The 55,821-nt window shown below is 68.5% G+C and carries 53 protein-coding genes (2 of these 53 cut by a window edge); 37 read left to right on the top strand and 16 right to left on the bottom strand.

The genetic code is table 11. The features are described from left to right. From AC07OX_RS00780 to AC07OX_RS00700, 17 genes are all read left to right on the top strand, one after another. Nucleotides 1–388: the end of an ABC transporter ATP-binding protein gene (locus tag AC07OX_RS00780; RefSeq protein ID WP_062471315.1), read on the top strand. 389 nt of this gene lie to the left of the window's left edge; 388 of the gene's 777 nt are visible here — the last part of the coding sequence; the start codon falls outside the window, past its left edge; it ends in the stop codon at nt 386–388. A gap of 1 nt (nt 389) precedes the next feature. Further along, on the top strand, nt 390–1,085 hold the full coding sequence (locus AC07OX_RS00775; RefSeq protein WP_062471318.1) for an ABC transporter ATP-binding protein: 696 nt from the start codon (nt 390–392) through the stop codon (nt 1,083–1,085). Between the two features lie 237 nt (nt 1,086–1,322). Beyond that, the gene (locus AC07OX_RS00770; protein WP_495262480.1) at nt 1,323–3,425 is read left to right on the top strand and encodes a 3-hydroxyacyl-CoA dehydrogenase NAD-binding domain-containing protein; all 2,103 of its coding nucleotides are present in this window, start codon (nt 1,323–1,325) and stop codon (nt 3,423–3,425) included. A 25-nt stretch (nt 3,426–3,450) separates the two neighbouring features. Next, on the top strand, nt 3,451–4,929 hold the full coding sequence (locus AC07OX_RS00765) for a M20 family peptidase (protein ID WP_495262479.1): 1,479 nt from the start codon (nt 3,451–3,453) through the stop codon (nt 4,927–4,929). Nucleotides 4,930–4,978: 49 nt separating this feature from the next. Further along, a complete protein-coding gene (locus tag AC07OX_RS00760) occupies nt 4,979–6,154 on the top strand; it encodes an acetyl-CoA C-acyltransferase (RefSeq protein ID WP_070060672.1) in 1,176 nt (391 codons plus the stop codon). Nucleotides 6,155–6,156: 2 nt separating this feature from the next. Beyond that, nucleotides 6,157–6,636 (top strand): PaaI family thioesterase, encoded by a 480-nt coding sequence (locus AC07OX_RS00755; protein ID WP_095948561.1) that lies wholly within the window; start codon nt 6,157–6,159, stop codon nt 6,634–6,636. An 18-nt stretch (nt 6,637–6,654) separates the two neighbouring features. After that, on the top strand, nt 6,655–8,508 hold the full coding sequence (locus tag AC07OX_RS00750) for an acyl-CoA dehydrogenase (RefSeq protein WP_495262478.1): 1,854 nt from the start codon (nt 6,655–6,657) through the stop codon (nt 8,506–8,508). Between the two features lie 2 nt (nt 8,509–8,510). Next, entirely contained in the window at nt 8,511–8,750 is a 240-nt protein-coding gene (locus AC07OX_RS00745; RefSeq protein WP_307693587.1) for a hypothetical protein, read from the top strand. A gap of 22 nt (nt 8,751–8,772) precedes the next feature. Further along, a complete protein-coding gene (locus AC07OX_RS00740; protein ID WP_062471343.1) occupies nt 8,773–9,075 on the top strand; it encodes a Dabb family protein in 303 nt (100 codons plus the stop codon). Beyond that, nucleotides 9,065–10,462, top strand: coding sequence for a DUF2252 domain-containing protein (locus tag AC07OX_RS00735; protein ID WP_495262477.1), 1,398 nt, complete (start codon nt 9,065–9,067; stop codon nt 10,460–10,462). The genes AC07OX_RS00740 and AC07OX_RS00735 overlap by 11 nt, the downstream gene beginning before the upstream one ends. Before the next feature lie 70 nt (nt 10,463–10,532). Next, nucleotides 10,533–11,333 carry an SDR family oxidoreductase gene (locus AC07OX_RS00730; RefSeq protein WP_159276960.1) on the top strand — a complete coding sequence of 267 codons (801 nt, stop codon included), beginning with the start codon at nt 10,533–10,535 and terminating at the stop codon, nt 11,331–11,333. Between the two features lies 1 nt (nt 11,334). Next, the gene (locus AC07OX_RS00725) at nt 11,335–11,805 is read left to right on the top strand and encodes a PaaI family thioesterase (RefSeq protein ID WP_082817985.1); all 471 of its coding nucleotides are present in this window, start codon (nt 11,335–11,337) and stop codon (nt 11,803–11,805) included. Nucleotides 11,806–11,829: 24 nt separating this feature from the next. Then, nucleotides 11,830–12,846 carry an NADP-dependent oxidoreductase gene (locus AC07OX_RS00720; protein WP_062471352.1) on the top strand — a complete coding sequence of 339 codons (1,017 nt, stop codon included), beginning with the start codon at nt 11,830–11,832 and terminating at the stop codon, nt 12,844–12,846. 31 nt (nt 12,847–12,877) lie between these two features. After that, on the top strand, nt 12,878–14,518 hold the full coding sequence (locus AC07OX_RS00715; protein ID WP_495262476.1) for an isovaleryl-CoA dehydrogenase: 1,641 nt from the start codon (nt 12,878–12,880) through the stop codon (nt 14,516–14,518). A 16-nt stretch (nt 14,519–14,534) separates the two neighbouring features. Beyond that, entirely contained in the window at nt 14,535–15,155 is a 621-nt protein-coding gene (locus tag AC07OX_RS00710) for a hypothetical protein (RefSeq protein ID WP_495262475.1), read from the top strand. 39 nt (nt 15,156–15,194) lie between these two features. Then, entirely contained in the window at nt 15,195–16,133 is a 939-nt protein-coding gene (locus AC07OX_RS00705; RefSeq protein WP_495262474.1) for a glutathione S-transferase family protein, read from the top strand. A 107-nt stretch (nt 16,134–16,240) separates the two neighbouring features. Then, nucleotides 16,241–17,146: an SDR family oxidoreductase gene (locus AC07OX_RS00700; protein WP_062471360.1), complete on the top strand. Its 906-nt coding sequence runs from the start codon at nt 16,241–16,243 to the stop codon at nt 17,144–17,146. A 42-nt stretch (nt 17,147–17,188) separates the two neighbouring features. On the opposite strand, the gene AC07OX_RS00695 is transcribed toward AC07OX_RS00700, so the two are convergent. Then, on the bottom strand, nt 17,189–17,875 hold the full coding sequence (locus AC07OX_RS00695) for an FMN-dependent NADH-azoreductase (RefSeq protein ID WP_495262473.1): 687 nt from the start codon (nt 17,873–17,875) through the stop codon (nt 17,189–17,191). A 134-nt stretch (nt 17,876–18,009) separates the two neighbouring features. Here AC07OX_RS00695 and gcvA point away from each other — a divergent pair, with 134 nt between their 5' ends. Continuing rightward, nucleotides 18,010–18,915, top strand: coding sequence for a transcriptional regulator GcvA (gene gcvA / locus AC07OX_RS00690; RefSeq protein ID WP_495262472.1), 906 nt, complete (start codon nt 18,010–18,012; stop codon nt 18,913–18,915). Between the two features lie 50 nt (nt 18,916–18,965). After that, nucleotides 18,966–19,607, top strand: a complete 642-nt coding sequence (locus tag AC07OX_RS00685; protein WP_495262471.1) for an ABC transporter ATP-binding protein — start codon at nt 18,966–18,968, stop codon at nt 19,605–19,607. Here AC07OX_RS00685 and AC07OX_RS00680 read toward each other — a convergent pair whose 3' ends face one another. Both AC07OX_RS00680 and AC07OX_RS00675 read right to left on the bottom strand, forming a co-directional pair. Continuing rightward, nucleotides 19,608–20,135 (bottom strand): GNAT family N-acetyltransferase, encoded by a 528-nt coding sequence (locus tag AC07OX_RS00680; RefSeq protein ID WP_495262470.1) that lies wholly within the window; start codon nt 20,133–20,135, stop codon nt 19,608–19,610. A gap of 27 nt (nt 20,136–20,162) precedes the next feature. Then, complete coding sequence (locus tag AC07OX_RS00675; protein WP_495262469.1) at nt 20,163–21,143, bottom strand: GlxA family transcriptional regulator; 981 nt, start codon at nt 21,141–21,143, stop codon at nt 20,163–20,165. A 156-nt stretch (nt 21,144–21,299) separates the two neighbouring features. Between AC07OX_RS00675 and AC07OX_RS00670 the strand changes: the two genes are divergently transcribed. Continuing rightward, nucleotides 21,300–22,139, top strand: coding sequence for a dienelactone hydrolase family protein (locus AC07OX_RS00670; RefSeq protein ID WP_495262468.1), 840 nt, complete (start codon nt 21,300–21,302; stop codon nt 22,137–22,139). On the opposite strand, the gene AC07OX_RS00665 is transcribed toward AC07OX_RS00670, so the two are convergent. Next, nucleotides 22,103–23,299 carry an MFS transporter gene (locus AC07OX_RS00665; RefSeq protein ID WP_095948547.1) on the bottom strand — a complete coding sequence of 399 codons (1,197 nt, stop codon included), beginning with the start codon at nt 23,297–23,299 and terminating at the stop codon, nt 22,103–22,105. The two genes, AC07OX_RS00670 and AC07OX_RS00665, sit on opposite strands and share 37 nt — an antisense overlap. Before the next feature lie 90 nt (nt 23,300–23,389). Between AC07OX_RS00665 and AC07OX_RS00660 the strand changes: the two genes are divergently transcribed. Next, on the top strand, nt 23,390–24,352 hold the full coding sequence (locus tag AC07OX_RS00660; protein WP_095948546.1) for a LysR family transcriptional regulator: 963 nt from the start codon (nt 23,390–23,392) through the stop codon (nt 24,350–24,352). Here AC07OX_RS00660 and AC07OX_RS00655 read toward each other — a convergent pair. The 3 genes from AC07OX_RS00655 to AC07OX_RS00645 form a co-directional block, all read right to left on the bottom strand. Then, complete coding sequence (locus tag AC07OX_RS00655; protein WP_495262467.1) at nt 24,301–25,065, bottom strand: fumarylacetoacetate hydrolase family protein; 765 nt, start codon at nt 25,063–25,065, stop codon at nt 24,301–24,303. The genes AC07OX_RS00660 and AC07OX_RS00655 overlap by 52 nt on opposite strands. A 305-nt stretch (nt 25,066–25,370) precedes the next feature. Next, nucleotides 25,371–26,348: a Bug family tripartite tricarboxylate transporter substrate binding protein gene (locus AC07OX_RS00650; protein WP_070060655.1), complete on the bottom strand. Its 978-nt coding sequence runs from the start codon at nt 26,346–26,348 to the stop codon at nt 25,371–25,373. A gap of 133 nt (nt 26,349–26,481) precedes the next feature. Then, entirely contained in the window at nt 26,482–27,726 is a 1,245-nt protein-coding gene (locus tag AC07OX_RS00645) for a pyridoxal-phosphate-dependent aminotransferase family protein (RefSeq protein ID WP_307638170.1), read from the bottom strand. A 121-nt stretch (nt 27,727–27,847) separates the two neighbouring features. On the opposite strand from AC07OX_RS00645, the gene AC07OX_RS00640 reads away from it, so the two are divergent. Both AC07OX_RS00640 and AC07OX_RS00635 read left to right on the top strand, forming a co-directional pair. After that, nucleotides 27,848–28,561 carry a GntR family transcriptional regulator gene (locus AC07OX_RS00640; protein WP_495262928.1) on the top strand — a complete coding sequence of 238 codons (714 nt, stop codon included), beginning with the start codon at nt 27,848–27,850 and terminating at the stop codon, nt 28,559–28,561. Nucleotides 28,562–28,570: 9 nt separating this feature from the next. Further along, complete coding sequence (locus AC07OX_RS00635) at nt 28,571–31,627, top strand: FAD-binding and (Fe-S)-binding domain-containing protein (RefSeq protein ID WP_495262929.1); 3,057 nt, start codon at nt 28,571–28,573, stop codon at nt 31,625–31,627. Nucleotides 31,628–31,654: 27 nt separating this feature from the next. Here AC07OX_RS00635 and AC07OX_RS00630 read toward each other — a convergent pair whose 3' ends face one another. Genes AC07OX_RS00630 through AC07OX_RS00600 form a run of 7 tightly spaced genes read right to left on the bottom strand, consistent with a single transcriptional unit; the run spans nt 31,655 to nt 39,005 of the window. Then, on the bottom strand, nt 31,655–35,449 hold the full coding sequence (locus AC07OX_RS00630) for a pilus assembly protein (protein WP_495262930.1): 3,795 nt from the start codon (nt 35,447–35,449) through the stop codon (nt 31,655–31,657). A gap of 49 nt (nt 35,450–35,498) precedes the next feature. After that, complete coding sequence (locus tag AC07OX_RS00625) at nt 35,499–36,002, bottom strand: type IV pilin protein (RefSeq protein WP_495262931.1); 504 nt, start codon at nt 36,000–36,002, stop codon at nt 35,499–35,501. Between the two features lie 4 nt (nt 36,003–36,006). Next, the gene (locus tag AC07OX_RS00620) at nt 36,007–36,615 is read right to left on the bottom strand and encodes a pilus assembly PilX family protein (RefSeq protein WP_495262932.1); all 609 of its coding nucleotides are present in this window, start codon (nt 36,613–36,615) and stop codon (nt 36,007–36,009) included. Continuing rightward, on the bottom strand, nt 36,612–37,601 hold the full coding sequence (locus AC07OX_RS00615) for a PilW family protein (RefSeq protein ID WP_495262933.1): 990 nt from the start codon (nt 37,599–37,601) through the stop codon (nt 36,612–36,614). The genes AC07OX_RS00620 and AC07OX_RS00615 overlap by 4 nt, the downstream gene beginning before the upstream one ends. Further along, the gene (gene pilV, locus AC07OX_RS00610; RefSeq protein WP_495262934.1) at nt 37,598–38,194 is read right to left on the bottom strand and encodes a type IV pilus modification protein PilV; all 597 of its coding nucleotides are present in this window, start codon (nt 38,192–38,194) and stop codon (nt 37,598–37,600) included. Before pilV ends, AC07OX_RS00615 begins: the two co-directional genes overlap by 4 nt. Next, nucleotides 38,191–38,793 (bottom strand): GspH/FimT family pseudopilin, encoded by a 603-nt coding sequence (locus AC07OX_RS00605; protein ID WP_495262935.1) that lies wholly within the window; start codon nt 38,791–38,793, stop codon nt 38,191–38,193. The genes pilV and AC07OX_RS00605 overlap by 4 nt, the downstream gene beginning before the upstream one ends. A 56-nt stretch (nt 38,794–38,849) precedes the next feature. Beyond that, nucleotides 38,850–39,005 (bottom strand): hypothetical protein, encoded by a 156-nt coding sequence (locus AC07OX_RS00600; RefSeq protein WP_495262936.1) that lies wholly within the window; start codon nt 39,003–39,005, stop codon nt 38,850–38,852. 40 nt (nt 39,006–39,045) lie between these two features. Between AC07OX_RS00600 and AC07OX_RS00595 the strand changes: the two genes are divergently transcribed. Continuing rightward, a complete protein-coding gene (locus AC07OX_RS00595; RefSeq protein WP_159276978.1) occupies nt 39,046–39,603 on the top strand; it encodes a methylated-DNA--[protein]-cysteine S-methyltransferase in 558 nt (185 codons plus the stop codon). A 10-nt stretch (nt 39,604–39,613) separates the two neighbouring features. On the opposite strand, the gene AC07OX_RS00590 is transcribed toward AC07OX_RS00595, so the two are convergent. Further along, nucleotides 39,614–40,834, bottom strand: coding sequence for an MFS transporter (locus tag AC07OX_RS00590; RefSeq protein WP_495262937.1), 1,221 nt, complete (start codon nt 40,832–40,834; stop codon nt 39,614–39,616). A 78-nt stretch (nt 40,835–40,912) separates the two neighbouring features. Further along, nucleotides 40,913–41,794, bottom strand: a complete 882-nt coding sequence (locus tag AC07OX_RS00585; RefSeq protein WP_495262938.1) for a LysR substrate-binding domain-containing protein — start codon at nt 41,792–41,794, stop codon at nt 40,913–40,915. Nucleotides 41,795–41,872: 78 nt separating this feature from the next. Here AC07OX_RS00585 and AC07OX_RS00580 point away from each other — a divergent pair, with 78 nt between their 5' ends. From AC07OX_RS00580 to AC07OX_RS00520, 13 genes are all read left to right on the top strand, one after another. Then, a complete protein-coding gene (locus tag AC07OX_RS00580; RefSeq protein WP_495262939.1) occupies nt 41,873–43,048 on the top strand; it encodes an MFS transporter in 1,176 nt (391 codons plus the stop codon). Continuing rightward, the gene (locus AC07OX_RS00575) at nt 43,045–43,656 is read left to right on the top strand and encodes a pyridoxamine 5'-phosphate oxidase family protein (RefSeq protein ID WP_495262940.1); all 612 of its coding nucleotides are present in this window, start codon (nt 43,045–43,047) and stop codon (nt 43,654–43,656) included. Before AC07OX_RS00580 ends, AC07OX_RS00575 begins: the two co-directional genes overlap by 4 nt. A 99-nt stretch (nt 43,657–43,755) precedes the next feature. Beyond that, nucleotides 43,756–44,973, top strand: coding sequence for a multidrug effflux MFS transporter (locus tag AC07OX_RS00570; RefSeq protein ID WP_495262941.1), 1,218 nt, complete (start codon nt 43,756–43,758; stop codon nt 44,971–44,973). A 1-nt stretch (nt 44,974) separates the two neighbouring features. Then, the gene (locus tag AC07OX_RS00565) at nt 44,975–46,405 is read left to right on the top strand and encodes an MFS transporter (RefSeq protein ID WP_495262942.1); all 1,431 of its coding nucleotides are present in this window, start codon (nt 44,975–44,977) and stop codon (nt 46,403–46,405) included. 20 nt (nt 46,406–46,425) lie between these two features. Further along, the gene (locus tag AC07OX_RS00560) at nt 46,426–47,076 is read left to right on the top strand and encodes a paraquat-inducible protein A (protein WP_095745301.1); all 651 of its coding nucleotides are present in this window, start codon (nt 46,426–46,428) and stop codon (nt 47,074–47,076) included. 2 nt (nt 47,077–47,078) lie between these two features. Beyond that, nucleotides 47,079–47,816, top strand: a complete 738-nt coding sequence (locus AC07OX_RS00555; RefSeq protein ID WP_493193053.1) for a paraquat-inducible protein A — start codon at nt 47,079–47,081, stop codon at nt 47,814–47,816. Then, entirely contained in the window at nt 47,813–49,474 is a 1,662-nt protein-coding gene (locus AC07OX_RS00550; protein WP_070060642.1) for a PqiB family protein, read from the top strand. The genes AC07OX_RS00555 and AC07OX_RS00550 overlap by 4 nt, the downstream gene beginning before the upstream one ends. Beyond that, nucleotides 49,471–50,100: a PqiC family protein gene (locus AC07OX_RS00545; RefSeq protein ID WP_495262943.1), complete on the top strand. Its 630-nt coding sequence runs from the start codon at nt 49,471–49,473 to the stop codon at nt 50,098–50,100. The genes AC07OX_RS00550 and AC07OX_RS00545 overlap by 4 nt, the downstream gene beginning before the upstream one ends. 62 nt (nt 50,101–50,162) lie before the next feature. Next, nucleotides 50,163–51,773, top strand: a complete 1,611-nt coding sequence (locus tag AC07OX_RS00540) for an MFS transporter (RefSeq protein WP_495262944.1) — start codon at nt 50,163–50,165, stop codon at nt 51,771–51,773. A gap of 19 nt (nt 51,774–51,792) precedes the next feature. After that, a complete protein-coding gene (locus AC07OX_RS00535; RefSeq protein WP_495262945.1) occupies nt 51,793–53,277 on the top strand; it encodes a flavin-containing monooxygenase in 1,485 nt (494 codons plus the stop codon). Nucleotides 53,278–53,461: 184 nt separating this feature from the next. Then, nucleotides 53,462–54,898: a PAN domain-containing protein gene (locus tag AC07OX_RS00530; RefSeq protein WP_495262946.1), complete on the top strand. Its 1,437-nt coding sequence runs from the start codon at nt 53,462–53,464 to the stop codon at nt 54,896–54,898. A gap of 211 nt (nt 54,899–55,109) precedes the next feature. Continuing rightward, nucleotides 55,110–55,619, top strand: coding sequence for an RNA polymerase sigma factor (locus AC07OX_RS00525; RefSeq protein ID WP_062480225.1), 510 nt, complete (start codon nt 55,110–55,112; stop codon nt 55,617–55,619). 69 nt (nt 55,620–55,688) lie between these two features. Then, nucleotides 55,689–55,821 carry the 5' portion of a FecR family protein gene (locus AC07OX_RS00520; protein ID WP_495262947.1) on the top strand. Its footprint extends 884 nt past the window's final position, so the window shows 133 of its 1,017 coding nt (coding positions 1–133); its start codon is at nt 55,689–55,691; its stop codon lies beyond the right edge, outside the window.

The raw sequence follows: 55,821 nt of genomic DNA, 5'->3' as shown, positions 1-55,821 counted from the left end.
CGAAGAGCTTATCAAGCAGATCGGCCTGGAGCGCAAGCGCGACGTGCATGCGGTGAACCTCACCTATGCCGAGCAGCGCGCGCTCGAGATCGGCGTGACGATCGCCGGCGGCGCCGGCGTGATCCTGCTGGACGAGCCCACGGCCGGCATGAGCAAGACCGAGACCTCGCACTTCATCTCGCTCATCAAGCACGTCACCGTCGGCAAGACGCTGTTGACGGTGGAGCACGACATGGGCGTGGTCTTCGGGCTGGCCGACAAGATCGCGGTGGTGGTCTACGGCGAAGTCATCGCCTTCGACACGCCGGCTGCCGTGCGCGCCAATGCACGCGTGCAGGAGGCGTATCTGGGTTCGTCGGTTGCCGACGCACAAGGGGCGGGACACTGACATGCTGAAGCTTCACGACATCCACGCCTACTACGGCAAGAGCCATGTGCTGCATGGCGTTTCCTTCGACGTCCGCCCGGGCGAGATCGTGGCCCTGCTGGGGCGCAACGGCTCGGGCCGTTCGACCACGGCCAAGGCCATCATGGGCCTGGTGCATGCCGAGGGCACGCTGCAGTGGAAGGGCGGCGACATCCTGCGTCGCAAGGCCTACGAGATCGCGCACATGGGCATCGGCTACGTGCCCGAGAACCGCGACATCTTCCCCAAGCTCACGGTGCACCAGAACCTGCTGCTGGGGCAGAAGGGCTCGGGCAAGGGCAGCCGCTGGTCCTTCGACGACATGTACGGCATGTTCCCGCGGCTGAAGGAGCGCCAGCACACCGAGGCCGGCGTGCTCTCGGGCGGCGAGCAGCAGATGCTCACGCTGTGCCGCACGCTCATGGGCGACCCCGACCTGATCATCATCGACGAGCCCACCGAAGGCCTTGCGCCCAAGATCGTCGAGCTGGTGGGGCAGTACCTGCGCACGCTGAAGGACAAGGGCATCTCGGTGCTCCTCATCGAGCAGAAGCTCACCATCGCGATGCAGATTTCGGACCGCGCACTCGTCATGGGCCACGGCAGCATCGTGTTCGACGGGACGCCCGACAGCCTGCGCGCCGACGGCACCACCCGCAGGGAGTGGCTGGAGGTTTAAGCAAACCCCCAGGCTTCGCGCACTTCGTGTCGCGCGCGCCAACCCCCTTGCAGGGGGCAACACCTGCGGCCCGGCAAAGCCGGTTCCGCGGTGTTCCTGGAAAGTCCGGCTCTCTCTTGAGGCCCTTGTCCCGACAGCGACTGCGTGCCATTGTTCGGCCACGCAAAACGCCTAGAATCTTCGAAAAAGAACACTCGTGCTTTTTCTTCTTTTTCTTCACACACCAAGGAACGCAGCATGACGGCTGAATACAAAGTGCTCGGCGATGTCGCCGTGATCACCCTGACCAACCCGCCGGTCAACGGTCTCGGCTTCTCGACACGCATCGGCATCACCGACGGTCTGTCCAAGGCCAATGCCGACAGCGCCGTCAAGGCCATCGTCATCACCGGCGCCGGCAAGGCGTTCTCGGGCGGTGCGGACATCAAGGAATTCGGCACGCCCAAGGCGCTGCAAGAACCCAACCTGCTGAGCGTGATCCTCTCGCTCGAAGCCTCGCCCAAGCCCATCGTCGCAGCCATCCACTCCGTGTGCATGGGCGGCGGCCTCGAGCTGGCGCTCGGCTGCCACTACCGCGTGGCCGCACCGGGCACCAGCGTGGCACTGCCTGAAGTCAAGCTCGGCCTGCTGCCGGGCGCTGGTGGCACGCAGCGCCTGCCGCGCGTGATCGGCGTGGAAACCGCCCTGAACATGATCGTCAGCGGCGAGCCCGTGAAGAGCGAACTGCTCGCCAGCCTGCCGGGCCAGAAGCTGTTCGACAAGCTGGCCGCCTCGGCCGAGTCGGTGTTCGACGAAGCCGTCGAGTTCGCCAAGTCGGTCGCTGCCAAGGGCGGCGAGCTGCCGCTGGTGCGCAACCTGCCGTGCAAGCACCCGCAAGGCGATGCCTACTTCCAGTTCGCCAAGAACATGGTCGGCGGCATGTCGAAGAACTACCCCGCGCCGCTGAAGTGCGTCGACGCCGTGCAGGCCGCGACCAAGATGAAGTTCGACGACGGCATGGCCGAAGAACGGCGTCTCTTCACCGCGCTGATGTTCACGCCCGAATCGCTGGCCCTGCGCCACCTGTTCATGGCCGAGCGCGCCGCGAGCAAGATTCCCGACGTGCCAGAAGACACGCCCAAGCGCGACATCAAGGCTGTGGGCGTGATCGGCGCCGGCACCATGGGCGGTGGCATCTCGATGAACTTCCTGAACGCGGGCATCCCCGTCAAGATCCTCGAGATGAAGCAGGAGGCGCTCGACCGCGGCATTGCCACCATCAAGAAGAACTACGAAGCCCAGGTCAAGAAGGGCAAGCTCAAGCAGGACAAGTACGAGCAGCGCATGGCGCTTCTGAGCACCACGCTGAGCTACGACGACCTGAAGGACGCCGACCTCATCATCGAAGCCGTGTTCGAAGAAATCGGCGTCAAGGAAAAGGTCTTCAAGGAACTCGACCGCGTCGCCAAGAAGGGCGCCATCCTGGCCTCGAACACCTCGACGCTCGACGTCGACAAGATCGCCTCGTTCACCGACCGTCCGCAGGACGTGGTCGGCATGCACTTCTTCAGCCCGGCCAATGTGATGAAGCTGCTCGAAGTGGTGCGCGGCAAGGCCACGTCCAAGGACGTGCTGGCCACCGTGATGGCCATCGGCAAGAAGATCAAGAAGACCTCCGTCGTGTCGGGCGTGTGCGACGGCTTCATCGGCAACCGCATGATCGAGCAGTACAGCCGCCAGGCCGGCTTCCTGCTGGACGAAGGCGCCACGCCGCAGCAGGTCGACAAGGCCGTCGAGAAGTTCGGCTTTGCCATGGGCCCGTTCCGCATGGGCGACCTGGCCGGCAACGACATCGGCTGGGCCATTCGCAAGCGCCGCGCCACCGAGCGTGCCGACATGAAGTACAGCCGCACCGCCGACAAGCTGTGCGAGCTGGGCCGCTTCGGCCAGAAGACTGGGGCAGGGTGGTACGACTACCAGGCCGGCAAGCGCGACGCCATTCCGTCGGACCTCGTCAACAAGATGATCGAGGACCACCGCAAGGAACTGGGCATCACGCCGCGCAAGATATCCGACACGGAAATCGTGCAGCGCCTGGTGTTCGCCCTTGTCAACGAAGGCGCGCACATCCTGGAAGACGGCATTGCGTCCAAGTCGGGCGACATCGACATGGTGTACCTGACCGGCTACGGCTTCCCGATCTACCGCGGTGGCCCGATGCACTACGCCTCGCAGGTCGGCCTGTACAACGTGGCCGAGACGATGAAGCGCTTTGCGCAGAACCCGCGCGACGACGCCGAGTTCTGGCAGCCCGCACCGCTGATCCAGAAGCTGGTGGCCGAAGGCAAGTCCTTCAGCTGAGATTGACCCAGGATCAAGACCGCCCATGTTGAAACGCATCTTCCTCGGGCTGCTGCTGGTGCTCCTGGCACTCGTGGCGGCTGTGGCGGTCAAGACCTGGACCACGCCATCGCTGCAACTCGCGGTGGCCCCCGCACCCAAGCTCGAGATCGACCTGCAGGCGGCTGCGAAGCGGCTGGCCGGCGCGATCCCGATCCGCACGGTGTCGAGCCTGGAGGACGCGGCCGCCAACCTGGCCGAGTTCGACAAGCTGCACGCCTACCTGGCGCAGCAGTACCCGAAGGTCCACGCCACCCTCAAGAAGGAAGTGGTGGGCCAGAAGGCCTTGCTCTACACCTGGACCGGCACCGACGCGCAGGCCAAGCCCATCGCGCTCATGGCGCACCAGGACATGGTGCCCATCGCGCCCGGCACCGAAAAGGCCTGGTCGGTCGATCCCTTCGCGGGCGAGATCAAGGACGGCTTCGTCTGGGGCCGCGGCACGCTCGACAACAAGGGCAACCTGTTTGCGCAGATGGAAGCCATCGAGCTGCTCATCGGCAGCGGCTTCCAGCCCAAGCAGACGGTCTACCTCGTGATGGGCGACGACGAAGAGGTGAGCGGCCTGCGCGGCGCGCAGCCCATCGCCGAACTGCTCAAGTCGCGCGGCGTGAAGCTCGACTGGGTGCTCGACGAAGGTCTGCTCGTGCTCGACGGCGTGCTGCCCGGCCTGAGCAAGCCCGCGGCGCTCATCGGCCTGGCGGAGAAGGGCTACGGCACCTTCTTCCTCTCGCTCGATACCGCGCCCGGCCACTCGTCGATGCCGCCACAGAAAAGCGCCATCGGCCGCATGAGCGCCGCGCTCGCGCGACTCGAAGCAACGCCGATGCCCGGCGGCATCCAGGGCGTGGCGGGCCAGATGTTCGGCGCGCTCGCGCCCGAGATGGGCGGCGTCAACCGCGTCATGCTGTCGAACCTGTGGCTCACCGAGCCGCTGGTGCGCGGCCAGCTCGAGAAGAGCCCGAGCAGCAACGCCATGCTGCGCACCACTACTGCATTGACCATCGTGCGTGCCGGCAACAAGGACAACGTGCTGCCCGGCCGTGCCGAGGCCGCTGTCAACTTCCGCGTGCTGCCCGGCGACACGCTCGCCAGCGTCGAGGCGCACCTGCGCAAGGCGCTGGGCGACGACGACATCAAGATCAAGCCGTACCCCGGCAACTCGGAGCCCTCGCCGGTGTCGCCCACCGACAGCACCGGCTACCGCGCGATCCAGCAGGCCGTGCGCCAGAGCTTCCCCGACGCCGTGGTGGCGCCCGGCCTCATGACCGCCGCCACCGATTCCCGCCACTTCAGCCTCGTGAGCGACGCCGTCTTCCGCTTCTCGCCGTTCCGGGTGAAGAGCGAGGACCTGGCGCGCTTCCATGGCAACAACGAACGCCTGGCCATCTCGAACTACGGCGAGATGATCGGCTTCTACCACCAGCTCCTGCGCAACACCCACGCGGCCGCGCCGGCGCAATGACGACCCCGTCTTTTCCCTCTTTTCCCTTCCATCTTCAAAGGACCTCACCATGACCAGCGCCGTCATCGTTTCCACCGCCCGCACGCCGCTCGCGAAGAGCTGGAAGGGTGCCTTCAACATGACGCACGGCGCCACGCTGGGCGGCCATGCCGTGCAGCACGCGGTGCAGCGCGCCGGCATCGACCCGGCCTCGGTCGACGACGTCATCATGGGTTGCGCCACGCCTGAAGGCGCCACCGGCTCCAACATCGCGCGCCAGATCGCACTGCGCGCCGGCCTGCCGGTCACCACCTCGGGCATGACCATCAACCGCTTCTGCTCGTCGGGCCTGCAGACCATCGCCACCGCCGCCCAGCGCATCATCGCAGGCGAGGGCGACGTCTACGTGGCCGGCGGCGTCGAGAGCATCTCGTGCGTGCAGAACGAAGCCAACACGCACATGCTGGCCGACCCGTGGCTCGTGAAGCACAAGCCCGAGATCTACTGGAACATGCTGCAGACCGCCGAGCAGGTCGCCAAGCGCTACAACATCGGCCGCGACGCCATGGACGAGTACGGCGCACAGAGCCAGCAGCGCGCCACCGCCGCGCTCGAAGCCGGTCTCTTCAAGGCTGAAATCGCCCCCATCACCGTGCTGGCCGGCGTGGCTGACCCCGTGATGGGCCTGCGCACCAAGGAAGTCACGATCGAGAACGATGAAGGCATCCGCCCCGGCACCACCAAGGAAGGCATCAGCGGCATCCGCTCGGCCATGCCCGGCGGCCTGATCTCGGCCGGCAACGCCAGCCAGTTCTCCGACGGCGGCGGCGCCTGCGTGGTGGTCGACGAGAAGTACGCCCAGCAGAAGGGCCTGAAGCCCCTGGGCCGCTTCCTCGGCTTCGCCGTGGCCGGCTGCGAGCCCGACGAAATGGGCATCGGCCCGGTCTTCGCCATTCCCAAGGTGCTCAAGCGCCTGGGCCTCACGGTCAACGACATCGACCTGTGGGAACTGAACGAAGCCTTCGCCGTGCAGGTCATCTACTGCCGCGACAAGCTGGGCATCCCGGGCGACCGCCTGAACGTCAACGGCGGCGCCATCGCCGTGGGCCACCCCTACGGTGTGAGCGGCCAGCGCCTCACGGGCCACGCGCTCATCGAAGGCAAGCGTCGCGGCGCCAAGAAGGTCGTGGTCACGATGTGCATCGGCGGCGGCATGGGCGCTGCGGGCGTGTTCGAGGTCCTGTAACCATGTCCGGCTTGGGCAATGACCAGGAGGTCTCGCCCGAAGCCGTCCTGGCCTACGGCCGCAGCGTGCTGGCCGCGCAGCCCTTCAGCGTGCTGATCGGCGCCGAGCTGCATGCGCTCGCGCCGGGCCATGCGGAGCTCCAGCTGCCGCTCGGCGCGCAGCTGAAGCAGCAGCACGGTTTCGCCCATGGCGGCATCGTGAGCTACATGGCCGACAACGCGCTCACCTTTGCGGGCGGCAGCGCCTTGCGCGTGCCGGTCGTGACCTCCGAATTCAAGATCAACTACGTGCGGCCCGCCATCGGCCAGCGGCTGATTGCGCGCGCCCGGGCCGTGCACACCGGCAGCTCGCAGGCCGTGTGCACCTGCGAGGTGGTGGCGGTGGCCGACGACGGCACCGAGAAGCTCTGCGCGCTGGCGCAGGGCACCATCGCCAAGCTGCCCGATTCCCCGAAGAAGACTTCGTCGCCCGCGAAGTCGTAGCCTGAAGAAGACATCACCATGAGCCTGCGTCCCACCCTCGACTTTCTGCTCTACGACTGGCTCGACGCCGAGAAGCTCAACCAGAGCGAGCGTTTTGCCGACCACTCGCGCGAGACCTTCGACGCCGTGCTCGACACCTGCGAGCGCATCGCGCGCGAAAAGTACGCGCCGTTCAACCGCACCGTCGACACGCAGGAACCGCATTTCGACGGCGAGAAGGTCATCCTGCCGCAGGCCACGCACGACGCGCACAAGGCCTTCGTCGAGTCCGGCATGCTGAGTGCCGCACAGGACTACGACATCGGCGGCATGCAGCTGCCCTACACGGTGCAGGCCGCGGCCAACAGCTTCTTCGCGATGGCCTCGGTGAGCATCGGCTCGAACATGCTCACCAGCGGCAACGCCAACCTGCTCATGGTGCACGGCACCGAGAAGCAGAAAGAGGTGTTCGCCAGGAATGAATTCTCGGGCCGCTGGGCCGGCACCATGTGCCTGTCGGAGCCCCAGGCCGGCTCGTCGCTGAGCGACGTGGCCACGCGCGCCGTGCCCGACGGCGCCGACTATCAAAACGACCCGCTGGGCCCGCGCTACCGGCTCACGGGCAACAAGATGTGGATCTCGGCGGGCGACCACGAGTTGACCGAGAACATCGTGCACATCGTGCTGGCCAAGATTCCCGACGAGAACGGCAAGCTCATTCCGGGCACGCGCGGTATTTCGCTGTTCATCGTGCCCAAGCGCATGGTGGACACGCAGGGCGAACTCACCGGCGAGCGCAACGACGTGGCGCTGGCAGGCCTGAACCACAAGCTCGGCTGGCGCGGCACCACCAACACGCTGCTGAACTTCGGCGAGGGCAAGTACCCGGTCGGCGGCAAGGCCGGCGCGGTGGGCTACCTGGTCGGCGCGCCCGGCAAGGGCCTGCACTGCATGTTCCACATGATGAACGAGGCCCGCATCGGCGTCGGCACCGCCGCCACCATGCTCGGCATGGCCGGCTACTACGCCTCGCTCGACTACGCCAAGAGCCGCCCGCAGGGCCGGCTGGTGAAGAAGCCCGAAGCCGCCGGCGCCGCCGTGGCCAAGGACTCGGCCGCGCCGCAGGTGCGCATCATCGAGCACGCCGACGTGCGCCGCATGCTGCTCGCCCAGAAGGCGTACTGCGAGGGCGCGCTGGCGCTGGAGCTGTACTGCGCCCGCCTGGTCGACACGCAGAAGACCGGCGACGCCGCGCAGGCCGACGACGCCCGCCTGCTGCTGGAGGTGCTCACGCCCATCGCCAAGAGCTGGCCCAGCGAGTGGTGCCTGGAGGCCAATTCGCTGGCGATCCAGGTGCACGGCGGCTACGGCTACACGCGCGATTTCCCGGTGGAGCAGTACTGGCGCGACAACCGCCTGAACATGATCCACGAGGGCACGCACGGCATCCAGGCGGCCGACCTGCTGGGCCGCAAGGTGCTGATGGAAAAGGGCCGCGGCCTGCAGCTGCTGGCCGGCCGCGTCACCGAGACCATCGGCCGCGCCGCCAAGGTGCCGGCGCTGGCGCCGCACGCCAAGGCGCTGGGCGCTGCGCTGCAGCGCATCGGCAGCGCCACGGAGGCCGCCTGGTCCACCGGCGACCCGGCCGACGCGCTGGCCAACGCCGTGCCCTACATGCAGGCCTTCGGCCACACCGTGCTGGCCTGGCTCTGGCTCGACGTGGCGCTGCGGGCCCTGGAAATCGACGCACAGAAGGCGAGGGCGGTAACAGCTGGCAAGATCGGCGCCACGGACTATTTCTTCCACTACGAGCTGCCGAAAATCGGTGCCTGGCTCCAGGTGGTCGAAACCCGTGACCCGACCTGTACCGCTTTGCCCGAGGACGCTTTCTGACAATGGCCAACGCCGCCCCGAACTCACCCCCGCCCGCCGCCCAACCGCCGAAACCACCCAAGCCGCATGCGCGGCTCGAGAAGTGGATCTGGATCCTGATCTACGGCGGCCTGTTTCTCGTGATCCTGGGGGTGGCCACGGGCCGCACCGAGCCCACGCTGGGCTGGTCGATGGCCGTGCCCGGCGCCGTGGTCGCCGCGGTGGGCGTCGTGCTCATCTACGTGCGTTCGCGGCTCAAGTAAAAAAACAAGGCAAGGACCGACCATGCTCAAGCACATCGTGATGTGGAAGTTCAAGGAGCACGCCGAGGGCGCCGACAAGGCGACCAACCTGCTCAAGGCCAAGGCGCTGCTCGATGCCTGCGCGACGCTCTCGCCCGGCACGCACCGTTTCGAGGTGGTCATCGCCCAGCCCGGGCTCGAGGCCACCTACGACCTGATCCTCAACTCGGAATTCACCGACGCCGCCGCGCTGGCGGCCTATGCGGACCACCCGCAGCACGTGGCGCTCAAGCCCTTCATCGGCGCCGTGCGCGAAGCCCGCCAGTGCATGGACTATGAGCTCTGAACCCCACGCGCCCGACGCCACGGCCTCACCGGCCGAGCGGCGGGCGTTCGGCCGTGCGCAGCGCCAGCGCTGTGCGCTCGGCCAGTGGGCGCAGGTGCCCCGGCCCGACGCCAAGGACCGCGACCCGCTCGGCTGGCTGAAGGCGTCCAACCGCGGCCGCGTGCCCGAGCTGGTGCCGGTGCGCCACGGCCGCATGCTGGCCAGCCCCTTCACGTTCTACCGCGGCGCCGCCAGCCTGATGGCGAACGACCTCGCCAGGCTGCCGCACAGCGGCATCGCGACGCAGCTGTGCGGCGATGCGCACCTCGCGAACTTCGGCTTCTTTGCCAGCCCGGAGCGCGCGCTGGTCTTCGACATCAACGATTTCGACGAAACCCTGCAAGGGCCCTTCGACTGGGACGTGCGCCGGCTGGCCACCTCGTTCGTGGTGGCCGCGCGCGACCGGGGTTTCAAGCCGCGCATCGGGCGCGAGGCCGTGCAGCAGCTGGCCGAGGCCTACCGCGACCGCATGCGGGCCTTCGCGCGCATGGATACGCTGGAGGCCTGGTACGCGCGGCTTACGTCGCAAACCCTGCTGAAGCTCGGCGCCGAAGACGCGACCGAGCTCGCGGTCATCAAGAAGGCGCGCCGCAGCACCTCGCGCGTGTTCGCCGACAGCGCGACCGAGACGGTCGACGGCCGCCTCATGATCCGCGACCAGCCGCCTTTCGTGTACCACGACGCCCGCGCGACGGCGCGTGAAATCAAGCGCTTCCGCGCCGGGCTGCCGGCCTTCCTGGCGCAGTACCGCGCCAGCCTGCCGCCCGAGCGCCAGCGGCTGTTCGACCGCTACGAGCTGCACGACGTCGCGGTGCTCACGCCCGGCGTCGGCTCGGTCGGCCGACGCTGCTTCCTGCTGCTGCTCGTGGCCGACCGCGCGCACCCGCTGTTCCTGCAGTGCAAGGAGGCCGGCGAGTCGGTGCTCGAAGCCCCGCTGGGCGCGGCACCGGACACGGCGTCGCCGGGCCAGCGCGTGGTGCAGGGCCAGCGGCTGGCACAGGCCGCCAGCGACGTCTTCCTGGGCTGGGCCCAGGGACCGGGCGGGCGCGGCTTCTACGTGCGGCAGCTGCGCGACATGAAGGCCTCCTACAAGCTCGAGGACTTCAAGCCGGTCGATCTGCTCGAGTTCGCCGAGGCCTGCGGCTACAGCCTGGCCCGCGCGCATGCCAAGGGCGGCGACGCCTGGGCCATCGACGGCTACCTGGGGCGCGCCAAGAGCTTCAACACGGCGCTCGCCGATTTCGCCGAAGGCTATGCCGACGTGAACCAGGCCGACTGGCGCCGGCTGAAAAAAGCCGTGGCCGCCGGCAAGGCCGCCGCCGTCGAGGCGGACGACACCGCGTCCTGACGGCCCGAAGCCATCGCCTTCACCGCCAACGCAACCCTCTTCTTTCATCATCCACACCGGAGACACCGACATGACGAAGCCCCGCACCACCCAACAGCTGTTCGACCTCACGGGCCAGACCGCCCTCATCACCGGCGGCTCGCGCGGCCTGGGCCTGCAGATGGCCCATGCGCTCGGCGAAGCCGGCGCGAAGATCATGCTGAGCTCGCGCAAGGCCGACGACCTGGAACAGGCCGCCGCCGAGCTGCAGGCCGCCGGCATCGACGCGCGCTGGATCGCCGCCGACTGCTCCAAGGAAGAAGACACCCGCCGCCTGGCCGACGAGACCCTGCAGCGCATGGGCGGCATCGACATCCTCATCAACAACGCCGGCGCCAGCTGGGGTTCGCCCGCCGAGAGCCACCCGGTCGAGGCCTGGGACAAGGTGATGAACCTCAACGTGCGCGGCTACTTCATCCTCGCGCAGCAGGTTGCCAACGGCTACATGATCCCGAAGAAGCGCGGTCGCATCATCAACATCGCCTCGATCGCCGGCCTGAACGGCAACCCGCCCGGCATGCAGACGCTGGCCTACAACACCTCGAAGACCGCGGTGATCGGTTTCACGAAGACGCTGGCCGCCGAATGGGGCAAGTACAACATCAACGTCAACGCGATCTGCCCGGGCTTCTTCATGACGAAGATGGCGGCCGGCCTGATCAAGACCCTGGGCGAAGAGCACATGGCCGCCTCGGCGCCCCTGGGCCGCCTGGGCGACGACGAGGACCTGAAGGGCCTGACGCTGCTGTATGCGAGCGATGCCGGCAAGCACATCACTGGCCAGTGGGTGGCGGTCGACGGCGGCGTGAGCGTGGTGCTGGGTGCGGCCTGACATGTCCGATTCGCCTGAAAAGTCCAGCGACATCAACATCCGCTCGTACACGAGCCAGATTCCGTTCGCGCGCCACCTCGGCTTCGAGCTCACGAAGTTCGAGGACGGCCAGTCCGAGATCATCTACACCGCCAAGCCCGAGCACCTGAACACCTTCGACGTGACGCACGGCGGCGCCTGCATGACGCTGCTCGACATCGCCATGGCGGCCGCTGCGCGCAGCGTGGCGCCCGAGACCGGCGTGGTCACCATCGAGATGAAGACCAGCTTCATGCAACCGTCGGTCGGCCCGCTGCACGCGCGCGGCACGCTGCTGCATCGCACCGCGACGCTGGCCTTCACGGAGGCCAAGATCTACGACGAGCAGGAGCGCGTGTGCGCCCATGCCACGGGCACCTTCAAGTACGTGAAGCGCCGGCTGCCGACCGGCCCCGCGAGCGCCAACGCGATGCGCCCGCCATCCACCGACTGACACCTCATTTCCCCGGAGACTTTCATGCCCACCAACAAGCAGATCCACCTCGACAACCGCCCCGAGGGCGAAGCCACGGCCAGCAACTTCAAGCTGGTGACTGTCGAGACGCCCGCGCTCGCCGACAACCAGGTGCTGGTGCGCCACCACTACATGAGCCTCGATCCGTACATGCGCGGGCGCATGAACGACGCGAAGAGCTACGCGCAGCCGCAACCCGTGGGCCAGGTGTTCCAGGGCGGCACGGTCGGCGAGGTGGTCGAGAGCAAGCACCCCAAGTACGCCGTGGGCGACAAGGTCGTCGGCTTCGGCGGCTGGCAGGAGTACAGCGTGGTCGATGCCTCGCAGCCCGGCGCGCTGAAGAAGGTCGACACCACGCACGTGCCGCTGTCGCACTACCTCGGCGCCGTGGGCATGCCCGGTGTGACGGCCTGGTACGGCCTCGTGAAGATCATCGCGCCCAAGGCCGGTGAAACCGTGGTCATCACCGCCGCCAGCGGCGCCGTGGGCAGCGCCTTCGGTGCGCTGGCCAAGGCGCGCGGCTGCCGCGTGGTCGGCATCGCGGGCGGCCCCGACAAGTGCAAGTACGTGACCGACGAGCTCGGCTTCGACGCCTGCATCGACTACCGCCAGCACCCCGACGTGAAGACCATGAGCGCCGCGCTCAAGGAAGCCTGCCCGAACGGCATCGACGGCTACTTCGAGAACGTCGGCGGCTACATCTTCGACGCCGTGCTGCTGCGCACCAACGCCTTCGCGCGCGTGGCGCTGTGCGGAATGATCGCGGGCTACGACGGCCAGCCGCTGCCGCTCGCGAACCCGGCGCTGATCCTCATCAACCGCCTGAAGATCGAGGGCTTCATCGTCAGCGAGCACATGGAAGTGTGGCCCGAGGCGCTGACTGAACTCGGCACGCTGGTGGGCACGGGCAAGCTCAAGCCGCGCGAGTCGGTGGCGCAGGGCATCGAATCCGCCCCTGAGGCCTTCCTGGGTTTGCTCAAGGGCAAGAATTTCGGCAAGCAACTCGTCAAGCTGATCTGATGCACTGAAACGCACGGCAAGGAGGCCGGACATGGACATGACGCACGAGGTCTTCAACCAGCCCACGCCGCTGGTCGACTACAACCTCTTCGACACCCACCGCTCCCTGCGCGATGCGCTGAAGTTCAACGCGCCCACACTGCAGACCACGCAGCTGCACGAGCTGGGCGCCACCCTCGGTTCGGCCGCCATGCAGACGCATGCGCGGCTGGCCAACATCCACACGCCCGAACTCCACACGCACGACCGCTTCGGCCGTCGCATCGACGAGGTGGAGTTCCATCCGAGCTACCACGCGTTGATGACCGCCGCGGTGGGCGCGGGCCTGCACGGCACGCCGTGGACCGGCACGTCGGCTTCGCCTCACGTGCTGCGCGCGGCGGGCTTCATGCTCTTCACCGAGCTGGAGCCGTCCATCCTGTGCCCGATCTCGATGACCTACGCCGTCACGCCCGCCTTGCGCGGCAACGCGGGCGTGCATGCCGACTGGGGCCCGAAGCTCGCCAGCCTCTGGTACGACCCCGCGCTCAAGCCGCTGCACGACAAGCCCGGCGTGACCATGGGCATGGGCATGACCGAGAAGCAGGGCGGCTCCGACGTGCGGGCCAACACCACGCAGGCCGTGCGCGACGGCAGCGACGCCTGGGGCGAGCGCTACGCGATCACCGGCCACAAGTGGTTCTTCTCGGCGCCCATGTGCGATGCCTTCCTCATCCTCGCGCAGGCGCCCGCCGGGCTGTCGTGCTTCTTCCTGCCGCGCGTGTTGCCCGATGGTTCGCGCAACGCCATCCACATCCAGCGCCTGAAGGACAAGCTCGGCAACAAGGCCAACGCCAGCTCCGAGGTCGAGTTCCACGGCGCCAGTGCCTGGCTCGTGGGCGAAGAGGGCCGCGGCATTCCGCAGATCCTCGAGATGGGCACGATGACGCGGCTCGACTGCTCGCTCGGCACCAGCGGCCTCATGCGCCAGGCGCTGGGCATCGCGCTGAACCACACGGCGCAGCGCCAGGCCTTCGGCAAGCCGCTGGTCGAACAGCCGCTCATGAAGAACGTGCTGGCCGACCTCGCGCTCGAAAGCGAGGCTGCCACCGCCCTGGCCATCCGCCTCGCGCGGGCCTTCGACCGCCAGGCCGACGCGCACGAGAACCTGATGGCGCGCCTGCTCACGCCGGTCGCCAAGTTCTGGATCTGCAAGCGCGGCAGCCACTTCGCGCAGGAGGCCATGGAGTGCCTGGGCGGCAACGGCTACGTGGAGGAGGGCGGCGAGGGCGTCCTTGCGCGCATCTACCGCGAGATGCCGCTCAACTCCATCTGGGAAGGCGCCGGCAACATCATGGCGCTCGACCTGCTGCGCGGCCTGCGCAAGGGCGACGCCGTGGCCGCGCTGGCGCACGAGCTGGCCCCCGCGCGCGGCCAGCAGGCCGCCCTCGACCGCCTGGCCGACGCCTTGCCCGCACGCATCGAGGCCATGGCCTCCGAGACCGAGGCACGCCGCCTCGCCCAAGACGTGGCGCTGGCCGTGCAGGCCGCCTTGCTGGTGCAGACCGCGCCCGCCGCCGTGGCCGACGCCTTCTGCGCTTCGCGCCTGGGCGGCGACTGGGGCCAGGCCTTCGGCACGCTGGGCGCGGGCACCGATTTCGATTCGATCATCCAGCGGGCACAGCCGCGCTGACATAGAACGCATCACGATGTTGAATATCAAGGACATGAACGCGTCCGTGGAGAACGCCCTTGCCCGCGTCCGCGCAAGCATCCAAGCCGAATTTGGGCGCTATTTCGACCAACTGATTTCCAATGATTTGCTGGTTCTTCCCGAGAAGAAATTGGGCGCATCGCTCCACGAAATCACGGACGCCAACTCGCTGAAAGACATTCCCAACGTCCCGGGCCTCTATGTGATCTTTTCGTCCTACGAGGTCAAAGGAGACCAATCGAAATTGGCATTGGCAGATGGCCGTCTGGCGATCTACAGGGGTGAAGGGCGCTTTGTAAGACGTCGTGTGGAAAGCCATCTGTTCAAGGAAGCGCACGAGCAACTCCATGTGGAACGGGCGCAAAAGAACTCCTCAGAGCAGCGTTACGGCGTCTGCATGAAGGTCGACGAAGAGGGCGAAAGTGGCATCAATGTGGACCGTCCGCCATACAGCCATTCACGGTGGGCAGTTCTCGTCATCAGGTTGCCCCATAGCTTCTCAGACGTTCGCAAACAGGCGGAGTTCGCGTTCGACGTGCGATTCGGAACTCCTGCCGCATCCAGAGAGAGACCAAAGAAGGCGAAGACTGGTACCCAAAGCCGCGCAATCGTCTAACTGTCACTCCTCGCTCATCTCATCCCCACGAAAGACACCATGGCCGACCTCATCCTTCACCACTACACCACCTCGCCATTCTCGGAAAAGGTGCGCACGATCCTCGGCGCGAAGAAGCTGCCGTGGAAGTCGGTCTTCATTCCGCCGATCATGCCCAAGCCCGACGTGGAAGTGCTCACGGGTGGCTACCGCAAGACGCCGTTCCTGCAGATCGGCGCCGACATGTACTGCGACAGCGCGCTCATCGCCGACGTGCTGGAGCACCTGCAGCCCGAGCCCACGCTCTACCCGCAGCCCGAAAAAGGCATGTCGCGCATCCTCGCGCAGTGGGCCGACACCTCGCTGTTCTGGGCCGCGATGGCCTGGAGCCTGCAGCCCAAGGGCGCCGCCGAGGTGTTCGCCAAGGCGCCGCCCGAAGCCATCAAGGCCTTCGGCGAAGACCGCGGCAAGATGAGCGCCGGCAACATGACGCGCCTGCGCCCGGCCGACGCCACCGGCGCCTACAAGTCGTACCTGCGCCGCCTGTCCGACATGCTCGACGACAAGCCCTTCCTGCTCGGCGAAGTGCCGTGCATCGCCGACTTCTCGGCCTACCACCCGCTGTGGTACACGCGCCGCATCGAGGCGGTGAAGGGCATCCTCGACCTGACGCCTGCGGTGCTCGACTGGATGGACCGCATGGCGGCCATCGGCCACGGCACCTCGTCGAAGTTTTCCAGCGACGAGGCCATCGTTGTCGCCAAGGCCGCCACGCCGCACACGCTGCTGACCGACAGCACCTTCCAGGACGACCACGGCATTGCGCTGGGCAGCGCCGTCACCATCCGCGCCGAGAGCTTCGGCCTCGAGGAGACGGCGGGCACGCTGGTGGCCGCCACGCGCACGCACTACACGCTGGAGCGCAGCAGCGAGCGCACGGGCACGGTGCATGTGCACTTTCCGCGCATCGGGTATGTGTTGAAGAATGCAGAGGCCTGATGAGCGAAAGATCGGCGTGCGACGGGCACCTTCGTGACTGCGCCGGCGCGCGTTCCGTATTTCAATAGGGGCTTCCGCTTCAACGTCAGAGACAAGGACACCGGCAAATGATCCAGGACTTCAAGGGCAAGACCGCCGTACTCACCGGCGCAGGCTCGGGCTTCGGCCTCGAATGCGCGCGCATCGGCGCCGCCCGCGGCATGAACCTCGTGCTGGTCGATGTGCAGCAGGACGCACTCGACAAGGCCAAGGCAGAAATGGAAGCCCTGGGCGTCCAGGTGCTGGCGCGCAAGGTCGACGTGTCCGACGCGGCCCAGATGGAAGCGCTGGCCGCGGCCGTCAAGGAGCGTTTCGGCGCCCCGCACTTCGTGTTCAACAACGCCGGCGTGGGCGCCGGCGGCCTGGTGTGGGAAAACACCGTGGCCGACTGGGAATGGGTGCTGGGCGTCGACCTGTGGGGCGTGATCCACGGCGTGCGCCTGTTCACGCCGATGATGCTCGAGGCCGCCGCCAAGGACCCGAGCTACCGCGGCCACATCACCAACACCGCCAGCATGGCCGGCCTGCTCACGCCGCCCAACATGGGCATCTACAACGCGGCCAAGGCCGCCGTCGTGAGCCTGACCGAAACCATGTACCAAGACCTGAACCTGGTCACCGACCAGATCGGCGCCAGCCTGCTGTGCCCGTACTTCGTGCCCACCGGCATCACGAGCAGCGAGCGCAACCGCCCGAACGCACCGAAGGACACCGAACTCACCAAGAGCCAGCTCATCGGCCAGGCCATGAGCAACAAGGCGGTGAGCAGCGGCAAGATCACGGCCGCCGAGGTGGCGCACAAGGTGTTCGAAGCCATCAGCGACAACCAGTTCTACGTGTTCAGCCACCCCAAGGCGCTGGGCAACGTGAAGAGCCGCATGGAGAACATCGTGTCGATCACCAACCCGGCCGACCCGTTCCTGGAGCGCCCCGAGATCGGCCAGAAACTGCGCGAGCAGCTCCGCTCCGCCTGATCCCTTCCTGAAGAGGCGGCCCGTCTTCGCGACGGGCTGCGCTCAGCCGGCCTGCACCTTCGCCTGCAGGTCGCGCACCAATTGCTCGATGCCCGACAGCGCCTCGGCCATCGAACGCTCCAGCAGGTCGCCCCGGTCTTCCGCATGCTCGACCGCGATGTCGTGCACCTCGCGCAGCCCGACCAGGCCCAGCGCAGCCTTCACGCCCGGTACCAGGAAATTCAGATGCGCCTGCATGCCGCCGGGCCCGAAGCCGCTGCTGCCGTGCGCGGTGAGCAGCACGGTGCGGCGCGGGCGCTCGGCCAGCAGCGGCACGTAGGGGTCGTCCAGGCTCGGGTCCATGTCGAAGGTCTCGCCGACTCGCACGATGTTGTCGATCCACGCCTTCACGGTGGCCGGGGCGCTGTAGTTGTACATGGGCGTGCCCATCACGATCACGTCGGCGCGGCGCAGCTCGGCAATGAAGGTGTCGCTCTCGGCCAGCACGTCGTGCATCCAGGGTTCGCGCGCTTCGGCGGGCGTGTAGGCGCTGTGGATCCAGTCGCCGGTGACCGCCTGCGGCGGCGCGATACCGAAGTCACGGTAGATCACCTCGTCCTGCGGGCGGGCCGCCTGCCAGGTGCTGACGAAATGGTGGCTCAGGCGACGCGAATGCGAGCCGTGGACGACCGAGCCCGAACGGCCGGAACGGGGGCTGGCATCGATGTGGAGCAGGGTGGTGGTGGTCATGGCGTGGTCCTCGGTTGGATGAAGGGAATTCAGCTGTCTGCTTGACACGGTTCCCAATCTATCGAAGCATTCATGGCCGGACAAACGACGAATTTTTCTCGCTGCAGAAAATTCAATTCATCTATCAGCACGCCATGGCCCTCCTGCATTCCCTGCCTCCGCTGGCCTCGCTGCGCGCCTTCGAGGCCGCCGCACGCCATTGCAGCGCCAAGCTCGCGGCGAACGAGCTGTCGGTCACGCCCACGGCCATCAGCCACCAGGTGCGCCAGCTCGAAGAGTCGCTGGGCGTGGCGCTGTTCGTGCGCCAGCCGCGCCAGCTCGTGCTGACGCCGCAGGGCCGCGAGCTGCAGGCGGTGCTGAGCGATTCGTTCGCTGCCATGGCCCAGGCCGTGGCGCGCCTGCGTGCGCCGCCCGAGCGCAGTGCCATCACGCTGTCGACCACGCCCGCCGTGGCCGCGCGCTGGCTGCTGCCGCGCGTGGGAGCGCTGCGCGCGGCGCACCCCCGGCTCGACCTGCGCATCCACGCCTCGCACGACGCGGTGCCGCTCGATGGCCTCACCGCCGATGTCGCCATCCGCTACGGCAAGGGCCAGTGGCCGGGCCTCGTGGCCGAGAAGCTGTTCGACACCGTCTTCGCGCCGGCCTGCAGCCCCGCGCTCAAGCTGCGCCGCCCGGCCGACCTCGTGAAGCACACGCTGCTGCATTTCGCGGTGCCTAACAGCAAGACCCAGCCGGGCACCTGGGCCGCGTGGCAGCAGGTGGCCCAGGTGCCCGGCCTGGACGTGACGGCCGGCCCCGTGTTCTCCGACGAGACCCACACCGTATCGGCCGCGCTGCAGGGGCAGGGCGTGGCGCTGATGGGCCTGGCGCTCATCGCCGACGAACTGCGCGCGGGTAACCTGGTGCAGCCTTTCGGACCGGTGTTGCAAGGGTCGCCGTTCTACCTCGTGTGCCCGCAGGCGCGGCGCGACGATCCGAACGTGGCGGCGGTGTTCGAGTGGGTGAAAGGGCTGTCGCCGCTGGACGCCGGCAGGGTCTGAATCACGGCAGCGACACAATCGCGTTCATCGCCGTTTCGTTCCCCCTTCTCATGCGAACTTCCCTAACTTCTTCCCTCCTGCAAATCCAGAACCTGCGCTTCGCGTACCCCGACCAGCCCGCGTTGGCCGACCGCTGGTCCGCCGCCATCGGCGAGGGCGTCACGCTGCTGTACGGCGACACCGGCAGCGGCAAGTCGACCTTGCTGCGCGTGCTGGCGGGGCAGCAGCCCGCGTCGGCCGGACAACTGCGCGCGGCCGGCGTGGCGCTCGACGCCGAACCCGCGGCCTACCGGCGCCAGGTCTTCTTCTGCGAACCGGCGTCGGAAGCCTTCGACGCGCTCAGCGTGCAGGCCTGCACGGCCTTGCTGGGCGAGGGCGATGCGGGGTTCGACAGGGCCGAGTGGCAGCGCCTGGTCGACGCGTTCTCGCTCACGCCGCACCTGGAAAAGCAGATGTTCATGCTGTCGACCGGTTCGCGCCGCAAGGTCGGGCTGGCCGCCGCGCTCGCGTCGGGACGGCCCGTGGTGCTGCTCGACGACCCGGTGGGTGCGCTCGATGCGCGTTCGATCCACGGCCTGTGGCAGGCGATCGAACGGCGCATTGCGCAGCCGGGGCGGGCGGTGGTCGTGGCGAGCAGCGAGCGCGTCACGGAGGTGCCGCTGGCCGCCTGCATCGAGCTGCCGCTGGGCTGATCAGCGGCCCGGTGTCGCCATCACGTGGTTGTCGTGCGGCGTTCCACCGAGCATGAATTGCGTCAGCCCCATCGCCATCAGCCCCTGCGTTTCGTAGAACGCGACCGCGCGCGGGTTCTTCGCGTACACCGCGAGCCACAGGCCATCGCTGCCCGTGCGTGCGTGGGCGGCGCTGCGGGCTTCGCGCAGCAGCATCGACCCGACGCCGCTGCGCTGGAAGGGTGACTGCACATAGAGCGTGCGCAGCTCGGTGTCGCAGCCCGGCACCAGCGGCTGCGCGGCACCGAACTGCAGCAGCGCATAGCCCACGAGCTGGTCGCCGACCTGTGCCACACGCAGCGCGACGTGGGGCGATTCCGACCACGCGGCGAACGCGGCCGGCGTGAAGGTCGAGAGCACGTAGCGCCCAAGCACGTCGTTCACGCCGTCGGTGGCGTAGGTGTCGAGCCAGACCTGGATCGCGAGCGCGGCGAGCGTGTGCGCGTCGGCTGCGGTGGCGGGGCGAAGGGTGACAGGCGGACGGTTCATCGTGCGGCGCATTCTGCGGCAAGCGCCTCACACCGCCTGCAGCGCCGACCGGAACCGGCTCGGCGGCGCACCGGCCGACTTGCGCATCAACCGCCGCAGCGCCGTGGCGTCCTCGTAGCCGACCTGCGCCGCGACCTGCTCGATGGTCATGCGGCTGCTTTCGATGAGCAGGCGCGCGCGGTTCAGCCGCACGCTCTGCACCAGCGCCAGCGCCCCCAGGCCGGTGGCGGCGCGCACGCGCCGGGCCAGCGTGCGCTGCGACATCGCGAACTCTTCGGCCAGCGCGGCCACGCTGGGGGGCGTGGGCAGCGCGGCCTCGATGCGCCGCGTGAGCCGCGCGACCAGCTCGTTGCCGTTGGACAGCATCGAGGGCACGACGAACGGGGCCTGCGCCTGGCGGCCGTCGATCAGCAGCACCTTGCTCACGGCCTCGGCCAGCGCGGGGCCGAAGCGCGTGCGCAGCAGGTGCAGCATGAGGTCCGACTGCGCAAAGGCCGCGCCCGCGGTGCTCACCGGCCCGTCGGCGCAGACCATGCGGTCGGCATCGACGTGGCAGGCCGGTTCGAGCCGGCGCAGCTCGGGTGCCAGCCACCACGAGGTGGTGACGCGGCGCTGCGCCAGCAGGCCGGCCGCCTGCAGCAGGAACACGGCCGAGCACGAGGCCGCGACCGCGCCGCCACGTACGGCATGGCGCCGCACCGCATCGATGGCGGCGCGGGCGTGGTCGTCGGTCAGGCGCAGTGCGAGGTCGGCCGGCTTGTCGACACCGAGGCCGGGCACGATCCAGGTCGAGCCGTCGGCGCGCGCGCGGCGGGACATGGCGAGGGTGTCGACCCGCAGGCCGTTGCTCAGCGGCACGCTGCCGCCATCGGGCGACACCACGCGCCAGGTGGGGCGGGGCATCTGGTGGCGCGGCGCGAGCGTGGCGGCGGCCGCCAGCACGTCGAGCGTGACGGCGGTGCTGGTGGCGAAGCTGCCCGGAAGAACGAGAACGGTGAAGTCGTGCATGGCAGAAAACGCCCGAGAGGCGTCTGAATGGACACTGGCAGTCTAGTACGTGCTCGGTTGCAATGGGGATCGTCGCAACACCGAAAGTGCCTTCGTGTCCCACATCCTTGCCCTTGCCCCTCACGGTGCCCATCTGCACGCCCGGGAGGCCTTGCCATGACCGACCCGCTCGACGACTTCACCCGCCGCGAGATCACGCTCGACGGCGCCACCAAGGCGGTCTACGTGGCCGGCACCGGCCCGGCCGTGATCGTGATGACCGAGATGCCCGGCATCAGCCCGCACGTGGCGCGCTTCGCCCGCTGGGTGCGCGACGCCGGCTTCACGGTCTACATGCCGTCGATGTTCGGCCGCGACGGCGCGGTGCCGGATGCGGAAGAGGGCAAGGCCTTGTTCCAGCGCGCCTGCGTGAGCGCCGAGTTCCGCGCCTTCGCGGGCAATGCCTCGAGCCCGGTGACGCAGTGGCTGCGCGCGCTGGCGCGGCTGGCGCATGCGGAATGCGGCGGGCCGGGCGTGGGCGCCATCGGCATGTGCTTCACCGGCAACTTCGCGCTCACCATGATGCTGGAGCCGGCGGTGCTGGCGCCCGTGCTGTCGCAGCCGTCGCTGCCGCTGGACAACCCCGGCGGCATCGAGATCTCGAAGGAAGAGATCGCCCAGGTGCGCCAGCGCCTGGAGCGCGAGGACCTGACCGTGATGGCCTACCGCTTCGAGGGCGACCGCTTCTGCCGGGCCCAGCGTTTCGCGGCCTATGCCGAAGCGCTGGGCGACCGCTTCGTGGCCCGCGTGCTGCCCGACAGCGCGGCCAACACGCGCGACCTGCCGTCGTTCTTCTCGCAGGTGGTCGCGAGCCCGCACAGCGTGGTGACGGCGCACCTGATCGACGAGGCCGGCCAGCCGACCCTTGCGGCGCGCGACGAGATCCTTTCGTTCTTCGCGCGCCGCCTTGGGGTGCAGGATCAGGCCCGTGCCGAGGCGCCGTCGGCCGGCAGCTGACCGGTCTTTTGCGCACGACGGTCGAGCGCGCGGCTCCACAGCGCGATCGCCAGGCCCACGAGCGTGAGCAGCGCGGCCACCCAGCCCAGCGCGCGCAGCCCCGGGCCGTGGTCGATGGTCACGCCACCGACCCAGGCACCGAGCGCGTTGCCGAGGTTGAAGGCCGCGATGTTCAGGCTCGAGGCGAGGTTCTGGCCCGCGCCCGAAGCCTTCTCGAGCACGCGCAGCTGCATCGGTGCCACGGTGGCGAACGAGGCCACGCCGAGCAGGCCGACGAACACCACGGCGGTGAACGGCGTGCCGATGGTGAACTGCATCGCGCCGAGCACCACGGCCAGCGCCACCAGCGTGCCGAGCACGGCGGCCATCGGTGCACGGTCGGCCAGTTTGCCGCCCAGGATGTTGCCGACGGCCAGGCCGCCGCCGAACACCAGCAGGACCGGCGACACGGCCGATTCCGACAGGCCGGTGATCTGCGTCAGCAGCGGCTGGATGTAGGTGTAGACCACGAACACGCCGGCAAAGCCGAGCACCGTCATCGCCAGGCCCAGCAGCACCTGCGGGCGGGCGAGCACGGCCAGCTCTTCGCGCAGCGGTGCCGGCTTGGCCTCGCCCTTCATGCGGGGCACGAAGGCTGCGAGCACCACGAAGGCCAGCACGCCGATCAGCGTCACCGCCCAGAAGGTCGAGCGCCAGCCCAGCTGCAGGCCCAGCCATGCGCCGGCCGGCACGCCCAGCAGCGTGGCGGCGGTGAGGCCGGTGAACATGATCGCGATGGCCGAGGCGCGGCGCTCGGGCGCCACGAGGCCGGTGGCGACCACCGAGCCGACGCCGAAGAAGGTGCCGTGCGCCAGCGAAGTGATGACGCGCGCGGCCATCAGCATCTCGTAGTTGGGCGCGAGCGCACAGGCGAGGTTACCGAGCGTGAAGATCGCCATCAGCGCGAGCAGCACGGTCTTGCGCGGCAGCTTGCGGGTGGCGATGGTGAGCACGGGCGCGCCGACCGCGACCCCGAGCGCGTAGCCCGAGATCAGCAGGCCGGCGGCCGTGATGGAGACGTGAAGGTCCGTCGACACCTGCAGGAGCAGGCCCATGATGACGAATTCGGTGGTGCCTATTCCGAAGGCACCGGCGGTGAGGGCAAGAAGAGCGATGGGCATGATGCCTGTACTGTGCGGACGATCGGCCTCGATGACTAGAATGCAGCCAGTACATGCACTTGTGAATTCAAGTCACAATAAAGGAAGGCCATGCCGCGCATCGACGTCAACCGCTCCGGCGAAATGGAGGCCTTCGTGCAGGTGGTGGAGGCGGGCGGCTTCTCGGCGGCGGCGCGGCTGCTGGACATGACGCCCTCGGCCGTCAGCAAGCTGGTGGCGCGGCTCGAGCTGCGCCTGGGCATCCAGCTGGTGCACCGCTCCACGCGCAAGCTGCAGCTCACGCCCGAGGGGCTGCATTTCTACGAGCGCAGCACGCGCGTGCTGGCCGACATGGACGAGGCCGAGCGTTGTGCCGCGGCCGGTGCGGCGCCGCGCGGGCGGGTGAGCATCAACGCCAGCGTGTCTTTCGGGCACCACAAGCTGGTGCCGCTGGTGCCGCGCCTGCTCGAGATGCATCCGCAGATTACGCTCGACATTGCGCTGACCGACCGCATCGTCGACCTGATGGACGAGCGGGCCGACATTGCGATCCGCTGGGGCCAGTTGCCGTCGTCCGACCTGGTGGCGCGGCGCCTGGGCGAAACCAGCCAGGCCATCGTGGCCGCGCCGGACTACCTGGCGAAGTACGGCACGCCGCGCACGCCGCAGGAGCTGGAGGCGCACAACCGGCTGGGCTGGAGCTACCGGCGCAACACGCCGGACTGGCCGTTGCGTGTCGACGGCCGCATGGTGATGTTGCCAGTGGCGGGGCCGGTGCGCGCGGGCGACGGCGAGACGCTGCGGCAGCTGGCGATCGCGGGGGCGGGCGTGGCGCGCTTGTCGCTGTATCACATCCAGCACGACATCGATGCCGGCCGGCTGGTGCCGCTGCTCGAGGAGTTCAACCCGGGCGAGATCGAGCCGATCCACGCGGTGTACATCGGCAAGGCCGGCACGCTGCCCGCGCGGGTGCGGGCGGTGCTCGACTTCCTGGTGGCGTGCTCGGGCGTGGGCGGCGGGCGTTACACGCTCAAGCGCACGGCGCCGATGCCGGGGAATTCGGCAGTCACCTGATCGCCGCGGCGGCAGGGCAGCACGCCGACCCACGAGCCGGTGGTGACGACGGTGCCGGCGGGCACGGTCTGGCCGTGGCGCGTGAGGTGGCGCAGCCAGATCGGCAGCAGCCAGGCCGGATCGGCCAGCGGATGCGTGCCTTCGCGCACCACCGTTTCTGCGTCGCCGATCTTCGTTTCGCAGCGCTGCGAGGCCCAGTCGACGGCGGCGTACGGTTGCCAGTCGCTGAGTACGAGTGCGCCGTGGACTTGCGAGTCGGCCAGGCGCAGCAGGGCGGGCGTGGCAGCCAGGTCTTGCCAGCGGGCATCGACGATTTCGACGGAGACGGCCATGGCGTCGATGAGGGCTGCCGAGTTGTCGTGGTCGAGTGCGGCGGCTTGGGCGGGCGTGACGTCCTGGCCGAGTCTCAATGCAATTTCTGCCTCGATGCCAGGGGTGTGGAATGTGAGGTCGCTGAAGTTGGCGGGACTCTGGCGCACGCCGTGCGGGGGCAGCGGAGCGTGCGTGAGCGTGGCACTGCGGGAGCCGCCGCCGGACTTCCAGGTCTTCGGGACGCCGTCGAACCAGCTGAGGGCTGCTGCTACGGCGTCTTGCACTTCATACGCTTGAGGTGCGTCTGGCAGGGCGTCGGTCCACGGGGTTGCGTCGAGCGTGCGGTTGGCTTGGCGTGCGGCGATGAGGGCTTCGGTGAGGGCTTTTTGGTCGGGCGTCATTTTGGGGATCTTCTCAGTTTCTCTTGGGTTCGTTTGTTCAGGGCGCGTGCCCAGGCCACCGGGTACTTCCCTCCGCGAATGTCCCCCGGCCTGCGGCCTCCTCCTTGATTTCGCTGCGGGAAGCACCCAGTGTCCTGGGCACATGGACGCGCTGTTGGTGTGCGGCCGATCAACAACCGCTCTGAACTCGCTCACGCCGACGGGGTGCCTTGCGCAGCGAAATCAAGGAGGAGGGGCGCAGCCCCGGGGGACATTCGCGGAGCAAGGCTCCCCGTCGGCGGGAGCGTCGCCCTGAACGACAACTGTCAAGTCTCGACCTGCACCTTGCCGTCCTTGACGACCTTCGCCCACTTGGCGATCTCGGTGCTGATGAACTGCTTGAACTTGTCCTGCGAACCGCCGCCGTCTTCCGCGCCGTAGGTGTCGAGCCGTTCCTGCACATCGGGCATCGCGAGCACGGTGTTGACGTCGCGGTTCACTTTCTGCGCGATGGCCGGGGGCAGCTTGCCGGGGCCGGCCAGGCCGTACCAGGTGGTGGCCTCGAAGCCGGCAAAGCCTTGCTCCTGCATCGTCGGCACGTTCGGATGGCCCTTGGCGCGCTTGGTGCGCGTCTGCGCCACGGCGAGCACGCGGCCGTTCTTCACGTGCGGCGTGGCGGCAGTCATGGTCTCGAAGCTGTATTGAATTTGCCCGCCCATCAGGTCGGCCAGCAGCGGGCCGCTGCCCTTGTAGGGCACGTGCAGCGCATCGACGCCGCCCTGCAGCTTGAACATCTCCAGCGCCAGATGCTGGGCCGAGCCCGCGCCGGCGGAGCCGAAGCTCACGGTGCCGGGCGCGGCCTTGCAGGCGGCGACGATGTCTTTCACGCTGAGGGCCTTCTGGCCCGGGTTGGCGATGAGCAGGTTGGGCGTGACGCCCACGAGCACGATCGGCACGAAGTCGCGCTCCACGTTGTAGCGCAGCTTGGGCTGCAGGCTGGGCGCGAGCGCGTGGCTGTTGATGTGGGCCATGAGCAGGGTGCTGCCGTCGCTGGGCTGCTGCGCCACGTAGTCGGCCGCGAGCACGCCGGCGACGCCGGCCTTGTTCTCGACGATGACCTGCTGGCCCCACATCGTCGTGAGTTTCTGCGCGACCACGCGCGCGAGCGCGTCGGTGCCGCCGCCCGGTGGAAAACCCACCACGATGCGCACCGGGCCCGTGGGCCACTCCTGCGCGAACAGCCGGGGCACGCCCAGCGTGGCGGCCGCGCCGGCGGCGGCCTGGATCAGGGAACGTCTTTGCATCTTCTTTGTCTCCGTCGGTTGGGGAATCCGATGCGTGCCGGGAGCCGCTTGCGCGGGCCCGGCAGGGTGGTGGTGGACCGCCGCATCGTTCGAGCGATGCGCTGCGGCCCGTGTGGGTTGGCGTGCGCCGGGTTCAGGCTGCTTTTTGCAGGCCGACCGGTGCGGCCTGGTGGCTCGCGAAATAGTCCATCGCCGCCTGCACGCCGCTGCCCGCCAGCTTGATGCCGCTGAGCTTCATGCCCATCTCGACACCCGCGACCATGGCCACGAGCGTCAGGTCGTTGCTGTCGCCCAGGTGGCCCATGCGGAACATGCGGCCCTTGAGCTTGCCGAGACCCGTGCCCAGCGAGAGGTCGAAGCGCTGGTGGATGAGGCGGCGCACGGCGTCGGCATCGACGCCCTCGGGCGTGATCACGCCGGTGAGCACGGGCGAGTACACGGACGGGTCGGCGCACTGGATCGGCAGGCCCCAGGTGTTGACCGCGGCGCGCACGCCGGCTGCCCAGCGCTGGTGGCGCGCGAACACGTTGTCCAGGCCTTCGCCGAGGATCATGTCCAGCGATTCCGAGAGGCCGTACAGCAGGTTGGTGTTGGGCGTGTAGGGCCAGTAGCCGTCCTTGTTCATCTCGACGATCTCGTCCCAGGCCCAGAAGGCCTTGGGCAGCTTGGCGTGCTTGGCCGTTTCGAGCGCGCGCGGCGAGAGGGCGTTGAAGCTGATGCCGGGCGGCAGCATCAGGCCCTTCTGCGAGCCGCTCACGCAGACGTCGACACCCCATTCATCATGGCGGTAGTCGGCGCTGGCCAGGCCCGAGATGCTGTCGACCATGAGCAGCGCGGGGTGGCCCGCCGCGTCGATGGCCTTGCGCACCGAGGCGATGTCGGAGGTGACGCCGGTGGAGGTCTCGTTGTGCACCACGCACACGGCCTTGATCTTCTTCTCGGTGTCCTTGCGCAGGCGCGCCTCGATGAGCTCGGCCTGCACGCCGCGGCGCCAGCTGGGGGCGTTCGGCAGGTGGGCGTCGGTGCCGGTGTAGGCCAGGAACTCGGTCGACAGGCCCAGGCGCGTGGCCATCTTCTGCCACAGCGAGGCGAAGTGGCCGGTCTCGTACATGAGCACGTGGTCGCCGGGACTGAGCGTGTTGGCGAGCGCGGCTTCCCATGCACCGGTGCCCGACGCGGGGTAGATGGCGACCGGGTGCTTCGTCTTGAAGATCTCCTTGATGCCGCCGAGCACCTTCAGGCCCAGCGTGCCGAACTCGGGTCCGCGGTGGTCGATGGTGGGCAGGCTCATGGCCCGCAGGATGCGGTCGGGGACCGGGCTGGGGCCGGGAATCTGGAGGAAGTGACGGCCGGTGGGGTGGATGTCGAGTTGCAGCATGGGCTCTCCTTGTGCGCTCAGTTTTGCATTCAAAATGCATTTATGTATGCTGGTTTACACCTATCAACCCAAGTTGTGTCGGCTATTTTTTGCATTCAAAATGCAGACAAGGGAACCTAACATGACCGCTGAAATCATCGAAATCTCCAGGCTGGCCTTGCATGACCAGGTGGTGGCGCGCCTGCGCACCATGCTGGTGGAGGGGCGCATCGCGCCCGGCGCCAAGCTCAACGAACGCGAGCTGTGCCTGCAGCTGAACGTGTCGCGCACGCCGCTGCGCGAGGCCATCAAGTTGCTGGCGGCCGAGGGGCTGGTCGACCTGCTGCCCAACCGCGGCGCGGTGGCGGTGAAGCTCACCGAGGCCGACGTGCTCAACACCTTCGAGGTGCTGGCGATGCTCGAGGGCATGTCGGGCGAGCTGGCGGCCAAGCGCATCACCGACGAAGAACTGGCCGAGGTGCGCGCGCTGCACTACGAAATGATGGCCTGCTTCGCGCGGCGCGACCTGTCGGGCTACTACCGCCTGAACGCGCGCATCCACACGGCCATCAACGACGCGGCGGCGAACCCGGTGCTGTCGAACACCTACCGCTCGATCAACGCCCGCGTGCAGTCGCTGCGCTTTCGCACCAACCAGGACGAGACCAAGTGGAAGCACGCGGTCGAGGAGCACGAGCAGATGGTGCAGGCGCTGGCCGCGCGCGACGCGCAGGCCATGCGCAAGGTGCTCACGGCGCACGTGCTGCGCAAGCGCGACACCGTGCTGGAGCTGCTGCGCGCCGGGCAGATCTACCCCACTGCCAAGAGCAAGACCACGAGCAACAACGCGAGTTAAGCACCCACCATGCGCATCGACCCCGCCAGCCACATGCAGCCAGCCGGAACCGTTCTTCCGCCCAACGACACCTGCGAACTGCTGGCGCGCCGGCTGCGCACCGACACGCAGGGCGAGGTGCTGTTCGACGACGGCTCGCGCGGGCGCTACGCCACCGACGCGTCGATCTACCAGATCACGCCGGTCGGCGCCTTCGTGCCCACGAACGAGCGCGACATCGCCACCGCCATCGACATCGCGCGCGACCTGAAGGTGCCGGTGCTGGCCCGCGGCGGCGGCACCAGCCAGTGCGGCCAGACCACGGGCGCGGCGCTGGTGATCGACAACAGCAAGCACTTTCGCAAGGTGCTCGAGGTGAACGTGGAAGAGGGCACGGCGACGGTCGAGCCGGGCCTGGTGCTCGACCACCTGAACGCGCAACTCAAGCCGCACGGGCTCTGGTACCCGGTCGACGTGTCGACCAGCGCGCAGGCCACGCTGGGCGGCATGGCGGGCAACAACTCCTGCGGCTCGCGCTCCATCGCCTACGGCAACATGGTGCACAACGTGCTGGGCGCGAGCGCGTGGCTGTCGAGTGGCGAGCTGGTCGAGTTCGGGCCGCTGGGCCAGCTGGGCGCGCGCGCGGCGGGCATCGCGCAGTTCGTGCACGGGCTGGCGCGCCAGCATGGCGAGGCCATGGCGAAGCACTGGCCCAAGGTGATGCGCCGCGTGGCGGGCTACAACCTCGACATCTTCGACAACCAGAGCGAGAAGCCGTACACGGCCGACGGCAGCGTGAACCTGGCGCACCTGCTCATCGGCGCCGAAGGCACGCTGGCCTACACGCGCAGCCTGAAGCTCAAGCTGGCGCCGCTGCCGCGCGCCAAGGTGCTGGGCATCGTGAACTTCCCGACCTTCCATGCGGCCATGGACGCGGCGCAGCACATCGTGAAGCTCGGGCCGACCGCGGTGGAGCTGGTCGATCGCACGATGATCGAACTGAGCCTGGCCAACCCCGCGTTCAAGCCGACCGTGGAAACGGCGTTGATCGGCAAGCCCGCTGCGATCCTGCTGGTCGAGTTCTCGGGCGCCGACAAGGCTGCGTTGCTGCCTCAACTGAAGCGGCTGGTCGAGCTGATGGGCGACCTCGGCCTGCCCGGCAGCGTGGTCGAGATGGCCGACGACGCGCGGCAGAAGAACCTGTGGGAGGTGCGCAAGGCCGGCCTCAACATCATGATGAGCCTCAAGGGCGACGGCAAACCCGTGAGCTTCATCGAAGACTGCGCGGTGCCGCTCGAGCACCTGGCCGAATACACCGACGCGCTGACAGAGGTGTTCGCCAAGTACGGCAGCCGCGGCACCTGGTACGCGCATGCCTCGGTCGGCACGCTGCACGTGCGGCCCATTCTCGACATGCGCGCCGACGGCGCGGCCAAGATGCGCGCCATTGCCGAAGAGGCCAGCGCGCTGGTGCGCAAGTACAAGGGCGCGTTCAGCGGCGAGCACGGCGACGGGCTGTGCCGCGGCGAATGGATCGAATGGCAGTTCGGGCCGGCGATCAACGAGGCTTTTCGCGCGATCAAGCAGCAGCTCGACCCGATCGGCCTGTTCAACCCCGGCAAGATCATCGACCCGCCGCGCATGGACGACGGCGCGTTGTTCCGCTTTGCGCCGCCCACCGCGCCAAAGCCGTACCGCCGCATCGAATTGAAGCCGGTGCTCGACTGGTCGGGCTGGAATGTCAACGCCGACCCCGTGACCGAGGTCACCACCGCGCCGGGCACCGGCGGTGACAGCACCGGCGGCCTCGCCAAGGCCGTGGAGATGTGCAACAACAACGGCCACTGCCGCAAGTTCGACGCCGGCACCATGTGCCCCAGCTACCGCGTGACGCGCGACGAGCAGCACCTGACGCGCGGCCGCGCCAACACGCTGCGCCTGGCGCTGTCGGGCCAGCTCGGCGCCGACGCCTTCACCAGCGAGGCCATGCACGAGACCATGGACCTGTGCGTCGGCTGCAAGGGCTGCAAGCGCGACTGCCCGACCGGTGTCGACATGGCGAAGATGAAGGTCGAGTTTCTCGACCACTACAAGAAGCGCCACGGTCACACGCTGAAAGACAAGCTGGTCGCCTACATGCCCGACTATGCGCACCGCGCCAGCCGCATGCCGTGGCTGCTGAACCTGCGCAACCGCGTGCCGGGCGCGGCATGGCTGGGCGAGAAGATGCTGGGCTTTTCGGCCAAGCGCTCATTGCCCGAATGGCGTGCGGACACCTTCTGGCGTGCGAAGGACGCGGTGGCGGCCGGCCTGTTTTCCGATCGGGCCTCGGTGCTGGCCGCCGCGGCGCGTGGCGAGAAGGTCGCCGTGCTGTTCGTCGACACCTTCAACGGCACCTTCGAAAGCGAGAACGTCTTTGCGGCGGCCCGCGTGCTGCACGCCGCAGGCTATGCGCTGCACACGGTGGAGAAGGGCGGCGGGCACCACTGCTGCGGCCGGACCTTCCTGGCCAGCGGCATGGTGGACGAAGCCAAGATTCGCGCCGGAGCGCTGATCGACGCGCTGCTGCCGCTGGCGCAGGCGGGCGTTCCCATCGTCGGGCTCGAGCCCTCGTGCCTGCTCACGCTGCGCGACGAAACGCTGGTGATGGGCTTCGGCGACAAGGCGCAGGCCGTCGCGAAGCAGGCGCTGCTGTTCGAGGAGTTCATCGCCCGCGAACGCAAGGCCGGCCGCTTCGAACTCGCGCTGAAGCCGGCCACCGCGCCGATCCTGCTGCACGGCCACTGCCACCAGAAGGCCTTCGGCGCGGTGAGTCCGATCATGGACGTGCTGAAGCTGATTCCGGGCGCCGAGCCCGAGCTGATCGAGAGCTCATGCTGCGGCATGGCCGGCAGCTTCGGCTACGAGGCCAGCCACTTCGAGGTGTCGATGCAGATGGCCGAGGCGAGCCTGCTACCGGCCATTCGCGCGAGGCCCGATGCGATCGTGGTGGCGGACGGCACGAGTTGCAGGCACCAGATCGGCGACGGGGCGCAGCGCGAGGCGGTGCATGTGGCGGTGCTGCTGGCGCGGCACATGATGCTCTGAGGCGGCTGCGGTTTTCTCTTTCGGAACTCAGAAGGGTGGCGAGACCACCTGGCGCCAGCTGCGGCGCCAGGTGCGCGACACCCCGCAGCCGTCGCCGATCTTCTGCGTGTCGCCCACGCCGGTCAGGAAGCCCGTTTCATTGGTGCAATTGACTTCGGGCTTGCCATCGGGGCGACCTTCGTTGGGCTGGCCGACCATGTTGCGCGAGGTCACGTTGCCGCGCGTGAAACCGCCGGCAGGGTTCGAGACGATCGAATAGAAATCGAAGCTGCCGTTGCCATCGACGTCGAACGAATACTTGTTCTTGCCCGTCAACGCGTCCAGCACGTAAGTGTTGTTCGGCAGGCTGCCGGTGGCCGTGCAGGACTCGATGCCCAGGTTCTTGTCCTCCGGCAGGAAGGACGTGACGATCACGCTGCTGCCCAGGTTTGCCAGGTCGCCCACCACGCGCTCGCCGTTCTCCATCGCCCCGGGGTAGGGGATCACGCCGAGGTTCAGCAGCCATCCCTTCTTGGTTTTCCAGTCCACGGCGTTGCTGCTGACCTGGTAGAAGTTCTTGTCGCGCTCGTCGAGCAAGCCGGCCTTTGCCGAGGCCTTGTCGATGGTTTGCTCCACGAGGTCGGCGAGTTCGACCTTGCGTGCGTCGGCCTTGGCGTCGCCGCCGATGGGCGTCGGGTCCCAGATGCCGTAGATGGCCTGTTTCCTGGTGGGCGTCGCGAGGTCTTCCTCGTCGAGCAGGATGCCCGTGCCCACGACCACGATGGCGCCGCACTGCGTGGACGCGCTGTACGTGCAGGTGCTTCCGTCGCCGGGGTGGACCTGCCATGCCGGTGCGGCGTAGATCGGCTGCGTCTTGCCGCCCTGCGTGGTGAACAGCAGCTGACCCTTGGAGGACGTCCCGAGCTTTGCGCTGCGCAGGTCGAAACGCAACAGGTTGCCGTTCGCGTCGCCAGCGTAGGCTGCGACGATGCGGCGGGTGGTGTCGCGCACGGCGACCACGCCGCCCAGGCCGCGGTTGCCGTCAGTGGCGGTGTTGCCATATTCCGTGGGGAGCCCGATGAATTTCTTGAGCTTGCCGGTCAGCGCTTCCACCACGTACAGCCCGACCTGCTTGCCGGTCTCGGGGTAGTGACCGCTGCCCGTCAGCATGACCCAGGTGCCGTCGTCCAGTTGGCCCGCGACCGGGTTGTTGGTCACGTGGGCCAGGTCGGCGTAGTCCTTGTGCTTGTTGTTCACCTCCCAGAGAAAGTGATTCTGCGTCGGCGTTCGGCCTGTGGCACTCAAGGGCGATTCCAGGCCGTACATGAACGGCCCCGCGCGTCCGCCGGTGCCTAACACCAACTGGCGCCATGTGTTCTTTCCACCTGCCGGCGCCACGCCGTTCTTGTCGTACACGTCCTGCTCGACCAGCGGGCCGTCGAGCGTGTAGCGGAAGCGGAAGTTCGGATTGGCCAGGTCGACCTGCGACGCCATGGCGCCCTTGGGCATGAAGGCGGCCAGCTCGATGCCCCCTGCGTCGTTCCTGGCGGCGTTCAGCACGTGGACCTTGCCGTTGTTGGTGGCGGCAAAGATAGTGGGAGGGGCTGAGCTCTTGAGCGCCTTGTAGTCGGCATATGGGGTGCCTCTGCCGTCCACCGCGCTCAAGGGACCATAGCCCATGTCGAAACGCCCGCCCACGAACACCGGCGGCGAGTTGACCGAGGCGCCGATGGGCTGCTTGCGCAACCGGTAGACCGTGCCGTCGGCGTCCTTCTGCGGGTCGCTGCCCAGCAGGTAGCGGACAAAGCTCTCGTCTGCGGCCTGTTGCTTGTCCGCATTGAGCAGGGCTTGGAAATCGGCCGGCAGTTTGTCCAGTCGCGTGTCGTTGGTCAGCACCGTGCGCAGGGCCGATGCGGGGGCGTTGGGGTCGTAGTTCGACAAGGCGAAGATCGACCGCTTGTTCGCGGAGGGCATCCTGACATTGGCGGACCAGGCCGGGATCGGCTTGCCTGCTTTGTCGACCGCGTTGTAGTCACCGTCGGCATTCAGTTCGAAGGCCTTGATGTCGCCGCTGTTGTCCGCGGTCTGGTACTCGGTCGTGTACTTGTACTGGCCTTGCAGCGTCTGGAACTCGTTGCTGTTGCCCGACACGGCCACGCCGGCGTCGTTGCCGGACCCGACCATGCTGCTCAGTGCGTTGTCGAGCGCCCGGCGCACGTCGTCGCCCGAGTACACGCTGTAGGCACGGCCGCCACCGGTGAAGCCGGCGTGGATGAAATCGTCCACGCGCTGTGCATCGCTCGTCTTGTCGCCATCGTTCAGGTCGCTGGTGGGCCAGTTGGGTTTTTTCGCCGCGTTGCCGGCGAGCCAATCGTTGTTGTAGCTCTCGATCTGCGCCCAGGTCAGCCCGCCGGTCCTGCCTGCGTCGCCCGAAGGCGTCAGGCCCCAGCCGATGGTGAAGGTGGTCATGTTCTGCCAGAACGTGGGGTTGTGCTGGCCGCCCATCGGGGGAACGTCGTTGGGGAGCGTCTTGGAGAAATCCGTATGCCAGAAGTAGCGGGCCGTGAGGTCGGCGAACCCGTTGCTGCTGGTGCCGCCGTCGCCGTAGGGGATGTACGTGTTTCTGGCGTTCAGCTTCTTCAGCGCATCCGTGCTGTCGTAGCCGGGCGCACCCTTCGGGTCGTAGCTGAATGCAGTGGCACTTGCCGACGGCTTGCCGTCGAAATTGATGCTTGCGCTGCTGGCGGTCTTTTGCGTGTCGATGCCTTGCGCGGTTTTCGCGTTCCAGGCGCCATCGGACAGCACGATGCTGTAGGCGCGCCGGCAGCTCAGTTCGCCGCTCTTCGGGTCGTTGGGATCGTTCTTCCAGGGGGGGGTCAGGGGGGCAGACGTGATGGGCTTCGTCGTGCTGCCGGCGTAGTAGTCGGCCGCGAGCACCAGGGCGTTGTGGCTTGGTGTTCCTCCCTTGGGGTTGATGCCGTAGATCCAATCGTAGAAGTTGGTCTTCCACTTCTTTCCGTTCGCGGCCGCTTCGTCCCTGAAGTAGTTGACGCCACTCACGATGCCCAGCGCATCGTCTCCGTTGTTGTTGTACTGGACGTAGCCCACCCTGAACTTGTTGTCGTAGCTTTGCATCGCCAGGCCCAGGGCCGTGCTGACCGCCAGCGTGCGGGAGCGGTACCACTCATACCAGTTCGCGATGTTCTGGCGTTCCTGCTCCGTGGTGCACTGGGCGGCATTCGGCCCGCAGTCGGTACGCTTGTGGCCGAGGGGCAACTTGATGGTGCCGGAAGTGGACGGATTGCTGATGGTGGTCTCGGACCGGTTTGCGGCGCTGGAACAGTCACCGTTCTTGCATTGGACGTAGGTGAACTTTCTCGACCCGGCCGTTGTACCGGCGTTGTGATCCGGTCTTCGGTTGTCTGACAACTGGTTGTCCACGAAGAACGTCGAATTGCTCTGCGGCGTGCCGTTCGAATTCACTCGGGCGGTGTAGGTGATGGCCGGGTTGTAGTACTGCGTGTTGACGTCGCTGGACCGCATGGCATACCAGCCGTACCTTCCGTCGCAATTCCGGCCACTTTTGGGGCAGTTGTCTTCGACCGCATACCCGTCCTGAGCCTCCTCCGCCATCGACCCGGAGTTGTCCAGCACGAACATCAGATTGGGCTTGGCGCCCGGCACGGCGTTGTACAGCGGGGCCTGGCTCGGCGTCGTGGCAGCCAGCGCATCGCCAAGGGGAAGAACCGCCGCGCCCCACGCGGCAGCGAGACTGACGAAGGTTTGCAGCGTGCGTGCGGCCCTGGCGGGTGCCGGAAAAAGAAACGGGCGCGTGGCGGTCATGCGGTTTTCCCTGCGGTTGAAAGTGGGGCGCTGATAAGGCGTGCGAGATTCATCGCCAGCACTCCTTCGTCAGCAGTCCCGCGACCTCGTCGTCCATGTCCTTCACACCCAGGCCGCTCAAGGTCAGCGTGCCGCACCGATCGCCGGTCATGCTGCCGGTGCGGGTGGCCTTGAGGATGTAGCTGGGTGGGGTGTCGCGCGCGAAGACGGCGATGGTGTAGTTGGCGGCGCCGGACTTCGGTGACTGCTGCAAGGCCTTGGGCAACAGGCTCTCTGCGCCTTTCTTCTGCTCGGTCTCCTCGCCGGCATCACCCGCGGCAGCGGTGTAGCGATCGTTCGCCGAGTAGTAGCGCTGCATGAACTGCGCGGCCTCCATCAGGATGCCCTGGGCTTCGGCGCGCTTGGAGCGGCGCACGTGCTCCTGGTAGTTCGGCAGCGCGATGGCGGCCAGGATGGCGACGATCGCGACGACGACCATGACTTCGATCAGCGTGAAGCCGCGGCGGGAGTGCAAGGAACCGGGGGACAGGTGTGTCATGGCGATGAAGGTCATGAAGTCATTTGTCGCGCGTCAGCACGGACTGCAGCCACGCTTCGGCGCCTTGGGTGGCGATGCCGGTCGACTTCTCGAACCTGGCGTTGTTGGCAAAGCCCCGGGCGGTGATCAGGTAGCCGGTCAGACTGGGCGTCGAAGTGGTGGCGATCTTCTGAATGAGGCAGCGCGGTTCGATCTCCAGGGGCGTCGCGTCGACCGTGGTGCCGGTGGGCTTCTTGTTGACGTAGGCCTTCGGAACGACGATCGCGCTGTTGCCCACCCAGCTGGCCTTCTTGCGCCATGCCGCGGTTTCGTCGAACTCCGAGCCGATGGGGGTCGTGATGATCCGGGCGCGCATGCCGACGGAGGCGTACTCGGTGTAGTCCTTGTCGTCACCGTCGAAGATGGCCACCTGTTCGCAAAAACGCAGCGCGGTCTCGGCGGCCTCGCGCGCGACCTCGGTTGAACGGATGCCGTTCACGCTGCGCTCGCTCTGCGTGGCATTGCGGATCGCGAAGGTGCCGACCAGCGACAGGATCACGACCAGGATCAGCGTGACGATCAGCACGGCGCCGCGTTCGCACGCACGGCCGGCGATGCGGCGCGGAAGAGGGGATGGCTTCGTGTTCATGGGGTGATCAGGCGGTTGCGCAGCAGCACCGTGGTGGTGAAGGTCCTGCGCAGGTAGCCGTCGGTGCTGGTGCGGTCGGTGTTGTCGCATCGCTTGTAGGCAAGGCCACCGTCGGGCACGTCGCGCACCGGCCGGTCGCTGCGCATCTGCAGGCACACGCGCACGCTCAGCACGCGGCTCCAGCGGTCTTCGGCGAGATCGGCAAGGACGCCGCTGCCGGGCAGGGCATCGACACCCGCGGCATCCAGGTACTTGACGATCTGGTGTCGCAGCGGGTCGTAGGTGGCCGCCAGCTCGATGCTGGGACGGTTGGCCACGCCGTACAGAATGCGCATGCTCTCGACGTTGGCGAGCAGCGGTTGCGAGGCACCGATGGCGTTGACGGCGTCGCGCTTTTCCATCCCGCGGCACGACAGCATCGGCGCCGTGCTCGCGTCTGTCACCAGATAGCGGTTGTCGGCCAGGGCGTAGTTGCCGGGTGCCGGCGTGGGCGGCGGGTTCACCTGCGACGGCGTGAGCGCGTTGATGCCGTTGCCCAGGCAGTTCGTCGCCAGCTTGGCGTCGGTGCCCGTGGGCATGGTGTTGTCGGTGGTGGCTTCGTAGCGGATGGCGATGGCGTCGCTGCCCTTGCCTGTGCACGACAGCTTGTCGAAGGCGGCTGCGGCGTCGGTGAATCCGCCGGTGCATCCGCGCACGGCGGGGCCGGCGTAGTTGCCCATCACTGTGGCGCCGTTGCTCGGGATGAGCTGCTGCGAATAGCCGGCCTGCTTGAGCTGCTGCTGGATCAGGTTGAGCGCGAGGATGCCGTCCTCGTTCAACTGCGTCTCGGCCTGCGACAACTCGCTGCTGCGGCTGGAGGTCGAGAACGTGGACAGGGCGGCTGCCAGGATCACCAGCCCGATCGTCAGCGAGATCATCAGCTCGATCAGCGTGAAGCCGCGGGCCGCGTTGCGCGTGCGTGGGAGTGCAGTGCAGACGGTGCTCACAGCGTGACCCGGAAGTACATGCAGTTCACCTCTGCCGGGGCCGCGATGTTGGCGCCGGCGATGGGGCAGGCCTGGCGCAGCCCGAAGCCCGCGTCCTCCGCGATGGCGCGCCAAATCAGCCAGATGTTCAGCACGCGCGTGGCCGGCAGGCCGTTCACACCGGAGGCCGCGTCGGCCAGTTCCGTCGTGACGTAGGCCGTGCCGCCGGGCAGCCGGTTCCCGACATTCGTGAGCCACTGCGCGAGGTCGTAGGCAGCAATGGCCGCGCCACAGGTGTTGACCGGCTTGTCGGGAACGGAGGTGTCGACCTCGCACGCGGCGGGCGGCGGCGTGGGGTCCGTGGAGGCCGCTTCGCGCGTGCTGGCGTTGTAGGCCTTGGCGTGGGTGTAGCCGGCAAAGCCCGCGAGGTTGGCGCGAGCACGTTCCGCGTAGTCGTTCACCAGGCTCAGGCCGGTGGCGCGCATGCGCGAGAACTGGTTGTACTTGAGGGCCGCCGAGGTGAGCCCCGCCATGCCGAACAGGCCGATGGCCAGGATGACGATGGCGACCAGCACCTCGATGAGGGTGGCGCCGCGTTGTGTGGGGCGCTTCATTCGTCGTTGCCCGAACAGTCTTCGCCCTCCGCGGCGTAGCGGATGCGCCCGGGCTTGCTGATGCACAGCGTCTTGCGTGCCCATGGGGTGGCACTGGCTGTTTCGAAACCGGGGGCCTCGACCGTGATGCTGTTGCTCCCCGAGCTCACCAGACCATTGGGCAGGAAGACAAAACGGCCGGCTTTGCCCAGGGCGATCTTCGCGATGCCGGGCAGTGCGTCCTGCCGCAACAGCACCTCGTCTGTCGACTCGGAATAGGCGAAGTCGGCGTCGCGGTCGTTCTTGGCGAAGACGATCCAGCCGGCCGCGAAATCGTTGCCGCCCGAGCCGGTTTCGCACTCGACCGCGGTGCCTGCGCGCAATTGGCAGACGACGACGGGTCTTGCGCGGGCAATGGCTTCGGTGCGTGCGGTGCGCAGCGAACCGGTCACGGCGTTGATGGCGTTGGACAGCCGCCATTGCACGATGAAGCGCGTCATCGAAGGCGCCGCGATGCCGATCAGGATCGCGAGGATCGCCAGCGTGACCATCAGCTCGATGGCCGTCAGTCCGCGCTGGTCGCGCAGCCGCGCCGACCGCGAAGAATCGCGTGGCCTCATGTGCATGTGTCTCCCTGTTGTTTTGGAATTTCAGCCGACAACTTCTGGGCGCGAGACTAGGGGGCGATGCACATGTCCGACAACGGCTTGCCGACATTCGGTGCGTTCGAAAGGATGAGCGGAAATGCCTCGAAGCGCCGAATGAAAGTCTGGTATTTCGGGGTGTTTGGCTGGTACTTTTGCTCTTCTGCGGAAGAGGTCTTCGCGCCCATGTCCGCGCGTCGTTTTTCAACCTTGAATCACAATGCTCCGATGACTGCCGCATCTCCTTCCGATTCCGGCTTTGCCTTGTTCCCGACCGCCATCGGCGTCTGCGCGCTGGCCTGGGGGCCGCAGGGGCTGGTCGGTGTGCAACTGCCTGAAGAGCGGGGCGAAGCCGCGACGCGTGCGCGCATGCATCGGCGCTTTCCTGACCTGGAAGAAGCCCCGCCGTCGCCGCGCGCGCAGCACGCCATCGCGGGCGTGCAGGCGCTGCTCGAAGGCGCGACCGACGACCTGTGCGACATCGAGCTCGACATGCGCGGCGTGTCCGAGTTCCATCAGCGCGTCTATGCGATCGCGCGGCGCATTCCGCCGGGGCAGACGCGCACCTACGGCGAGGTGGCCGAAGAACTGGGCGACAAGGGCCTGTCGCGTGCGGTCGGCCAGGCCATGGGCCACAACCCCTTCGCGCCGGTCGTGCCCTGCCACCGCGTGCTGGCCGCGGGCAACAAGCCCGGCGGCTTCTCGGCGGGCGGTGGCGCGTTGACCAAGCTGCGCATGCTCGACATCGAAGGCGCCACGCCGAGCGGAACGCGCTCGCTGTTCTGAGCTTGAACGGTCAGGCCGCCGGCACGGGCAGTTGTTGCAGTCCCGCGATGCGCGAACCGAAGATGATCGCGGCCTGCAGCACGAAGCCCGCGAGCGCCAGCAGCAGACAGGCCGGCTCGCCCCACAAGGCACCGACCAGGCCGCCGAGCGCCGCGCCCACGGGGCGTGCGCCCGCGTTCACCGTCAGGAACACCGCCGACACGCGGCCCAGCATCGCCGAGGCCGTCACGCTCTGGCGCAGCGTGGTCGAGGTGATGACCCAGACCATCGGCCCTGCGCCGAACAGGAAGAACGAGAGCGCGGCCAGCGAGGCAGTCGGCACGACGAGCGTGGCCGCCATCGTCGCGGCGGCGGCCACCGCCACGGCCGGCCCGACCTGGATCGCGCGCCCGAAAGGTAGCCGCGCCGTCACGCGCGACGTCAGGAGCGCACCGACCACCATGCCTGCACCGTACATCGCGAGCGTGAAGCCCACGGCCTGCGCGCCGAGGCCCAGCACGCGCACGGCATAGGGCACATAGCCCGCCTGCAGCACGAACCACGAGATGTTGAAGACCGCACCGGTCATCAGCATCGGCCGCAGGAACGCGTGTTGCCAGACGAAGCGCGCACCATCGTGCACGTCGCGCAGCGGATGGCGCGACGGGGCCGCGGGGCGGGGCGCTTCGTTCAGGCGCAACAACAGGCCCACGGCCGCCACCGACAGCACCGACGCCAGCACGAAGGCCGACGATGCGCCGGCCCACGCGACCAGCGCGCCCGCGAGCGCGGGCCCGGCCGTGAAGGCGGCACTGCGCGCCAGCTCCAGCCGCCCGTTGGCGCGCGCCAGCGCGTCGCGCGGCACGAGGGCCGGCACCAGCGCGGGCGCCGCGACGCTGAAGCCCACGGTGCCGACCGCGCCGAGGAACCCGAGCACGGCCAGCCCGCCGATGCCCAGCGTCGACGACAGCACCATGCCGAGCAAGGCCAGCAGCGACACCGCGCGCAGGCCCTCGGCCCACACCATCAGGCGACGGCGCGACATGCGGTCCGCGAGCAGGCCCATCGGCAGCGAGACCAGCAGGAAGGGCAGCGTCTGCACCGCCGCGAGAAAGCCGATCTCACCCGGCCCGGCGCCGAGCGCGAGCACGGCCACCAGCGGCACGGCTGCGAGGCTCAGTTGTTCGGCGGACTGCGCCGCCAGATTGGCCCAGGCAAGGTGGGAGAAGGAACGGGGAAGGGGCGAGGGCATGGGGCGGCACACGAAGAGAAAGACCGCATCCTCGGGGCCGCGCCCGTCTGCCGCTGGCCGTTTACGGACTTGGAAGCCTCAGCTCGCGTTCATCTGCTCGAACCACTCGGCCACGCACACCGCTTCGGGCGCCGCATCGGGTGCGAGGCCGTAGTAGTAGCGCTCCAGCGTCATCCGCATCCCAGGCAACGGCGACTGCAGCCGCCCCGAGGCCAGGTCGTGCGTCACCAGCGAGGTCGGCGCCAGCGCGATGCCCAGCCCGTCGACCGCGGCCTGCAGCACGAAGTGCAGGTGATCGAACTGCAGCCGCCCGGCCGGCCGCGCGCGCGGTGCGCCAACCTGCTGCTTCCAGTCGTCCCAATCGTCCTTGCGCGTGCGCGCCGACAGCAGCACGTGCGAGGCGAGGGCGCGCAGGTCGGGCAGCGGCTGCGCCTTGAACAGCGCGGGTGCGCCGACCACCAGCACTTCGTCTTCGAGGAAAGGGCGCACCTGGATCGACGACGGCCAGCCTTCGAGGCCGCGGCGCACGGCGATGTCGAAACTGTCCGTGGCCTGCTCGGGCATGACGGTGCTGGTGACGACCTGCGGCTCGATATCGGGATGGCGTTCCACGAAGGACGGCAGCCGGGGAATCAGCCAGCGCACCGCGAACGAGGGCCGCACGTTGATGCGCACCGCGCGCGCCGGGCCCTGCAGCTGCAGCGCACGGGCCGCCGCGTGAATCTGCGCGAGCGCGGGTTCGGTCTCCGCGAAGAACTGCTGGCCCTCGGGCGTCAGCGTGACCTGCCGGATGCGGCGCTCGAACAGCGCCACGCCCAGGCAGGCCTCGAGGCTCTTGATCTGCCGGCTCACCGCGCTGTGCGTCACGTGCAGCTCGACCGCGGCACGCGTGAAGCTCAGGTGGCGGGCCGCCGCGACGAAGGCGCGCACGGCATGGAGGGGCGGTTCGCGAAGCGGCATGCGTGCGATTTTCTCACGCATGCCGCGCGGGAATGTCGTTTGTCGGCGGGCAGCGCGAGCGGGCACGATACGGGCTCGATGTCCGCCGCACCACCGCTTTCTCCCGCCGCTCCCGCCCGTTCCACCGACCTGGATTCCCGCCACGCCGCCATGGCGCTCGGCCTCTCGCTGCCGGCCGATGTGGTGCTGTACCTGCTGCTGCCCATGTACGCGTCGCAGTTCGGCGTCTCGCTGGCCGAGGTCGGGTTGCTGCTGGCGGCCAACCGGCTGGTGCGCATCGCGGGCTACGGCTGGGTGGCGCGTTTCTATGCGCGCCACGGCGACCGGGCGAGCTGCACGCTGGCCGTGGTGGCCGCCGCCGGCTGCGGGCTGGGCTACGCCACGCTCTCGGGTTTCTGGGCGCTGCTGCCGCTGCGGCTGACCTGGGGCCTGTGCTTCGCGGCGCTCAACCTGTCGACGCAGGCCCTGGCCACGGCCGACCCGATCGGTGCCGCGCGGCGCAGCGGGCGTTCGCGCGCCTTCATCGCGACCGGGCCGGTGCTCGCGCTGCCGCTCGCTGCGCTGCTGGCGTACACGGTCGGGCCGCGCGCGATCTTCGGTGTGCTGGCGGTGGTGTCGTTGCTCGCGCTGTTCGTCACCCGGCGGCTGCCGTCGAAGCCGCACCATAGTGCCGCGCCGACGCGGCGCTTCTCGCGGCCGAACGCGCTGGACGGCTGGTCCTTCATCGAAGGGCTGGCGCTCGACGGCCTGTTCATCGTGGGCCTGTCGTACCTCGGCAAGGACCTGCTGCCCGGCGGCGCGGTGATCGTGGCCGGTGTGCTGATGGCGCTGCGCTACCTCGCGGAAATCTTCCTTGGGCCGGTGGGCGGGCGCATGGCGGAGCACTTCGGCGCCGAGCGCCTGCTCGTGAGCCTGTCGCTGGTGACGTCGCTCGCGCTCGTGGGCTTCGGCCTGGGCTGGCTGTGGAGCTGTGCGGCGCTGATCGTGGTGCTGCGCGCGCTGCAGGTGCCGCTGCTGCCGCCCATCGTGGCGCGTCGCACGCCCGGGCCGGAGCGCGTGCGGGCGCTGGCGGCCCGCGCGGTCTGGCGCGACATCGGCGCGGGCGCCGGACCCTTGCTGGCCGGCGTGCTGCTGCCCATTGCTTCGCCGCCGTGGATCTACGGCAGTGCCGCGCTGTTGCTGGCGGTGGCGGCGCTGGCCTGTGTCCGGCGCGCATCGCCACCCACCCCGATTCAGGAGAACATCACCCCATGACCACCATCGACACCGTCGCCCAACTCGAAGCCCTGTTCGGCCTGCCGGGCGAGGCCTCGCTCAAGAAGGAAGTGCCGTACCTGCACCCGAGCTACCAGGCGCTGATCGCCGCGTCGCCGTTCGCGGTGCTCGCGACCACAGGCCCCGGCGGGCTCGATGCCTCGCCGCGCGGCGACGCTCCGGGCTTCGTCGCGGTGCAGGACGACAAGACCTTGCTGCTGCCCGAGCGGCGCGGCAACAACCGCATCGACAGCCTGCGCAACATCGTGGTCGACCCGCGCGTGGCCTTGCTGTTCCTGATTCCGGGCGTGGGCGAGACGCTGCGCGTGAACGGGCGCGCGCGCATCAGCGTGGCGCCCGAGCTGCTGGCGCGCTTCGCGGTGGAAGGGCGTGCGCCGCAGTGCGTGATCGAGATCAGCGTCGAGACCGTGTTCTTCCAGTGCGCCCGCGCGATCCAGCGTTCGAAGCTCTGGGCGCCGGTGTCGGAAGACGCGCCGCGCACCGTGCCGACGCCGGGCGCCATCCTTTCGGCGCTGACCGATGCGGCCTTCGACGGCGCCACCTACGACCGCGAACTGCCCGCGCGCCAACAGGCCACGCTGTACTGAAGGGGCGCGGCGTACCACCCGGTAGAACGAATGCACTAGCGGCGAAAGCCGCCGACCCCACGCCTGCACCGATTGCGAGCCTTCGCCACAATCGACCCAATGCGTTCTTCTCCGTTCTTCAAAATGGCCCTGCTGCTGGGCCTGCTCTCCGCCATCGGGCCTTTCGCGATCGACATGTACCTCCCGGCTTTGCCTGCCATCGGGCAGAGCCTGCATGCGGACATCGGCGCGGTGCAGATGAGCCTCACCGCCTTCTTCCTGTCGCTCGGCGCGGGCCAGTTGCTCTACGGCCCGATCTCCGACATGGTCGGGCGCAAGCCGCCGCTGTATGCCGGGCTGGTGCTGTTCGCGCTGGCCAGCGTGGGCTGCGCGCTGGCGACCGACATCCAGACCCTGATCGCGCTGCGCTTCGTGCAGGGCCTGGGCGCGGCCGCCGGCATGGCGATTCCGCGCGCCGTGGTGCGCGACCTGCACACGGGCACCGACGCCGCGCGGCTGATGTCGCTGCTGATGCTGGTGTTCAGCGTGTCGCCCATCCTGGCGCCGCTCGCGGGCAGCCTGGTCATCGCCTTCACCGGCTGGCGCGGCGTGTTCTGGGCCGTCACCATCGCCGCGGTGGCGGGCCTGGCCATGATGGTCAAGCTGCTCGACGAAACTCGCCCGGCCTCCGAGCGTGTCGAAAGCAGCCTGGGCAGCGCGCTGTCGGCCTACTGGCTGCTGCTGCGCGACTGGCACTACCTCGGGCTGGTGTTCATCGGCAGCTTCGCCATGGCGGGCTTCTTCACCTACCTGGCGAATTCGTCGTTCGTGATGATCGACCACTACGGCCTGTCGCCCGCGATGTACAGCGTGGCCTTCGGCGTGAACGCGGCGGCCTTCATCGCGGCCTCGCAGTTCACGGGTTCGCTGGGCGAGCGCTACGGGCTGGTCAACCTCGTCAAGTTCGGCGTGGCCTGCTGCGGCGTGGCGATGGTCGCCATGTTCGTGTACTTCGCGATGGGCGGCGACAACCTGTGGGTGCTGATCGTCTTGTACTTCATCGCCTCGGGCTTCATGGGCCTGGTGATCCCGACCACCGGCGTGCTGGCGCTCGAGATGCACGGCGCCATCGCCGGCACGGCTTCGGCGCTGCTGGGCACGCTGCAGATGCTGACCGGCGCGCTCGCGATGGCGGTGGTGGGCCTGTTCTCCAACGGCCGGCCGCTGCCGATGGTGGCAGGCATGGCCGCCGGCGCGCTCATCGCGCTGGTGCTGACCTGGCTCACGCTCGGCGGTGTGCGCTCGGAGCCGACCGAGGGCAGGGCGCAGGAGGCCTGACATGACGGTGGCCATGACAGGCAACGGCCCGCAGGCCCAGCTCGACGGCCTGGCCGCGCCCGCGCGCGGCTGGGCGATGCTGGTCATCATCCTCGGGCTCACGGTGTCGGTGCTCGACGGCACCATCGTCAACCTGGCGCTGCCCGGCATCGCGCGCGAGCTGCAGGCCACGCCGGCGCAGGCCATCTGGGTGGTCAACGCCTACCAGATCGCCACGCTGGTGATGCTGCTGCCGCTGGCCTCGCTGGGCGACCTCGTGGGCTACCGGCGCGTGTACCTGGTGGGCATGGCGGTGTTCACCGTGTCGTCGCTGGCCGCGACCTTCGCCAATTCGCTCGCCACGCTGATCGCGTCGCGCGCGCTGCAGGGGCTGGGCGCGGCGGGGATCATGAGCGTCAACGCGGCGCTGGTGCGGCTCACGTTCCCCTCGGCGCAGCTGGGGCGGGGCATGGCCATCAACTCGCTGGTGGTCGCCACCTCGTCTGTGGCCGGGCCTTCGGTGGCGGCGGCGATCCTGTCGGTGGCGTCGTGGCCGTGGCTCTTCGCTATCAACGTGCCGCTGGGCATCGTCACCTTCGCACTCGGCATGCGCGCGCTGCCGTTCAACCGCTCGGCGCCGGCCGCCGGCGCGCGCTTCTCGCTGGTCGACGTGACGCTCAACGTGCTGATGTTCTCGCTGGTCTTCCTCGGCGTGGACCACCTGGGCGTGCGCGAGGGTGGGGTGCAGGCCACGGGCACGCCGTGGTCGGCCTGGGCCACGTTGGCGGCCGGGCTGGCGGTGGGCTTCGTCTACCTGCGGCGCCAGCGCACGCAGGCGGTGCCGCTCTTTCCCATCGACCTGCTGCGCATCCCGGTGTTCGCGCTGTCGATGGGCACCTCGGTGGCGGCGTTCTGCGCGCAGATGCTGGCCTACATCGCGCTGCCGTTTTTGCTGCTCGACGTGTACGGCCGCAGCCACATCGAGGCCGGCCTGCTGATCACGGCGTGGCCGCTGGCCATCGTGGTGATGGCGCCCATCGCCGGTCGGCTCATCGGGCGCTATCCCGACGGGCTGCTGGGCGGCATTGGCCTGGGCCTGCTGGCCACGGGCCTGGCGCTGCTGGCGGCGCTGCCGGCGCACCCGGGCAATGCCGACATCGCCTGGCGCATGGCGCTGTGCGGCCTGGGCTTCGGCCTGTTCCAGTCGCCCAACAACCACACCATCGTGAGTTCGCCACCCGCGCACCGAAGTGGTGCGGCCAGCGGCATGCTGGGCACGGCGCGGCTCACGGGGCAGACGCTCGGGGCCGTGGTGCTGGCGGCGGTGTTCAGTATCTGGAGCCCGCACGGCGGGCATGGCCCGGTGGTGGCGCTGGTGCTGGCAGCGGGCTGCGCGGCGGTGGCGGCGGTTTTCAGCAGTCTGCGGCTGAAGACGACAAGTCCGCATGCCTGAATAAGGTAGGGTACGGCCTCATGAAGGAAGTACCTGACACCGTGGTCTGCCCGGGCTGCGACGCGGTCTACGCCCGCACGCCGCTGGCGCCGCGCGACGTGGCCGAGTGCCCGCGCTGCGGCACCGAGCTCGACCGGCACCCGGGCGCGCAGCAGCGGCGCATCCTGCCGCTGACGGTCGCGAGCCTGATCATGTTCGCCATCGCCAACCTGTTTCCCATCGTCGAGATCGAGCTGCAGGGCCTGCGCAGCCAGACCACGCTGGCCGGCGCGGTGGTGGTGCTGAGCGCCGAGGGCATGTCGCCGGTGGCGCTGCTGGTGCTGGCCACGACCATCCTGTTTCCGCTGCTGCAGCTGTGCATCCTGGCCTACCTGCTGGTGCCGCTGGCCCGCGCGCACCGGCCCTGGGGTTTCGCGGTGCTGGTGCGCATGATGCAGTCGCTGCGGCCCTGGGGAATGATCGAGGTCTTCCTGCTCGGCGTGCTGGTGGCGATCGTCAAGCTGTCGAGCATGGCGACGGTGGTGCCGGGCCCCGCGCTGTGGGCCTTCGTGGCGCTCACCGTGACGCTCACGGCCGTGCTGTCGTTCAACCCCGGCGCGTTCTGGGAGATGACCTTCCGCAAGGCCGATGAAGAAGACGCCGATGCCGATGCACCGGAGGTGCGCGCATGAACATGCGCGGGCTGCCCGCCCGCCTGGCCTCGGCACGCCCCTGGGAGGCGCAGGCCGACGACGAGCACGACCACGAGAACCCGGTGCCGACGGCCGCCGGGCTCGGCCTGCATGTCTGCACGCACTGCACCGCCGTCTGGCGCGATGCCGAAGATGGCGACGCCTGCGCCCGCTGCGGCACGCACCTGCACACGCGCAAGCCGCAGAGCCTGAACCGCACCTGGGCCTTCCTGATCGCGGCCTGCATCATGTACATCCCGGCCAACCTGCTGCCGGTGATGATCACGCGCACGCTGTTCGGCGCGCAGTACGACACCATCTTGAGCGGCGTCATCTACTTCTGGGTGTCGGGCGCCTGGGGGCTGGCGGCCATCGTGTTCATCGCGAGCTTCCTGGTGCCGCTGTTCAAGCTGGCGGTATTGCTCTTGCTTGTGGTGCTGGCACAGCGGCGCAGCAACTGGCGCCGGCGCGAGCGGGCCAAGCTGTATCACATCATCGAGATCATCGGACGCTGGTCGATGCTCGACGTGTTCGTGGTGTCGCTCCTGACCGGGCTGGTGCAGATCCAGGGCTTCGCGGTCATCACCGCCGGCGTGGGCATCGCGGCCTTCGGCGCGGTGGTGGTGCTGACCATGCTGGCTTCGCTGAGCTTCGACCCGCGCCTGACGTGGGACGGCCCGGTGCCGCAAGCAGACACGGACGAACGACAGATTGAAAGCAGGGAAGAAAAAATCGCATGAGTGAAGAAGACACGCAACCGCAAGACCGTCCGGCAGCGTCGGCTCCGCCCGCGCTGCCGAAGCCGAAAGTGGCGCGCCGCCGCGAATGGCTGCCCTCGCTGATCTGGCTGATTCCCATCGTCGCCGCGCTGGTCGGCGTGACGCTGGTGGCCCGCATCCTCATGGAGCGCGGCCCCGAGATCGTGCTCACCTTCAAGACGGCCGAGGGCCTCGAAGCCGGCAAGACCGCCGTGAAATACAAGGACGTGCAGATCGGCCTGGTGCAGAGCCTGCGGCTGGCGCGCGACCGCTCGCACGTGCGCGTGCTGGTGCAGCTCAACAAGGACGCCGAGGGCTTCACCTCGGCCGACTCGCGCTTCTGGGTGGTGCGGCCGCGGCTGGACACCTCGGGCATCTCGGGCCTGGGCACGCTGCTGTCGGGCGCCTACATCGGCGCCGACGCGGGTGTCGAGAAGGAAACCGCGGGCGAATTCACCGGCCTCGAAGCCCCGCCCATCGTCACGCGCGGCGACTCGGGCCAGCAGTTCCTGCTGCGGGCGCGCGACGTGGGCTCGCTCGATGTCGGTTCGCCCGTGTACTTCCGGCGCATCAAGGTCGGGCAAGTCGCGGCCTACGAGCTCGACGGCGACGGCCGCGGCGTCACGCTGCGGGTGTTCGTGAACGCGCCGTACGACAAGTTCGTCGGCATGAACACGCGCTTCTGGCAGGCCAGCGGCATCGACGCGCAGCTCAGCGCCAGCGGCTTCACGCTGCGCACGCAGTCGCTGGCCACCATCCTGCTCGGCGGCATCGCCTTCCAGGCGCCCGACGACGCCATGGGCCCGCTGGCCAAGGAGAACACCGCCTTCGTGCTGGCGCAGGACGAAAGCGCCGCCATGAAGGAGCCCGACGGCCCCTCGCAGACGCTGCTGATGTACTTCAACCAGTCGCTGCGCGGGCTCACGCCGGGCGCGCCGGTCGATTTCCGCGGCGTGGTGCTGGGCGAGGTGAAATCCATCGGCGTCGAGTTCGACCGCGCCGAGCGCGAGTTCCGCATGCCGGTGCTGGTGCAGATCTACCCCGACCGCCTGCGCCGCCGTGAGAGCGGTGCCGGTGCGCAAGCCACGGAGTCGCGCGCGACGCAGCAGGAACGGCTGCGCTTCCTGGCCGAGAAGGGCCTGCGCGCCCAGCTGCGCAACGGCAACCTGCTGACCGGCCAGGTCTACGTGGCGCTCGACTTCTTCCCGAAGGCGCCGCCCGCGAAGATCGACCTGTCGAAGAGCCCGATCGAGCTGCCGACCATCGCCAACGGCCTGGACGAGATCCAGTCGCAGGTGCAGGAAATCGCCACCAAGCTCAACAAGGTGCCCTACGAGCAGATCGCCACCGACCTGCGCACCACGCTGGCCACGCTCAACAAGACGCTCACCAGCACCGAGCAGACCGTCAGCCGCATCAACAGCGACGTGACGCCCGAGCTGGCCGCCGCCATGAAGGACGTGCGCAAGACCGTCAACTCGGCCGAACGCACGCTGGCCGACGATTCGCCGCTGCAGCAGGACATGCGCCAGACCCTGCGCGAACTGACGCGCGCGGCCGGTTCGGTGCGCGTGCTGACCGACTACCTCGAACGCCATCCCGAATCGCTGCTGCGCGGCAAACCGGACGACAAGAAATGAAGACGACGACGACCTTCGCGCTCGCGGGCGCCGCCGCATTGCTGGTGCTGGCAGGCTGCGCGAGCAAGCCCGACAGCTACTACACGCTGGCCAGCCCGCCCGCGCTCACCGATGCGGCGCCGCGCATTCCCGACGCCGCCGCGCCGCTGTACATCGAGCTCGCGCCCGTGGCCGTGCCCGAGCGGCTGGCGCGCCCGCAGATGGTGGTGCGCCGCCCGACCGGCGGCGTGCAGGTCGACGTGCTGGAGCAACACCGCTGGGCCTCGTCCTTCGAGAACGAACTGCGCGACGCGCTCGGCAGCGGCATCGCCAGCCGGCTCGGCGCGCTCGACGTCACGCAGGGCGGCCGCCAGACCTCGCAGCCCGTGTGGCGCGTGGCGGTGCAGGTGCGCCAGTTCGAGATGGTGGACGGCGGGCGCGTGGACGCCGGCTTCACCTGGACCCTGCGCCGCTCCGACGAGGCGCGCACGCTGGTGTGCCGGCTCGACGCGGGCGAAGCCACCGGTGGCGGCATGGACGCGCTGGCGCAAGGCGCGCAGCGCGTGACGGCTGCGGCGGCAGCGGCCATGGCGCGCAGCGTGAACGCGGCGCGGACGAACCCGGGTGCGACGGCGTGCGCGACCTGAGACTTTCACCTTTCCCCGACGGGGGAAGGCACCACGCCGTCATCCGATAGATCGGAGGCCCCATGGCACAGATCGGCAAGGCGCCCTGCGACGACACGCTGATCCTGCATGGGTCTCCATCTCCCACGGAAGAGGGCGCCTGCCCTGAAGCCTCCAAGCCCTGGGTGCTCGCCGCGGCCATCGTCGGCTCGAGCATGGCCTTCATCGACGGCACCGTGGTCAACGTTGCCTTGCCTGCCATCCAGGCCGATCTGCACGCCACGGCCTTCCAGGCGCAATGGGTGGTCGAGTCGTACGCCTTGCTGCTCGCGGCGCTGCTGCTGGTGGGCGGCGCGCTCGGCGACCACTACGGAAGGCGGCGCATCTTTGCCATCGGCGTCGTCGTGTTCGCGTTGTCGTCGGTGGGCTGTGCGCTCGCGGCCGATGTGCAGCAGCTCATCGCCGCACGCGCGATTCAAGGGATCGGCGGCGCGCTGCTGGTGCCGGGCAGCCTGGCGCTCATCAGCGCATCGTTTCCCGAGAAGGAACGCGGCAAGGCCATCGGCACCTGGTCGGGCTTCAGTGGCATCACGGCGGCGGTGGGGCCGGTGCTGGGCGGCTTCCTGGTCGATCACTTCTCGTGGATCTGGGCTTTCCTCATCAACGTGCCGATGGCGCTGCTGGTGCTGTGGATCGTGCGCCGCCATGTGCCCGAGAGCAAAGGCGCCGCGGCGCGCGGCGGGCTCGACCTGTGGGGTGCGCTGCTGGCGACCGCCGGGCTGGGCGGCATCGTCTACGCCTTCATCGAAGCGCCGACGCAGGGCTGGCGTTCGCCGGCCGTGCTCGCGGCACTGGCGATCGGCGTCGTGGGCAGCGTCGGCTTCGTCGTCGCCGAACGCCGGGCGCGCACGCCGATGCTGCCGCTGTCGCTGCTGCGCATCGGCAACTTCAGCGGCGCCAACCTGCTGACGCTGCTGCTGTATGCGGCGCTGGGCGGCGGGCTGTATTTCTTTCCGCTCAACCTGATCCAGGTGCAGGGCTACTCGGCCACGGTGGCGGGCGCGGCGCTGCTGCCGTTCATCTTCCTGATGTTCGCGCTCTCGGGCTGGGCCGGGCAGCTGGTCGACCGTTTCGGGCCACGCGTGCCGCTGGTCATCGGGCCGGCCATCGCGGCCGTGGGCTTTGCGCTGTTCGCGCTGCCGGGCGTGGGCGCGAGCTACTGGAGCGGTTTCCTGCCCGCCGTGGTGGTGCTGGGCTTCGGCATGACGGTGACGGTCGCGCCGCTCACCACCACGGTCATGAACGCCGTGGGGCCCGACCTCGCGGGCGTGGCCTCGGGCGTGAACAACGCGGTGTCGCGCGCGGCGGCGGTGCTCGCGATTGCCGTGTTCGGCGCCATCATGGCCTGGGCCTTCGATGCGGCGCTGGCCGAGCGGCTGCAAGCGATGGGCGCGTCGGACGAGGTGCGGGCCTTTCTTGGGGCCGAGCGCGACCGATTGGCCGCGGCCGGCGCGCCGCCGGGGGCCGATGCGGCCACCGTCGCCGCCGTGAAGCGCGCGGTGGCGGAATCGTTCGTCGCGGGCTTTCGCTGGGTGATGCTGCTGAGCGCCGGCCTGGCCGTGCTGAGTGCGGTCAGCGCCTGGCTGATGATCCGGCGCGCGCCCGTGGAAGAGCCAGACAACAACAAGCCATGAGACAGGAGACAAACCACCGATGCAAGCAGAACAACCGGCCGTCGCGCCGCCGCACGTCGATGTCCTGATCGTCGGTGCCGGCCTGTCCGGCATCGGCGCCGCCTGCCACCTGCAGGCGCAGTGCCCGGGTCGCAGCTACGCGATCCTCGAAGGGCGCGAACGCAGCGGCGGCACCTGGGACCTGTTCCGCTACCCGGGCGTACGCTCCGACTCCGACATGTACACGCTGGGCTACGTGTTCCGCCCGTGGACACAGGCCAAGGCGATCGCCGACGGCCCGTCGATCCTGCAGTACGTGCGCGACACCGCGCGCCAGCACGGCGTCGACGACAAGATCCACTACCAGCACCGCGTGGTGCGCGCCGCCTGGTCGAGCGCCGACGCCTGCTGGACGGTCGATGTGGAGCAGGGCGCCGACAAGCGGCTCGTGCAGTGGCGCTGCAACTTCCTCTTCCTGTGCAGCGGCTACTACCGCTACGAGGCGGGCTACACGCCCGACTTCGCCGGCATGGCTGACTTCCAAGGCCGCATCGTCCATCCGCAGCACTGGCCCGACGACCTGGACCACAGCGGCCGGCGCGTGGTCGTGATCGGCAGCGGCGCCACCGCGATGACGCTGGTGCCTGCGATGGCCCAGACCGCCGCGCACGTCACGCTGTTGCAGCGCTCGCCGACCTACGTGGTGGCGCGCCCGGCCGAAGACCCGATTGCCAACCGCCTGCGGCGCCTGCTGCCGGCGATGGCCGCGTACCGCCTCACGCGCTGGAAGAACGTGACGCTGGGCATGCTGTTCTTCCGGCTCGCGCGGCGTAAGCCGGCGCGCGTCAGGCGCATGCTGCTGGGCGGCGTGCGCCATGCGCTCGGGCCCGGCTACGACGTCGCCACGCACTTCACGCCGCGCTACAACCCGTGGGACCAGCGCCTGTGCCTCGTGCCCGACGGCGACCTGTTCGCGGCGCTCAACGCCGGGCGCGCGTCGATGGTCACGGACCACGTCGACACCTTCACGCCCGAAGGCTTGCGGCTGAAGTCGGGCCGCGTGCTCGAGGCCGACATCATCGTCACCGCCACCGGCCTTGAATTGCAGGTGCTCGGCGGCATCGAACTGAGCGTGGACGGCCGCCGCGTCGACCCCGCGAGCACCTTCAACTACAAGGGCATGATGTACAGCGACGTGCCCAACCTGGCCTCGTCCTTCGGCTACACCAACGCCTCGTGGACGCTCAAGTGCGACCTGACCTGCGCCTACGTCTGCCGGCTGCTGAACCACATGCACACGCACGGCTGGCGGCAATGCACGCCGCACAACGCGGGCCCTGACCTGTCGCCCGAACCGTGGATCGATTTCAGCTCGGGCTACGTGCAGCGCTCGCTCGACAAGTTTCCCAAGCAGGGCACGCACACGCCGTGGAAACTGCACCAGAACTACCTGCGCGACATCCTCCTGCTGCGCCTCGGGCGCGTGGACGACGGGGTGATGGCGTTCTCGAACCGCGCGGTCTGATCGCGGCCTGACCGCGTTGCGTGACGCGGCGATGTATAGCTCTGCTCAATACAACATCGAAGATTTTTGAATTGGATCGATGGCAGGCGGCGGTGATTTACTCCGCCCGGCGTTGCACTCGCACTGAAAAAACGGCGAGGCGGTGCCCGGGAATCACCCCACGACCCTGTGATGAGGAGACCTCATGAAGTCATCGATCCGTGCATCCCTGGCGGGCCTGTTGTTCGCAGCGCTGGCAGGACATGCAAGCGCCGCCTCGCTGGACGCTTTCGCGGCCACGCCGAACGCCGCCATCTCCGGCAACAACATCGAGAACCTGACGCAGTCCACGCCCGAGATGTGCGCGTCGGCCTGCCTGGGCGCGCCACGCGGCGCCTGGTGCGTCTCGTTCGACTACAACAAGGCCGGCCAGAGCTGCGACCTGAGCGACAAGCGCGCCGCCGACGTGGGCGGGCTGAAGACCGACTACCCCGGCAACCCCTATGACCACTACAGCCTCAAGCCCGATCCGCTGAAGCCTTTCGCGCGCACGCCCAATGCGGCCATCAGCGGCTACAACACCGAGGCCCTGCAGACCGTGACGCCCGCCGACTGCGCCAACGCCTGCACCGACGCGAGCCGCTCGTCGTGGTGCAAGTCCTTCGACTACCACAAGACCAACCAGCGCTGCGACCTGAGCGACAAGCGCGCCAGCGACATCGGCGGCCTGAAGACCGACTACGTCGGCAATCCCTACGACCACTATTCGCTGATCGCGGGCGAGGGCGTTCCCAACCCCGTGCCGGGCAACAAGCACATCCTGCTGATCGGCATCGACGGCCTGCGCGGCGACGCCATCCAGTGCGCGGGCTGCGTGCAGACGCCGGCGATGTCGGCGCTGATCGCCGGCGGTGCCTTCCACGGCAACGTGCTGGCGGGCGGCACCAAGCAGGCGACCGTGAGCGGACCCGGCTGGTCGTCGGTGTTCACTGGCTTCTGGGCCGACAAGCACGGCGTGACCTCGAACACCACCACCTTGCCGCTGAAGAAGACGCACGTGTTCGACCAGATCAAGGCGGCCTGGCCGACGGCCACGACGGCGGTGGTGGGCGACTGGTTCAACATCACCCACAACCTGCGCCCGGCGCTGGCCGATTTCGTGGTCGCCAACGCGGCCAAGAATTCGCAGCAGGCCACCGATGCGGTGAAGGGCTGGCTGAGCTGGAAGCACCCGCCGACGGCGATCTTCTACTACCTGCACAACGTCGACGTCCATGCGCCGAGCTACGACCCGCTCAATGCCTACTACCAGGGCAAGATCGCCGGCGAAGACCAGCAGATCCAGCAGGTGCTCACGGCGCTCACGTCGCGGCCGAACTACGCGAATGAAGAATGGCTGATCGTCGTCACCTCGGACCACGGCGGCACCGGCAGCAGCCACGGCGGACAGACGGCGGCCGAACGCAGCACGCTGCTGATCCTGAACAACAACCACCAGAACCCGCTCAAGCCCAGCTACTGCGTGGGCAGCCTCGGGGGTACCGCATTGACGCAGGTGGACGGCACGACGCCGCACATCCTGGACTTTCTGGGGCTGCCGAACACCACCGAAGGGCAGAAGCACCCGGCGTGCGGGAACTGAGGGCAGGCGAGTCCGGACGGGGCCGAAGGGGAGGGTAGCCCGCGCCCATGCCGTGCGCGGCAGGCGAAATGCCTACCCTTCGGCGATCGGCGGGTTGAACCCGCACATAATCTCGCGTTTTCTTTTGTTCTGAATCTCTCAGGTAGCCACGCCGTGTCGAAGCCAACCTGCCCCTGGACTTCGACCAACCCTTTCCGGCTGTGGTGCGCCCGTGTTCGAACGCTATTACCGCGAGCTGCTGAGCTTTCTGTCCCGCAAGGTACCCGACCGCGCCACCGCGGCCGACCTGGCGCAGGAGAGCTACGTGCGGGTGTACGAGGCGCAGCGCACGGGCAGCGTGGTGCGCGACCCGCGCGCGCTGCTGTACCGCACGGCCCGCAACCTCGTCACCGACCACCACCGCCGCACCAGCGTGCGGGCGGGCGGCGACACGGCGGCGCCCGATGACGCACCGCCCGACGCCGACGACTGCATCGGCCCGCCCACCTTCGAGCCCGACGCCATCCTCTCGTCCAGCCAGGGCATGGCGGCCATGGTCGAGACCATCGACCGGCTGCCTCCGCGCTGCCGCGAAGCCTTCGTGCTCTACAAGTTCGATGGCCTCTCGTATGCCGAGGTGGCTGCGCGCATGGGCATTTCGGTGCGGACGGTCGAGATGCAGCTGCGTATTGCGATGGAGGCGTGCTGGGCGTGCCTGGAGCGGACCCGTGGTTCAGAGTGAGATGAGACGCCCCATTACAGGGTTTGACGACGCTCGTGCGTCTACCCCCATAAGAACGATCCCCACGTCATGACCCTCACGTCGCCACCGTCCGAAGAAGCCCTGCGCCTGCGACAGGACGTGCTGGACTGGTTCGTCCGCCGCCAGCGCACGCACTGGAGCGCGTCCGACGAGCGCGCGTTCCAGGCCTGGCTCGGCGCCG

The organism is Variovorax sp. GW821-FHT09D07, assembly GCF_059416345.1.
The sequence above is the reverse complement of the archived record's forward strand: the minus strand, read 5'-3'. Positions and strand labels throughout refer to the sequence as shown.

What these genes read in the sequence shown, in the direction of transcription:
- AC07OX_RS00585 (WP_495262938.1), bottom strand. Translation starts at nt 41,794, where the DNA reads ATGCCGCTTCGCGAACCGCCCCTCCATGCCGTGCGCGCCTTCGTCGCG.
- AC07OX_RS00540 (WP_495262944.1), top strand. Translation starts at nt 50,163, where the DNA reads ATGGCACAGATCGGCAAGGCGCCCTGCGACGACACGCTGATCCTGCAT.
- AC07OX_RS00720 (WP_062471352.1), top strand. Translation starts at nt 11,830, where the DNA reads ATGCCCACCAACAAGCAGATCCACCTCGACAACCGCCCCGAGGGCGAA.
- AC07OX_RS00695 (WP_495262473.1), bottom strand. Translation starts at nt 17,875, where the DNA reads ATGACCACCACCACCCTGCTCCACATCGATGCCAGCCCCCGTTCCGGC.
- AC07OX_RS00735 (WP_495262477.1), top strand. Translation starts at nt 9,065, where the DNA reads ATGAGCTCTGAACCCCACGCGCCCGACGCCACGGCCTCACCGGCCGAG.
- AC07OX_RS00545 (WP_495262943.1), top strand. Translation starts at nt 49,471, where the DNA reads ATGAAGACGACGACGACCTTCGCGCTCGCGGGCGCCGCCGCATTGCTG.
- AC07OX_RS00535 (WP_495262945.1), top strand. Translation starts at nt 51,793, where the DNA reads ATGCAAGCAGAACAACCGGCCGTCGCGCCGCCGCACGTCGATGTCCTG.
- AC07OX_RS00560 (WP_095745301.1), top strand. Translation starts at nt 46,426, where the DNA reads ATGAAGGAAGTACCTGACACCGTGGTCTGCCCGGGCTGCGACGCGGTC.
- AC07OX_RS00670 (WP_495262468.1), top strand. Translation starts at nt 21,300, where the DNA reads ATGACCGACCCGCTCGACGACTTCACCCGCCGCGAGATCACGCTCGAC.
- AC07OX_RS00740 (WP_062471343.1), top strand. Translation starts at nt 8,773, where the DNA reads ATGCTCAAGCACATCGTGATGTGGAAGTTCAAGGAGCACGCCGAGGGC.
- AC07OX_RS00595 (WP_159276978.1), top strand. Translation starts at nt 39,046, where the DNA reads ATGACTGCCGCATCTCCTTCCGATTCCGGCTTTGCCTTGTTCCCGACC.
- AC07OX_RS00575 (WP_495262940.1), top strand. Translation starts at nt 43,045, where the DNA reads ATGACCACCATCGACACCGTCGCCCAACTCGAAGCCCTGTTCGGCCTG.
- AC07OX_RS00635 (WP_495262929.1), top strand. Translation starts at nt 28,571, where the DNA reads ATGCGCATCGACCCCGCCAGCCACATGCAGCCAGCCGGAACCGTTCTT.
- AC07OX_RS00620 (WP_495262932.1), bottom strand. Translation starts at nt 36,615, where the DNA reads ATGAACACGAAGCCATCCCCTCTTCCGCGCCGCATCGCCGGCCGTGCG.
- AC07OX_RS00570 (WP_495262941.1), top strand. Translation starts at nt 43,756, where the DNA reads ATGCGTTCTTCTCCGTTCTTCAAAATGGCCCTGCTGCTGGGCCTGCTC.
- AC07OX_RS00530 (WP_495262946.1), top strand. Translation starts at nt 53,462, where the DNA reads ATGAAGTCATCGATCCGTGCATCCCTGGCGGGCCTGTTGTTCGCAGCG.
- AC07OX_RS00760 (WP_070060672.1), top strand. Translation starts at nt 4,979, where the DNA reads ATGACCAGCGCCGTCATCGTTTCCACCGCCCGCACGCCGCTCGCGAAG.
- AC07OX_RS00705 (WP_495262474.1), top strand. Translation starts at nt 15,195, where the DNA reads ATGGCCGACCTCATCCTTCACCACTACACCACCTCGCCATTCTCGGAA.
- AC07OX_RS00725 (WP_082817985.1), top strand. Translation starts at nt 11,335, where the DNA reads ATGTCCGATTCGCCTGAAAAGTCCAGCGACATCAACATCCGCTCGTAC.
- AC07OX_RS00590 (WP_495262937.1), bottom strand. Translation starts at nt 40,834, where the DNA reads ATGCCCTCGCCCCTTCCCCGTTCCTTCTCCCACCTTGCCTGGGCCAAT.
- AC07OX_RS00770 (WP_495262480.1), top strand. Translation starts at nt 1,323, where the DNA reads ATGACGGCTGAATACAAAGTGCTCGGCGATGTCGCCGTGATCACCCTG.
- AC07OX_RS00755 (WP_095948561.1), top strand. Translation starts at nt 6,157, where the DNA reads ATGTCCGGCTTGGGCAATGACCAGGAGGTCTCGCCCGAAGCCGTCCTG.
- AC07OX_RS00555 (WP_493193053.1), top strand. Translation starts at nt 47,079, where the DNA reads ATGCGCGGGCTGCCCGCCCGCCTGGCCTCGGCACGCCCCTGGGAGGCG.
- AC07OX_RS00680 (WP_495262470.1), bottom strand. Translation starts at nt 20,135, where the DNA reads ATGAACCGTCCGCCTGTCACCCTTCGCCCCGCCACCGCAGCCGACGCG.
- AC07OX_RS00710 (WP_495262475.1), top strand. Translation starts at nt 14,535, where the DNA reads ATGTTGAATATCAAGGACATGAACGCGTCCGTGGAGAACGCCCTTGCC.
- AC07OX_RS00655 (WP_495262467.1), bottom strand. Translation starts at nt 25,065, where the DNA reads ATGACGCCCGACCAAAAAGCCCTCACCGAAGCCCTCATCGCCGCACGC.
- AC07OX_RS00625 (WP_495262931.1), bottom strand. Translation starts at nt 36,002, where the DNA reads ATGACCTTCATCGCCATGACACACCTGTCCCCCGGTTCCTTGCACTCC.
- AC07OX_RS00640 (WP_495262928.1), top strand. Translation starts at nt 27,848, where the DNA reads ATGACCGCTGAAATCATCGAAATCTCCAGGCTGGCCTTGCATGACCAG.
- gcvA (WP_495262472.1), top strand. Translation starts at nt 18,010, where the DNA reads ATGGCCCTCCTGCATTCCCTGCCTCCGCTGGCCTCGCTGCGCGCCTTC.
- AC07OX_RS00645 (WP_307638170.1), bottom strand. Translation starts at nt 27,726, where the DNA reads ATGCTGCAACTCGACATCCACCCCACCGGCCGTCACTTCCTCCAGATT.
- AC07OX_RS00565 (WP_495262942.1), top strand. Translation starts at nt 44,975, where the DNA reads ATGACGGTGGCCATGACAGGCAACGGCCCGCAGGCCCAGCTCGACGGC.
- AC07OX_RS00580 (WP_495262939.1), top strand. Translation starts at nt 41,873, where the DNA reads ATGTCCGCCGCACCACCGCTTTCTCCCGCCGCTCCCGCCCGTTCCACC.
- AC07OX_RS00730 (WP_159276960.1), top strand. Translation starts at nt 10,533, where the DNA reads ATGACGAAGCCCCGCACCACCCAACAGCTGTTCGACCTCACGGGCCAG.
- AC07OX_RS00715 (WP_495262476.1), top strand. Translation starts at nt 12,878, where the DNA reads ATGGACATGACGCACGAGGTCTTCAACCAGCCCACGCCGCTGGTCGAC.
- pilV (WP_495262934.1), bottom strand. Translation starts at nt 38,194, where the DNA reads ATGAAGCGCCCCACACAACGCGGCGCCACCCTCATCGAGGTGCTGGTC.
- AC07OX_RS00745 (WP_307693587.1), top strand. Translation starts at nt 8,511, where the DNA reads ATGGCCAACGCCGCCCCGAACTCACCCCCGCCCGCCGCCCAACCGCCG.
- AC07OX_RS00685 (WP_495262471.1), top strand. Translation starts at nt 18,966, where the DNA reads ATGCGAACTTCCCTAACTTCTTCCCTCCTGCAAATCCAGAACCTGCGC.
- AC07OX_RS00605 (WP_495262935.1), bottom strand. Translation starts at nt 38,793, where the DNA reads ATGAGGCCACGCGATTCTTCGCGGTCGGCGCGGCTGCGCGACCAGCGC.
- AC07OX_RS00665 (WP_095948547.1), bottom strand. Translation starts at nt 23,299, where the DNA reads ATGCCCATCGCTCTTCTTGCCCTCACCGCCGGTGCCTTCGGAATAGGC.
- AC07OX_RS00650 (WP_070060655.1), bottom strand. Translation starts at nt 26,348, where the DNA reads ATGCAAAGACGTTCCCTGATCCAGGCCGCCGCCGGCGCGGCCGCCACG.
- AC07OX_RS00550 (WP_070060642.1), top strand. Translation starts at nt 47,813, where the DNA reads ATGAGTGAAGAAGACACGCAACCGCAAGACCGTCCGGCAGCGTCGGCT.
- AC07OX_RS00765 (WP_495262479.1), top strand. Translation starts at nt 3,451, where the DNA reads ATGTTGAAACGCATCTTCCTCGGGCTGCTGCTGGTGCTCCTGGCACTC.
- AC07OX_RS00700 (WP_062471360.1), top strand. Translation starts at nt 16,241, where the DNA reads ATGATCCAGGACTTCAAGGGCAAGACCGCCGTACTCACCGGCGCAGGC.
- AC07OX_RS00750 (WP_495262478.1), top strand. Translation starts at nt 6,655, where the DNA reads ATGAGCCTGCGTCCCACCCTCGACTTTCTGCTCTACGACTGGCTCGAC.
- AC07OX_RS00630 (WP_495262930.1), bottom strand. Translation starts at nt 35,449, where the DNA reads ATGACCGCCACGCGCCCGTTTCTTTTTCCGGCACCCGCCAGGGCCGCA.
- AC07OX_RS00660 (WP_095948546.1), top strand. Translation starts at nt 23,390, where the DNA reads ATGCCGCGCATCGACGTCAACCGCTCCGGCGAAATGGAGGCCTTCGTG.
- AC07OX_RS00675 (WP_495262469.1), bottom strand. Translation starts at nt 21,143, where the DNA reads ATGCACGACTTCACCGTTCTCGTTCTTCCGGGCAGCTTCGCCACCAGC.
- AC07OX_RS00775 (WP_062471318.1), top strand. Translation starts at nt 390, where the DNA reads ATGCTGAAGCTTCACGACATCCACGCCTACTACGGCAAGAGCCATGTG.
- AC07OX_RS00600 (WP_495262936.1), bottom strand. Translation starts at nt 39,005, where the DNA reads ATGGGCGCGAAGACCTCTTCCGCAGAAGAGCAAAAGTACCAGCCAAAC.